At 63.0% G+C, this 55729-nt stretch carries 60 protein-coding genes and 2 tRNA genes (2 of these 62 cut by a window edge); 17 read left to right on the plus strand and 45 right to left on the minus strand.

Annotated elements, in window-relative coordinates:
- The 6 genes from ABFC66_RS11410 to ABFC66_RS11435 form a co-directional block, all read right to left on the minus strand.
- A tRNA-Glu gene (locus tag ABFC66_RS11410) sits at window positions 1-50 on the minus strand; it reaches 25 nt to the left of the window's first position.
- Window positions 51-154: 104 nt separating this feature from the next.
- Window positions 155-1963, minus strand: a complete 1809-nt coding sequence (gene recJ, locus ABFC66_RS11415) for a single-stranded-DNA-specific exonuclease RecJ (RefSeq protein ID WP_346741081.1) — start codon at window positions 1961-1963, stop codon at window positions 155-157.
- Between the two features lie 12 nt (window positions 1964-1975).
- Window positions 1976-2947 (minus strand): class II fructose-bisphosphatase, encoded by a 972-nt coding sequence (gene glpX / locus ABFC66_RS11420; RefSeq protein ID WP_346741082.1) that lies wholly within the window; start codon window positions 2945-2947, stop codon window positions 1976-1978.
- Between the two features lie 32 nt (window positions 2948-2979).
- Complete coding sequence (locus ABFC66_RS11425) at window positions 2980-4284, minus strand: homoserine dehydrogenase (protein WP_346741083.1); 1305 nt, start codon at window positions 4282-4284, stop codon at window positions 2980-2982.
- On the minus strand, window positions 4281-5546 hold the full coding sequence (locus ABFC66_RS11430; protein ID WP_346741084.1) for an LL-diaminopimelate aminotransferase: 1266 nt from the start codon (window positions 5544-5546) through the stop codon (window positions 4281-4283). The genes ABFC66_RS11425 and ABFC66_RS11430 overlap by 4 nt, the downstream gene beginning before the upstream one ends.
- A 212-nt stretch (window positions 5547-5758) precedes the next feature.
- A complete protein-coding gene (locus ABFC66_RS11435) occupies window positions 5759-6574 on the minus strand; it encodes a hypothetical protein (RefSeq protein ID WP_346741085.1) in 816 nt (271 codons plus the stop codon).
- A gap of 223 nt (window positions 6575-6797) precedes the next feature.
- Between ABFC66_RS11435 and phaC the strand changes: the two genes are divergently transcribed.
- Together phaC and ABFC66_RS11445 are read left to right on the plus strand one after the other, a co-directional pair.
- Window positions 6798-8702, plus strand: a complete 1905-nt coding sequence (gene phaC, locus ABFC66_RS11440; RefSeq protein WP_346741086.1) for a class I poly(R)-hydroxyalkanoic acid synthase — start codon at window positions 6798-6800, stop codon at window positions 8700-8702.
- Between the two features lie 112 nt (window positions 8703-8814).
- Window positions 8815-9684 carry an EamA family transporter gene (locus ABFC66_RS11445; protein WP_346741087.1) on the plus strand — a complete coding sequence of 290 codons (870 nt, stop codon included), beginning with the start codon at window positions 8815-8817 and terminating at the stop codon, window positions 9682-9684.
- 4 nt (window positions 9685-9688) lie between these two features.
- Here ABFC66_RS11445 and ABFC66_RS11450 read toward each other — a convergent pair whose 3' ends face one another.
- From ABFC66_RS11450 to ABFC66_RS11475, 6 genes are all read right to left on the minus strand, one after another.
- On the minus strand, window positions 9689-10249 hold the full coding sequence (locus ABFC66_RS11450) for a pyridoxamine 5'-phosphate oxidase family protein (protein WP_346741088.1): 561 nt from the start codon (window positions 10247-10249) through the stop codon (window positions 9689-9691).
- Window positions 10250-10252: 3 nt separating this feature from the next.
- Window positions 10253-11212 (minus strand): N-acetyl-gamma-glutamyl-phosphate reductase, encoded by a 960-nt coding sequence (gene argC, locus ABFC66_RS11455; protein ID WP_346741089.1) that lies wholly within the window; start codon window positions 11210-11212, stop codon window positions 10253-10255.
- A 93-nt stretch (window positions 11213-11305) separates the two neighbouring features.
- Complete coding sequence (gene rpsI / locus ABFC66_RS11460) at window positions 11306-11779, minus strand: 30S ribosomal protein S9 (protein ID WP_346741090.1); 474 nt, start codon at window positions 11777-11779, stop codon at window positions 11306-11308.
- Window positions 11779-12243, minus strand: coding sequence for a 50S ribosomal protein L13 (rplM, locus tag ABFC66_RS11465; protein WP_346741091.1), 465 nt, complete (start codon window positions 12241-12243; stop codon window positions 11779-11781). The genes rpsI and rplM overlap by 1 nt, the downstream gene beginning before the upstream one ends.
- 152 nt (window positions 12244-12395) lie before the next feature.
- Entirely contained in the window at window positions 12396-13772 is a 1377-nt protein-coding gene (locus ABFC66_RS11470; RefSeq protein ID WP_346741092.1) for an MFS transporter, read from the minus strand.
- 13 nt (window positions 13773-13785) lie between these two features.
- Window positions 13786-14262, minus strand: coding sequence for a PaaI family thioesterase (locus ABFC66_RS11475; RefSeq protein ID WP_346741093.1), 477 nt, complete (start codon window positions 14260-14262; stop codon window positions 13786-13788).
- Between the two features lie 53 nt (window positions 14263-14315).
- Here ABFC66_RS11475 and ABFC66_RS11480 point away from each other — a divergent pair, with 53 nt between their 5' ends.
- The 4 genes from ABFC66_RS11480 to ABFC66_RS11495 are packed head-to-tail and all read left to right on the plus strand — an operon-like array spanning window position 14316 to window position 17447.
- Window positions 14316-14843 (plus strand): GNAT family N-acetyltransferase, encoded by a 528-nt coding sequence (locus ABFC66_RS11480; protein WP_346741094.1) that lies wholly within the window; start codon window positions 14316-14318, stop codon window positions 14841-14843.
- A gap of 56 nt (window positions 14844-14899) precedes the next feature.
- Entirely contained in the window at window positions 14900-15715 is an 816-nt protein-coding gene (locus tag ABFC66_RS11485) for an enoyl-CoA hydratase (protein WP_346741095.1), read from the plus strand.
- A 3-nt stretch (window positions 15716-15718) separates the two neighbouring features.
- Complete coding sequence (locus ABFC66_RS11490) at window positions 15719-16141, plus strand: CoA-binding protein (RefSeq protein WP_346741096.1); 423 nt, start codon at window positions 15719-15721, stop codon at window positions 16139-16141.
- 31 nt (window positions 16142-16172) lie between these two features.
- On the plus strand, window positions 16173-17447 hold the full coding sequence (locus tag ABFC66_RS11495) for an O-acetylhomoserine aminocarboxypropyltransferase (RefSeq protein ID WP_346741097.1): 1275 nt from the start codon (window positions 16173-16175) through the stop codon (window positions 17445-17447).
- A 120-nt stretch (window positions 17448-17567) separates the two neighbouring features.
- Here ABFC66_RS11495 and ABFC66_RS11500 read toward each other — a convergent pair whose 3' ends face one another.
- Window positions 17568-18632, minus strand: coding sequence for a COX15/CtaA family protein (locus tag ABFC66_RS11500; RefSeq protein ID WP_346741098.1), 1065 nt, complete (start codon window positions 18630-18632; stop codon window positions 17568-17570).
- A gap of 38 nt (window positions 18633-18670) precedes the next feature.
- Between ABFC66_RS11500 and ABFC66_RS11505 the strand changes: the two genes are divergently transcribed.
- Window positions 18671-18931 (plus strand): DUF2842 domain-containing protein, encoded by a 261-nt coding sequence (locus ABFC66_RS11505; RefSeq protein WP_346741099.1) that lies wholly within the window; start codon window positions 18671-18673, stop codon window positions 18929-18931.
- Between the two features lie 212 nt (window positions 18932-19143).
- Here the strand turns inward: ABFC66_RS11505 and ABFC66_RS11510 are convergent.
- From ABFC66_RS11510 to ABFC66_RS11540, 7 genes are all read right to left on the minus strand, one after another.
- Window positions 19144-19220, minus strand: a tRNA-Pro gene (locus ABFC66_RS11510).
- Window positions 19221-19372: 152 nt separating this feature from the next.
- On the minus strand, window positions 19373-19843 hold the full coding sequence (locus tag ABFC66_RS11515) for a MerR family transcriptional regulator (protein ID WP_346741100.1): 471 nt from the start codon (window positions 19841-19843) through the stop codon (window positions 19373-19375).
- A gap of 72 nt (window positions 19844-19915) precedes the next feature.
- A complete protein-coding gene (locus ABFC66_RS11520; RefSeq protein WP_346741101.1) occupies window positions 19916-20233 on the minus strand; it encodes an integration host factor subunit alpha in 318 nt (105 codons plus the stop codon).
- A gap of 122 nt (window positions 20234-20355) precedes the next feature.
- Window positions 20356-21333 (minus strand): beta-ketoacyl-ACP synthase III, encoded by a 978-nt coding sequence (locus ABFC66_RS11525; RefSeq protein WP_346741102.1) that lies wholly within the window; start codon window positions 21331-21333, stop codon window positions 20356-20358.
- Window positions 21330-22415 carry a phosphate acyltransferase PlsX gene (plsX, locus tag ABFC66_RS11530; protein ID WP_346741103.1) on the minus strand — a complete coding sequence of 362 codons (1086 nt, stop codon included), beginning with the start codon at window positions 22413-22415 and terminating at the stop codon, window positions 21330-21332. The genes ABFC66_RS11525 and plsX overlap by 4 nt, the downstream gene beginning before the upstream one ends.
- A 131-nt stretch (window positions 22416-22546) precedes the next feature.
- Window positions 22547-23107, minus strand: a complete 561-nt coding sequence (locus ABFC66_RS11535) for a DUF177 domain-containing protein (protein WP_346741104.1) — start codon at window positions 23105-23107, stop codon at window positions 22547-22549.
- Complete coding sequence (locus ABFC66_RS11540; RefSeq protein ID WP_346741105.1) at window positions 23104-23667, minus strand: ubiquinol-cytochrome C chaperone family protein; 564 nt, start codon at window positions 23665-23667, stop codon at window positions 23104-23106. Before ABFC66_RS11540 ends, ABFC66_RS11535 begins: the two co-directional genes overlap by 4 nt.
- 116 nt (window positions 23668-23783) lie before the next feature.
- Between ABFC66_RS11540 and bamE the strand changes: the two genes are divergently transcribed.
- Complete coding sequence (gene bamE / locus ABFC66_RS11545) at window positions 23784-24314, plus strand: outer membrane protein assembly factor BamE (RefSeq protein WP_346741106.1); 531 nt, start codon at window positions 23784-23786, stop codon at window positions 24312-24314.
- Window positions 24315-24396: 82 nt separating this feature from the next.
- Here the strand turns inward: bamE and ABFC66_RS11550 are convergent, their stop codons facing one another.
- From ABFC66_RS11550 to glyA, 9 genes are all read right to left on the minus strand, one after another.
- The gene (locus tag ABFC66_RS11550; protein ID WP_346741107.1) at window positions 24397-26520 is read right to left on the minus strand and encodes a sodium-translocating pyrophosphatase; all 2124 of its coding nucleotides are present in this window, start codon (window positions 26518-26520) and stop codon (window positions 24397-24399) included.
- A 162-nt stretch (window positions 26521-26682) separates the two neighbouring features.
- A complete protein-coding gene (gene thiL, locus ABFC66_RS11555) occupies window positions 26683-27672 on the minus strand; it encodes a thiamine-phosphate kinase (protein ID WP_346741108.1) in 990 nt (329 codons plus the stop codon).
- Window positions 27650-28165 carry a transcription antitermination factor NusB gene (gene nusB / locus ABFC66_RS11560; RefSeq protein WP_346741196.1) on the minus strand — a complete coding sequence of 172 codons (516 nt, stop codon included), beginning with the start codon at window positions 28163-28165 and terminating at the stop codon, window positions 27650-27652. Before nusB ends, thiL begins: the two co-directional genes overlap by 23 nt.
- Window positions 28166-28172: 7 nt before the next feature.
- Window positions 28173-28631 carry a 6,7-dimethyl-8-ribityllumazine synthase gene (ribH, locus tag ABFC66_RS11565; protein WP_346741109.1) on the minus strand — a complete coding sequence of 153 codons (459 nt, stop codon included), beginning with the start codon at window positions 28629-28631 and terminating at the stop codon, window positions 28173-28175.
- Complete coding sequence (gene ribB / locus ABFC66_RS11570; RefSeq protein WP_346741110.1) at window positions 28628-29779, minus strand: 3,4-dihydroxy-2-butanone-4-phosphate synthase; 1152 nt, start codon at window positions 29777-29779, stop codon at window positions 28628-28630. Before ribB ends, ribH begins: the two co-directional genes overlap by 4 nt.
- Before the next feature lie 5 nt (window positions 29780-29784).
- Window positions 29785-30408 carry a riboflavin synthase gene (locus ABFC66_RS11575; RefSeq protein WP_346741111.1) on the minus strand — a complete coding sequence of 208 codons (624 nt, stop codon included), beginning with the start codon at window positions 30406-30408 and terminating at the stop codon, window positions 29785-29787.
- On the minus strand, window positions 30409-31527 hold the full coding sequence (gene ribD / locus ABFC66_RS11580; protein ID WP_346741112.1) for a bifunctional diaminohydroxyphosphoribosylaminopyrimidine deaminase/5-amino-6-(5-phosphoribosylamino)uracil reductase RibD: 1119 nt from the start codon (window positions 31525-31527) through the stop codon (window positions 30409-30411). It lies immediately after the preceding gene.
- 35 nt (window positions 31528-31562) lie between these two features.
- Entirely contained in the window at window positions 31563-32042 is a 480-nt protein-coding gene (gene nrdR, locus ABFC66_RS11585; protein WP_346741113.1) for a transcriptional regulator NrdR, read from the minus strand.
- Between the two features lie 76 nt (window positions 32043-32118).
- Window positions 32119-33435: a serine hydroxymethyltransferase gene (gene glyA / locus ABFC66_RS11590; protein ID WP_346741114.1), complete on the minus strand. Its 1317-nt coding sequence runs from the start codon at window positions 33433-33435 to the stop codon at window positions 32119-32121.
- Window positions 33436-33892: 457 nt separating this feature from the next.
- On the opposite strand from glyA, the gene ABFC66_RS11595 reads away from it, so the two are divergent.
- The gene (locus ABFC66_RS11595) at window positions 33893-34342 is read left to right on the plus strand and encodes a MucR family transcriptional regulator (RefSeq protein WP_346741115.1); all 450 of its coding nucleotides are present in this window, start codon (window positions 33893-33895) and stop codon (window positions 34340-34342) included.
- Window positions 34343-34364: 22 nt separating this feature from the next.
- Here ABFC66_RS11595 and ABFC66_RS11600 read toward each other — a convergent pair whose 3' ends face one another.
- The 5 genes from ABFC66_RS11600 to ABFC66_RS11620 all read right to left on the minus strand — a co-directional run bounded on the left by ABFC66_RS11600 (window position 34365) and on the right by ABFC66_RS11620 (window position 38738).
- Window positions 34365-34649: a hypothetical protein gene (locus ABFC66_RS11600; RefSeq protein WP_346741116.1), complete on the minus strand. Its 285-nt coding sequence runs from the start codon at window positions 34647-34649 to the stop codon at window positions 34365-34367.
- Window positions 34639-35850, minus strand: a complete 1212-nt coding sequence (gene hemA / locus ABFC66_RS11605) for a 5-aminolevulinate synthase (RefSeq protein WP_346741117.1) — start codon at window positions 35848-35850, stop codon at window positions 34639-34641. The genes ABFC66_RS11600 and hemA overlap by 11 nt, the downstream gene beginning before the upstream one ends.
- 171 nt (window positions 35851-36021) lie before the next feature.
- Window positions 36022-36807, minus strand: a complete 786-nt coding sequence (locus ABFC66_RS11610) for a glycerophosphodiester phosphodiesterase (RefSeq protein WP_346741118.1) — start codon at window positions 36805-36807, stop codon at window positions 36022-36024.
- 48 nt (window positions 36808-36855) lie between these two features.
- A complete protein-coding gene (locus ABFC66_RS11615) occupies window positions 36856-38106 on the minus strand; it encodes a L,D-transpeptidase family protein (RefSeq protein WP_346741119.1) in 1251 nt (416 codons plus the stop codon).
- Between the two features lie 125 nt (window positions 38107-38231).
- Window positions 38232-38738, minus strand: coding sequence for a winged helix DNA-binding protein (locus ABFC66_RS11620; RefSeq protein WP_346741197.1), 507 nt, complete (start codon window positions 38736-38738; stop codon window positions 38232-38234).
- 231 nt (window positions 38739-38969) lie between these two features.
- Here ABFC66_RS11620 and hemB point away from each other — a divergent pair, with 231 nt between their 5' ends.
- On the plus strand, window positions 38970-39980 hold the full coding sequence (gene hemB, locus ABFC66_RS11625; RefSeq protein ID WP_346741120.1) for a porphobilinogen synthase: 1011 nt from the start codon (window positions 38970-38972) through the stop codon (window positions 39978-39980).
- A gap of 171 nt (window positions 39981-40151) precedes the next feature.
- Window positions 40152-41192 carry a 2-oxoglutarate and iron-dependent oxygenase domain-containing protein gene (locus tag ABFC66_RS11630; protein ID WP_346741121.1) on the plus strand — a complete coding sequence of 347 codons (1041 nt, stop codon included), beginning with the start codon at window positions 40152-40154 and terminating at the stop codon, window positions 41190-41192.
- A gap of 6 nt (window positions 41193-41198) precedes the next feature.
- Here ABFC66_RS11630 and ABFC66_RS11635 read toward each other — a convergent pair whose 3' ends face one another.
- The 4 genes from ABFC66_RS11635 to ABFC66_RS11650 form a co-directional block, all read right to left on the minus strand.
- On the minus strand, window positions 41199-41654 hold the full coding sequence (locus ABFC66_RS11635; protein ID WP_346741122.1) for a helix-turn-helix domain-containing protein: 456 nt from the start codon (window positions 41652-41654) through the stop codon (window positions 41199-41201).
- 94 nt (window positions 41655-41748) lie between these two features.
- Window positions 41749-42891 (minus strand): type III PLP-dependent enzyme, encoded by a 1143-nt coding sequence (locus tag ABFC66_RS11640; RefSeq protein ID WP_346741123.1) that lies wholly within the window; start codon window positions 42889-42891, stop codon window positions 41749-41751.
- Window positions 42892-42915: 24 nt separating this feature from the next.
- The gene (locus ABFC66_RS11645) at window positions 42916-43785 is read right to left on the minus strand and encodes an NAD(P)-dependent oxidoreductase (protein WP_346741124.1); all 870 of its coding nucleotides are present in this window, start codon (window positions 43783-43785) and stop codon (window positions 42916-42918) included.
- 106 nt (window positions 43786-43891) lie between these two features.
- The gene (locus ABFC66_RS11650; RefSeq protein ID WP_346741125.1) at window positions 43892-44686 is read right to left on the minus strand and encodes a hypothetical protein; all 795 of its coding nucleotides are present in this window, start codon (window positions 44684-44686) and stop codon (window positions 43892-43894) included.
- A 309-nt stretch (window positions 44687-44995) separates the two neighbouring features.
- Here ABFC66_RS11650 and ABFC66_RS11655 point away from each other — a divergent pair, with 309 nt between their 5' ends.
- Complete coding sequence (locus tag ABFC66_RS11655; protein WP_346741126.1) at window positions 44996-45490, plus strand: MarR family winged helix-turn-helix transcriptional regulator; 495 nt, start codon at window positions 44996-44998, stop codon at window positions 45488-45490.
- On the opposite strand, the gene ABFC66_RS11660 is transcribed toward ABFC66_RS11655, so the two are convergent.
- The gene (locus ABFC66_RS11660; protein ID WP_346741127.1) at window positions 45463-45954 is read right to left on the minus strand and encodes a flavin reductase family protein; all 492 of its coding nucleotides are present in this window, start codon (window positions 45952-45954) and stop codon (window positions 45463-45465) included. The two genes, ABFC66_RS11655 and ABFC66_RS11660, sit on opposite strands and share 28 nt — an antisense overlap.
- A 241-nt stretch (window positions 45955-46195) precedes the next feature.
- Between ABFC66_RS11660 and motA the strand changes: the two genes are divergently transcribed.
- From motA to ABFC66_RS11685, 5 genes are all read left to right on the plus strand, one after another.
- Window positions 46196-47062: a flagellar motor stator protein MotA gene (gene motA, locus ABFC66_RS11665; RefSeq protein ID WP_346741128.1), complete on the plus strand. Its 867-nt coding sequence runs from the start codon at window positions 46196-46198 to the stop codon at window positions 47060-47062.
- A gap of 26 nt (window positions 47063-47088) precedes the next feature.
- Entirely contained in the window at window positions 47089-48039 is a 951-nt protein-coding gene (locus ABFC66_RS11670) for a flagellar motor protein MotB (protein WP_346741129.1), read from the plus strand.
- A 73-nt stretch (window positions 48040-48112) separates the two neighbouring features.
- A complete protein-coding gene (locus ABFC66_RS11675) occupies window positions 48113-48595 on the plus strand; it encodes an RDD family protein (protein ID WP_346741130.1) in 483 nt (160 codons plus the stop codon).
- A gap of 75 nt (window positions 48596-48670) precedes the next feature.
- On the plus strand, window positions 48671-49411 hold the full coding sequence (locus ABFC66_RS11680) for an arginyltransferase (RefSeq protein WP_346741131.1): 741 nt from the start codon (window positions 48671-48673) through the stop codon (window positions 49409-49411).
- Between the two features lie 33 nt (window positions 49412-49444).
- Window positions 49445-49927 carry a hypothetical protein gene (locus ABFC66_RS11685; RefSeq protein WP_346741132.1) on the plus strand — a complete coding sequence of 161 codons (483 nt, stop codon included), beginning with the start codon at window positions 49445-49447 and terminating at the stop codon, window positions 49925-49927.
- A 54-nt stretch (window positions 49928-49981) separates the two neighbouring features.
- On the opposite strand, the gene parC is transcribed toward ABFC66_RS11685, so the two are convergent.
- The 6 genes from parC to acpS all read right to left on the minus strand — a co-directional run.
- The gene (gene parC, locus ABFC66_RS11690) at window positions 49982-52231 is read right to left on the minus strand and encodes a DNA topoisomerase IV subunit A (protein WP_346741133.1); all 2250 of its coding nucleotides are present in this window, start codon (window positions 52229-52231) and stop codon (window positions 49982-49984) included.
- Between the two features lie 93 nt (window positions 52232-52324).
- Window positions 52325-53065, minus strand: coding sequence for a DNA repair protein RecO (recO, locus tag ABFC66_RS11695; RefSeq protein ID WP_346741134.1), 741 nt, complete (start codon window positions 53063-53065; stop codon window positions 52325-52327).
- A 93-nt stretch (window positions 53066-53158) separates the two neighbouring features.
- Window positions 53159-54088: a GTPase Era gene (era, locus tag ABFC66_RS11700; protein ID WP_346741135.1), complete on the minus strand. Its 930-nt coding sequence runs from the start codon at window positions 54086-54088 to the stop codon at window positions 53159-53161.
- Window positions 54081-54794, minus strand: a complete 714-nt coding sequence (gene rnc / locus ABFC66_RS11705) for a ribonuclease III (protein WP_346741136.1) — start codon at window positions 54792-54794, stop codon at window positions 54081-54083. Before rnc ends, era begins: the two co-directional genes overlap by 8 nt.
- Window positions 54791-55549 carry a signal peptidase I gene (gene lepB, locus ABFC66_RS11710; protein ID WP_346741137.1) on the minus strand — a complete coding sequence of 253 codons (759 nt, stop codon included), beginning with the start codon at window positions 55547-55549 and terminating at the stop codon, window positions 54791-54793. Before lepB ends, rnc begins: the two co-directional genes overlap by 4 nt.
- A gap of 98 nt (window positions 55550-55647) precedes the next feature.
- Window positions 55648-55729, minus strand: partial view of a holo-ACP synthase gene (gene acpS, locus ABFC66_RS11715; protein ID WP_346741138.1) — the 3' portion only. 341 nt of this gene lie beyond the right edge of the window; only the last 82 of its 423 coding nucleotides appear in the window; its start codon lies off the right edge, out of view; its stop codon occupies window positions 55648-55650.

Consider the following 55729-nt stretch of genomic DNA (forward strand, 5'->3'; position numbering starts at 1 on the left):
CCTCTTTCCAGAATGAAAATCTGGCGTCCTAACCGATAGACGAAGGGCGCATATGCGCTTGTGGCCCCGGAGGACCGGCGCGGCCGGTGATGACCGCTGGCGGGGCTTATAAGGGGATAATTCTGCCCTGACAAGAGCATGTCGCAACGAAGTTTCAGGGAGTCGCGTCCCGCGTCAGAACGGCATCCTCGATGTTGAACTGGACGTCGCGGCGGCCCCGCCAGTCATCGGCCTTCAGGCGGCCCGCGACATGGATCGAGCCCGTCCCCCGGTCGAGCAAAGCCTTGCCGAGCGGCGTGTCCGCGGCCCTGAAGGCGATTGCCTTGATGCGCGCGCCGTCCTCGCCCGTAAGCATGCAGCGCACATGGGCGCCGCCTACAAGGTCCACATGGGCAATGCGCATGGCGGGCAAAGCGAAGCGCGGCTCGGGATTGCCCGCGCCATAGGGGCCCGCCTGCTCCAACAGGTCATAAAGCGCCCGATTGGCGCCCCTCGCGCTCAACGCGCCGTCCAGCCGGAGCGCCTTTGATTCGGAGGCCGTCAGCACGTCGCCGGCAAGCCGTGCCTCCAGGAACTCGGCAAGGCCCTCCAGCTTGTCCTCGCGCACGGTCAGCCCGGCCGCCATGGCGTGGCCGCCGCCATTGACGAGGAGGCCCGATTCGAGCGCCGCCGTGACGGCGCGGCCGAGATCGACGCCCTGTATGGAGCGGCCCGACCCCTTGCCCTCGCCCTTTCCGTCCAGCGCCACGACGATGGCCGGGCGCTCGTAGCGCTCCTTCAGGCGCGCGGCGACGATGCCGATGACGCCCGGATGCCAGCCCTTCGATGCCGCAAGGATCACCGGCGGCGGGGCATTGCGACGGCTCGCGCCGAGCGCCATGTCGACCCGCGCCAGCGCCTCTTCCAGCACCTGCGCCTCGATCGCCTGACGTTCCTTGTTCAGGACGTCGAGTTCGGCGGCTATGGCCGCCGCCTCGTCCGCATCGGATGTGGTGAGAAGCCGCGCACCAAGATCCGCACGGCCGACCCGCCCGCCCGCATTGACCCGTGGCCCCAGCAGGAAGCCCAGATGATAGGCGGCAGGCGTGCCCTCGAGCCTCGATACATCGGCCAGCGCCTTGAGGCCGATATTTCCCCGTCGCGCCAGCACGCGCAGTCCCTGCGCCACATAGGCGCGATTGAGACCGACAAGCGGCACCACGTCGCAAACCGTGCCGAGCGCGACGAGATCGAGCAGCGCGAGCAGGTCCGGCTCGTCATGCGTCGCGTACCAGCCGCCGTCGCGCAATGCGCGATTGATGGCCACGAGGAAAAGAAAAGCGACGCCGACCGCTGCAAGCGTTCCCTGCCCGCTCGTATCGTCGAGCCGGTTCGGATTGACCAGGGCGAGCGCGGGCGGCAGCGCGGGCTCGGCCTGATGATGGTCGATGACGATGACTTCGATTCCCGCATCGGCGGCCAGACCCAGAACCTTGTGCGCCATGGTGCCGCAATCGACAGTGACGACAAGCCTGTAGCCATCGTCACGCAGTTCCATCAGCGCGGGCGCATTGGGGCCATAGCCCTCGCGGATACGGTCGGGAATATAGATGCGGATATCGTGGCCGACGGCCTTGAAGAACCGCTTCAGCAGCGCACTCGACGTCGCTCCGTCCACGTCATAATCGCCGAAGACGGCAACTTTTTCGCTACGCATGATCGCTTCCGCGACGCGGCGGGCGGCGCGATCCATGTCGAGCAGTGACGATGGATCGGGAAGAAGAGTCTTGAGGCTCGGATTGAGATAGGCGGTGCAATCTTCCGGCGCGACGCCGCGTGCGGCGAGCACACGGGCCACGATTTCCGGCAACCCCTCGCGTTGCGAGATCGCAAGCGCAAGGCGATCGTCGGCGAGGCGGCTCACCCAGGCGCGGCCGGTCAGCGACCGTTCAACTCCCAGGAAATGCGCCGTCCCCTCGCCCAATTCGCCTCCGCTTTACTTGAAGATGTCGATGGAGGGGTGAAGCGCCTTCACCCAGCGCACCGTGCCGCGCGACGAACGCATGACGACGGTGTGCGTCGTGATGCCGCCGCGCACATGGCGGATGCCTTCGAGCATGTTGCCGTCGGTCACGCCCGTCGCGGCGAAGATCACATCGCCGGATGCCATTTCGTGCATGTCGTACTTCTTGTTGAAGTCCTTCACGCCCATCTTCGCGGCGCGTGCCTTCTGCTCGTCGCTCGACGTGACGAGGCGGCCCTGCATCTGGCCGCCCGTGCAACGCAGAGCGGCGGCAGCCAGCACGCCTTCCGGCGCACCGCCTGTGCCGAGATAGATGTCGATGCCGGTCGTCGGATCGGTGGTGTTGATGACACCCGCAATGTCGCCATCGGTGATGAGCGACACGCGTGCGCCCGTTGCCCGCACGGCCGCGATCAGGTCCGCATGGCGCGGCCGGTCGAGAATGCAGCAGTTGATTTCGGAAATATCGACGCCCTTCGCCTTGGCGAGCGCGGCGATGTTTTCCTTCGGCGTCGCGTCGAGATCGACGAGGCCCGCCGGATAACCGCCGCCAATGGCGATCTTGTCCATATAGGTGTCCGGCGCGTGGAGAAGGCTGCCGCCTTCCGCCATCGCCAGAACGGCCAGCGAGTTCGGCATGCGCTTGGCGCAAAGCGTCGTACCTTCCAGCGGATCGAGCGCGATATCGACCTTCGGGCCGTTGCCCGTGCCGACCTTTTCGCCGATATAGAGCATCGGCGCTTCGTCGCGCTCGCCTTCGCCGATGACGATGGTGCCGTCGATATCGAGGCGGTTCAGTTCTTTGCGCATCGCGTCGACGGCAGCCTGGTCGGCCGCCTTTTCGTCGCCGCGTCCCGCCAGCAGGGATGAAAGTATCGCCGCCCGTTCCGTGACTCGCGTCACTTCGAGCGTCAGCATCCTGCTAATTCCAACTTTGCCAGTCATCGATCTTTCCCTCGCCAAGCCTTTGATTCTGCTTAACGTGATTCGCCGTCTTCAATCCGGATCACGAGCGGAGTGCCCGCCACATCTTCCAACTTCGACAAATGCGCAAGCGCGTTGCGCATCGAGCCTTCCTGCGTCCTGTGCGTCACGAAGACGACAGGCTTGCGCCCGGTATCGCCCTCATCGCCACGCTGCACAATGCGTTCGATCGACACCGCCGCATCGGCCAGCGCGCGTGTGATCTCCGCCATGCTGCCGGCGCGATCCACCGCGTTGAAGCGCAGGTAATAGGGGCTCTCGGAACCCGACGCGCGCGCCTTGACCGGCGCCTTGAGATGGCTCGTCGGCACGATGAAGGGCGGCATGACGAGCCCGCGCGCGATATCGACCAGATCGGAAAGCACAGCCGACGCCGTCGGGCCTTCGCCCGCGCCACGGCCTTCGAGAACAAGAAGGCCGACCCGGTCGCCCCGAACGGCGACGGCGTTGAACACCCCCGAAACGGCGGCAAGCGGCGAGCCCTCAGCGACAAGCGCCGGATGCACGCGCTGCTCGATCCCGCCATCCGACTTGGTGGCAATCGCAAGCAGTTTGATCTTGTAGCCGAACTCTTTCGCGAACTTGATATCGGCGGCGGTGATCTTCTCGATGCCTTCGATATTCACACTGCCGAAGTCGACCTCGCGGCCAAAGGCGAGGCTCGCGAGGATCGCGAGCTTGTGCGCGGCGTCGATGCCGCCCACGTCAAAGCTCGGATCGGCTTCCGCATAGCCAAGCGCCTGAGCGTCCTTCAGCACGTCCGCAAAGTCGCGGCCCGTCGCTTCCATCTCGGTGAGGATGTAGTTGCAGGTGCCGTTGAGAATGCCCGTGACGCTCTCGATTTCATTCGCTGCGAGGCCTTCGCGCAGCGCCTTGATGATCGGGATGCCGCCAGCGACCGCCGCCTCGTAGTTGAGCGCGACGCCCTTGCTCTCGGCGAGCTTTGCCAGCGCGATGCCATGCTGCGCGATCAGCGCCTTGTTCGCAGTGACGACATGCTTGCCATTGGCGAGCGCCGTCTCGACGAGTTCGCGCGCCACGCCTTCCGCACCGCCGATGAGCTCGACGACAACGTCGACATCATCTGCAGTCGCGAGCGCCCGCGCGTCGTCTTCCCATCGCGCCGAGCCGAGATCGACTCCGCGCGACTTTCCCTTGTTCCGTGCACTGACGGCCACGATGTCGATCGACCGCCCGGCGGCGGCGGCAAGAAACTCCCGCCGCGCGGCGAGAATCTTGACCACGCCGACCCCGACGGTGCCGAGGCCCGCCACACCTATCCTGAGTGGTTTCGTCACGGGCGGCTCGCTCTCGTCGAATTGGGGTGCGCGATGACATTGCTCTTGATGCCCACCCGATCCTCATATTCCGCAATGATCTGGTCGGCGTTCTGCATCATGCGCTTCACGTTGCGCGCCGCCTGGCGGATGCGCTGCTCGTTCTCGACCAGTCCGATGCGGACATGGCCGTCGCCGTACTCGCCGAAGCCGATGCCGGGCGCAACGGCCATATCGGCCTGTTCGAGCAGCAGCGTCGCGAAGCCCATCGATCCGAGATGCCGGAACTTCTCCGGGATCGGCGACCAGGCGAACATGCTGGCGGGCGGGCTCGGAATGTCCCATCCGGCACGCGCCATGCTGTCGACCAGCACGTCGCGGCGGCCCTTGTAGGTCTGGCGGATTTCCTCGATGCAATCGGTCGGGCCGTTGAGCGCCGCCGTCGCCGCCACCTGGATGGGCGTGAAGGCGCCGTAATCGAGATAGGACTTCACGCGGCCAAGCGCGTTGATGAGACGGTCATTGCCGACCGCAAAGCCCATGCGCCAGCCCGGCATGGCGAAGGTCTTGGAGAGCGAGGTGAACTCCACCGCCCGCTCCTTCGCGCCCGGCACCTGCAGGATCGAGGGCGGCGGGTTGCCGTCGAAATAAATCTCGGAATAGGCGAGATCGGAGATGATGTAGATATCGTGCTTCGCCGCAAAGGCGACGACATCGCGATAGAAATCGAGATCGGCCACCTGCGCCGTCGGGTTCGACGGATAGGAGACGACGAGCGCCGTGGGCTTCGGCACGCTGTGGCGTACGCCGCGCTCCAGCATGTCGAAGAAGCCGGACGGACTCTCGAAAGGCACCGAGCGGATGACGGCGCCCGAAATGATGAAGCCGAAAGCGTGGATCGGATAGCTCGGATTCGGGCAGAGGATGACGTCGCCCGGCGCGGTGATCGCCTGTGCGAGATTGGCGAGGCCCTCTTTCGAGCCGAGCGTGGCGATGACTTCCGTTTCCGGATTGAGCTTCACGCCGAAGCGGCGCTCGTAATAGGCGGCCTGCGCCTTGCGGAGACCGGGGATGCCGCGCGACGAGGAATAGCGGTGGGTCTTCGGGTCGCGAACGGCCTCGATCAGCTTTTCGACGATATGCGGCGGCGTCGGCATGTCGGGGTTGCCCATGCCGAAGTCGATGATGTCCTTGCCCTCGGCGCGCGCCTTGGCCTTGAGCTTGTTGACGCTCTCAAAGACGTAGGGGGGCAGACGCTTTATGCGGTGGAACTCTTCGCTCATGGCCAGATCCTGAATTGACGCCGGACTTTTGCCCCAATGGGGTAATCCGCGCGTCCTTATAGCTCCAAACCCCCGCCCGGGCCATGTTCAAATGGCCGGAATGGCGGGCAAATCCTTGCGAAACGGAACGAGGGCCATATGGCCCTCATCCTGAGGCGGGATTGTGACGCATTCGGGGGATTCCGGGAATAATCGTTCCCGGAGCCCCGGTCCTATTTGCCGCCACCGACCGTCGGCTTGACCTCGACAGGCGTGGTCGGCGCGGCATTGACCGGCTGCTCGGCGTTCGGGTTGGGCTTCTCCTCCTCAGGCGCCGCCGCGCTGGCCGGGGCCTCCTTCGCGGGCGGCAGCCCCTTGGCTTCCTCGAGCGTCTTGTGACCGCCGCGCCTGGGGACCGGGATTACGCCCGGGTCAAGATTGAGCTTCTTCTCAGGCTCGGCCGGCGCCGTCGGGGCCATGGTTTCGGGCGTAGGCAAGGCCGGCGGCGTGGCGACGGGCGCCGGTGCCTTGACCGCCGGTGAGGGGGCGACCGGGGCCGGAGCCTTTACGGGTGCGGGTGCGGGCTGCGCGACGGGCGCCTTTACAGGAGCCGGAGCCGCCGCCGGTGCGGCAGCCTTGACCGGGGCCGGAGCCGGAGTCGGCACGGGCACGGCGGCAGGCGCCGCCACAGCGGGCGCCGGCGTTGCCGGGGCGGGCTGCGGAGCGCTCGTGCCCGAAGTCAGGGATTGATCCGTCTTCGCAGCGCTATCGCGATCGGCGGCCAGACTCCGCGCGATGTCTTCCTGCTGCGCCTTGGAGGTGGTGGCCGGCGCGCTGGACGGCACCTTGGCGAGGTCCGGGAAACTGTTCGAGCCGGACTGCGCCTCGGCGGGTTTGCTCTCGCCATAAACGCTGCTCGGCTTGGCGTCGTCAGGAATGGCGGAGCATCCGGTCAGAGCCCCCGCAACGAGAGCCGCCACCCCGGCCTGCGTCAGAAACGCCCCGAGAGTGCCGTTGCGTTTTCCGCCGTTCCAACCATGCCGGGACATTCATATAGCTCCTTGACCGCTTTTGGATGCCTGCCCAGATCCACGACGAGCCGAATGGTGTCGCGCTGCCCCTAGGCGAGCGTCGCCAACCGTATAGTATAAGAACGAAACAAAAAACCGTTTGTCGCGGGTCGGAAAACCGGTCTCAATCAAGTGTACGAGCCGCGGCCTGTCGGAAACAGGCTTCAAGAAACTGTCGCGCCCCTTCGCGAAGATCGTTGCCATGACACAAAAGACGACAACGAAAACAAGGCCGAAGCGCACCAGGACCCCGAAGCCCGAACTACCGCCCCAGCCCGACGCTGCGTCGTCCGCAGCCGGAGCTCCGGCAGATGCCGATGAGCCCACTTTCCCCGTGCCTGACATGGGCACATTGGCGGTCAATCTGATCAAGGCAGCGAGTCTGGGCCAGAAGGCGGCGCGACTCATGGCGTCGAACGAAGGACGTGGCGCGGCCGAATCAACCGTGCTCGACATGCGCCGCATCGGCAAGACCATGCTCGACGTCGCCGCAAACTATGTCCGCGATCCCGCGCGCCTGATCGAATCTCAGGTTCAGCTGTGGAATGGGTATATCGACCTCTTCCAGACGACGACCCGCCGTTTCCTCGGCGAGGAGACGAAGCCGGTCGTCGAGCCTTCGCGCTCCGACAAGCGCTTCAAGGATCCGGAGTGGCAGAACAATCTCGCCTTCGACCTGCTGAAGCAATCCTACCTCATCGCGAGCCAATGGCTGACGCAGCAGGTGCAGGCGACGCAGGGCATCGACGCGCATACGCGCAAGAAGGCCGACTTCTATGTCCGCCAGTTCGCGAATGCCTTCTCGCCCTCGAACTTTCTGCTGACGAATCCGGAAGTGCTGCGCACGACGCTCGCCACGAATGGCGAGAACCTCGTGCAGGGCATGCAGCACCTGCTTGAAGATGTGGAACGCGGCAATGGTCGTCTGCAGATTCAGCAGACCGACATGAAGGCCTTCCGCCTCGGCGAAAACATCGCGCTCACCCCGGGCAAGGTCGTCTACCAGAACGATCTCATCCAGCTGCTGCAATATGAGCCGACAACCAAAAAGGTCCACAAGCGGCCGCTGCTCATCTTCCCGCCCTGGATCAACAAGTATTACATCCTCGACCTCACGCCCGAAAAATCCTTCGTCAAATGGGCCGTCGCGCAGGGCTTCACCGTCTTTGTGGTGAGCTGGGTCAATCCCGACGCGCAACTCGCCATGAAGAGCTTCGAGAGCTACATGTACGAAGGCGTCTATGACGCTCTCGACGCGGTGGAAAAGGCGACGGGCGAAAAGGAAGTCAACGCCATCGGCTATTGCATCGGCGGCACGCTGCTTGCCTCCAGCCTCGCCCACATGGCGGCGAAAGGCGACAAGCGCATCAGGTCGGCGACCTTCTTTGCCACTCAGGTGGACTTCACCGAAGCGGGCGATCTTCAGGTCTTCATCGACGAGGAACAGATCCCCGAGGTCGAGCAGCAGATGGAGGCGCATGGGGGCGTTCTTGAAGGCTCGGCCATGGCGTCCACCTTCAACATGCTGCGCTCGAACGAGCTGATCTGGTCCTACGTGGTCAACAACTACCTGCTCGGCCGCGAGCCCGTTCCCTTCGACCTTCTTTACTGGAATGCCGACGCAACGCGCATGCCCTCGAAGATGCACATCTTCTACCTGCGCGAATGCTACCTCCGGAACCATCTCGCCGAAGGCAAGATGGAGCTTGGCGGCGAAAAGCTCGACCTCTCGAAGGTGAAGATTCCGGTCTATCTCCAGTCGAGCCGGGAGGATCACATCGCGCCTTACAATTCGGTCTACAAGGCGACGCGCCTCTTCAGCGGCCCGGTGAAATTCATCATCGCCGGGTCCGGCCATATCGCAGGCGTCATCAATCCGCCTACGGCGCAGAAATACCAGTACTGGACAAACGACGCCCTCCCCGCGACGCCCGATGCATGGATCGCAGACGCCACGGAAACGCCGGGCTCCTGGTGGCCGGATTGGCACGCCTGGGTCGGCGACATGGCCGGGGAATTCGTGCCAGCACGTGTGCCGGGAGATCGCGGCCTCACCGTGCTCGAAGACGCGCCGGGGTCCTATGTGATGGTCAAGTCGAACGAATAGTCGCCATCGCTGACGGATCGTCTCTCGGGCGGAGCGGTCTGGCCTTCACCGGATTTCCGCAGGCCTCACACCGAAATTCGCAACTGTCCTGCAAGCGACAGCCCCGCTAGGTTTGCGCAAACAATGGCGGAGGCCCATCCTGTCGCTCGGCATCACCCTCCTCGTCCTGCTCGCTGCGCTGCTTCATGCGGTCTGGAACGCGCTCGTCAAATCGAATGGCGACCGGCTGTCGATGATGGCCTTCGTGGCCGGCAGCGGCAGCCTGATGATGCTGCCCCTCCTGCCCTTCACGCCTGTGCCGAGCTGGGAGGTGTGGAAGATCATCCTGCTCTCGCTGGCGCTCCATACCGGCTACAAGGTCTTCCTCGTCAAAGCCTACCACCACGGCGATTTCGGGCAGGTCTATCCGCTGGCACGCGGTATCGCGCCGGCCATCGTTACGCTGATCGGCTTCTTCTTCCTCGGCGAGCAGTTGCCCTTGCTTGCCACGGTGGGCATCGTCCTCGTTCTTGCCGGCGTCGTGAGCCTCGCCTGGCGCCCGAAGAACGGAACGCAGACGCCGACCAATTCACACGCGATCTTTTATGCGCTCGGCACGTCGCTTTTCATCGCCAGCTATACGCTCAATGACGGGCTTGGCGGCCGCGTCGCGCCTTCGCCCAGCCAATATGTGATCTGGCTCTTTGCACTCGACGGCATCAGCATCGTCGCCATCGCGTTGTGGCGGCGGGGAACGGCGCTGCTGCGTCCGCAGCGCGCCTGGGCTTACGGCGCAGGCGGCGGACTCGCATCAATCATCGCCTATTGGCTGGTCATCTGGGCCATGTCGATCACGCCGCTCGGACCCGTGGCGGCCTTGCGCGAAACCAGCGTCGTCTTCGGCGCATTGATTTCCGGCTTCATCCTGAAGGAAGGCCTCGGATGGCGAGCCGTCGCCGCCGCCGCGACCGTCGCCGCAGGCGTCATCCTGTTGAAACTCTGAGAGCTTATTCGGCGGCGTCGAAGAGCCCTGTCGGCAATCCGTCGAGGCTGACCACGTTCTTCTCGCGGCGATAGGCGTCGAGCCCTTCTTCGCCCTTGCTTTCCGCCCATCGCGTCAGGCCGGGGCGTTCTTCGCGATATTCGAAATGCGGAACCGCATAGCCGCAGGAGGTCTGCACCAGGTCGATATCGAGCAGCACCATCTGCCGCGCGCCGGCAGGCTCGACGCCGCCGAACTGAGCCGCCAGCAATCGCGCATATTCCTCGCTGCCGCGCCGGATGGTGCGCCCACGCCCATAAAGCCGCAGGATCATTGGCGCGCCCTCAAAGGCGCAGAACATGATCGTCAGGCGGCCATCGGCCTTGAGATGCGCCGCCGTTTCGCTACCGCTGCCGGTGTGGTCGAGATAGACGACGCTGTTGGGCCCAAGCACGCGCAGCGCATCGAGCCCCTTGGGTGAGACATTGACGCGGCTGTCCGCCGTCGCCGAAGCGACGAAGAAAACATGCTGGCGCTCAATGAATGCGCGCAGGTCCGGCTCGATCGACGCAAGCTGCTTGGCCATGTCTTATCCCTCCAGGTTGACTCCCAGCCCCTCGTCCAATCCCAGCATGATATTGAGGCACTGCACGGCCTGCGCCGACGCCCCCTTGCCGAGATTGTCGAGCAGCGCCACGAGCCGCGCCTGCTTGTGCTGTTCATTGCCGAAGACGAAGAGCTTCAACTCGTTCGTGCCGTTGAGGCCTTCCGGGTCGAGCGTCTTCAGCGCCGCAGCTTCATCGAGTGAAGCGACCGAGACGAAGCGTTCGCCTGCGTAGGAATCCGCAATCGCCTCATGGACGCGAGCAACCGTGGCATCGCCCGGCAGCGCCCAGAGCTGGAGCGGCACTTCCACGATCATGCCCTGGGCGTAGCGGCCCACGGCAGGCGCGAAAAGCGGCCTGTGATTCAAGCCGCCATGCACGCGGATCTCCTCGACATGCTTATGCTCAAGGCCCATCGCATAGATGCGATAAGGCACCTCGGTGTAATTCGGCGCCGCCTTGTCCTCGAACTCGGCAATCATCTGCTTGCCGCCGCCGGAATAGCCGGAAATCGCGTTCACCGTCACCGGCCAGCCGGACGGCAGAATGCCGGCCTGCGTCAGCGGCCTGATGAGCGAGATCGCGCCTGTCGGATAGCAGCCCGGATTGGTGATGCGCTTCGCACCCGCGATTTCCTTGCGTTGCCCTTTGCTCATCTCGGGCAGGCCATAGGTCCAGCCGGGTGTCGTCCGGTGTGCGCTCGACGCGTCGATGACGCGCACCGATGGATTTTCGATGAGCGCCGCCGCTTCCTTCGCCGCTTCGTCCGGCAGGCAAAGGATCACGATGTCGGCGGCATTGAGCGCGTCCTTCCGCGCAGCCGCGTCCTTGCGCTTCTCGTCGCTCAGGCGAATGAATTCAAGGTCGCCCCGCTTCTCGAGCCGCGCCCTGATCTGGAGACCCGTGGTCCCCGCCTCGCCATCGATGAAAATCTGCGTCGTCATCTTTCGCTCCACCCGACCTTCAGGAAAACCGCACAAACAAAAAGGGCGCCTCGGAAATACCGAAGCGCCCTTGATCGTAACCGCGAAAAGCGATCAGCGCTTCGAGAACTGGAAGCTACGGCGGGCCTTGGCCTTACCGTACTTCTTACGCTCGACCACACGGCTGTCGCGCGTCAGGAAGCCGTCCTTCTTCAGCACGGCGCGAAGGGCCGGCTCGAAGTAGGTCAGCGCGCGCGAGATGCCGTGACGGATCGCACCGGCCTGACCGGAGAGACCGCCGCCGATAACCGTCGCGGTGATGTCGTACTGCTTCTCGCGCTGAGCGGCGACGAGCGGCTGGTTCAGGATCATGCGGAGAACCGGACGCGCGAAGTAGCGGTCCAGCTCACGGCCGTTGATGACGATCTTGCCGGAGCCCGGTTTGATCCAGACGCGGGCGACCGCGTTCTTGCGCTTACCGGTCGCATAGGCGCGGCCGAACTTGTCGAGCTTCGGCTGGCGAACCTCGGGAGCCTCGGCCGCGATCGCGTCCTTCAGGTCCTCGAGCGAATGGGTCTCTTGCGCCATTATGCAACCCTCACATTCTTGCGATTGAGCGACGCGAAGTCGATCTTCTGAGGCTGCTGCGCCTCATGCGGATGGCTCGGACCGGCATAGATGTGCAGGTTGCCCATCTGCTTGCGGGCGAGCGGACCGCGCGCGATCATGCGCTTCACGGCCAGTTCGAGCACGCGCTCGGGGAAACGGCCCTCAAGAAGCTTCTTGGGCGAGGTTTCCTTGATACCGCCGGGGTGACCCGTGTGGCGGTAGTAGCGCTTGTCCTCGTACTTCGCACCGGTGAAGGCAACCTTCTCGGCGTTGATAACGATGACATGGTCGCCGTCGTCGAGGTGGGGCGTGTAGGTCGGCTTGTGCTTGCCGCGCAGCCGGTTCGCGACGAACGTCGCGAGACGACCTACGACGACGCCTTCGGCGTCGATCACGATCCACTTCTTCTCGATCTCGGCGGGTTTCGCGGAATAGGTCTTCATGCGAAAAATCCTGCGGAATCTGCAAAAGGGCCGGAAATCGGCCCTCGTCTGGGCGCGCTTCTAAGGCAGGTTCGGCATAGTGTCAACGGAAATGGCCTGAAAACCGCTGAAATCCGGCAGTTTTTCGTATGCGGTATCATAGTGCCGCGTTTCTAGCGCTTCACCGATGGCTGAACCGAAAGCCGGAGCGAGCTCATGACCATGCCCGCCAGCGCGAAGCCTGCAGCCATGTAAAGCGCGGTATGCGTGCCATCCGGGCGAAGATTGAAGATCAGGGCGACCATCGCCGCCCCGACCGTCTGCCCCAGAAGCCGCGCTGTGCCGAGCATTCCGCTTGCCCCGCCGGTCCGCTCCACGGGAGCCGAACCGATGATCGTCCGGTTGTTGGGCGACTGAAAAAGCGCGAATCCGGCCCCGCAAAGCATCATCCGCCACACGATGTCGAGCGTGCCCGGATCGGCGGGCAGCATGGCGAGCGATATCAGGCCGGCGGCGAAAAGGGCCATTCCAACCCCGCCGAGAAGCCCGGAGGGGTAGCGATCCGCAAGGCGGCCCGCCAGCGGCGCCACGACCATGATGGTCATGGGCCAGGGCGTCATGAGGAGGCCCGTCGCGACCTCGCTGCGGCCGACCACGCTCTGCATGAAGAAAGGCAGCGTGACATAGGCCGCCGCCTGCCCTGCGAAGGAACAGATCGACGTGCAGATCGACATGGCGAAGACCGGAATCTTCAGAAGATCGATCGGAAGAAGCGGCGAAAGCCGCCCGCGCTGCCGCCACACCAGCAGAAAGCCGCAGACAAGCGCGCCGCCGATTTCCAGCATGATGGGCCAATAGCCATGCGGGCGGGCCGTGCCGCGCCCGAAATCGTCGATGGCAATGATGACCAGCGCGATGGTGACGGCGTTGAGGGCCGCGCTCGTCCAGTCGAAACGATGACTGCCGCGCGTCGTCTCCGGCAGGCTGCGCGAAATCGCAAAGGCAAGAATGCTGAGCGGCACATTGACGGCGAAGAGCCATGGCCAGGTCGCGATGGAAAGGATACCCGCCGCTATGGTCGGCCCAAGCGCTGCCGCCGTCGCCACCACGAAGGCCGTGATGCCGATGCCGCGTCCGAGCTGCGCCTTGGGATAGGTGAAGCGCGTGAGCGCCGAATTGACGCTCATGATCCCCGCCGCGCCCGCGCCCTGCAGAATGCGCGCGAGTGTCAGCGTGGTCAGCGAGTCCGCCATCGCACAGGCAAGCGACGCGATCCCGAAAAGCACGATGCCCCAGCGATAGATCGTCCGATAACCAACGAGCTCGCCGAGCGAGGAAAGCGGCAGCAGCGAAATCATGACGATGAGCTGATAGGCGTTCACGATCCAGATCGACTCCGCCGCCGTCGCCTTGAGATCGCGCGCAATGGTCGGCAGCGCGATATTGGCGATCGAGCCGTCGATCACGGCCATGGTGATGCCGATCCCGACGGTCAGCGCCGCCCAATGGCGCCGCGGAACGGGAAGCCCATCTGTCGCCGTTACTGTCATCGAGCGAAACGCGTCATCTGTCGGGCGGGATCGAATAGGTCGAGGTCACATGGGCGACGGGCCCGTCGAGCCCCTCCTGCCACATGAGCACATCGCCGACCGCAAGCCTGCGTCCGAGCTTCAGGAGCTTCGCCTCGGCAATGATATCGTCCGGGCCCGGCTTCCTGAGGAAGTTGATGCTGAGATTGGTCGTGACCGCCAGCGCCACCGGCCCGATATGGGCGAGCACCACGGCATACATGGCGTAGTCCGCCAGCGCCATCATGGCCGGACCCGAGATCGTGCCGCCGGGGCGCAGGTTCCTGTCGGAATAGCGAAGACGCAGCCGCGCGGTCCCGGGACCTACCTCCTCGATCACATTGAGGCGCCCGCCTTCATGCATCTGCGGAAATGCCACGTCCATGAAGCGGTCGAGTTCCTCGACGCTCATGATGGGACTGAGATCGGCCACGCGCGCCTCCTTGTTCTTATTTGCCTTGCGCTGGTTCATACTAGTGCGCCCTCACTCGCTCAACCATGCTCATGCCTGCACAGCCGACAAACATGGAAACTCAACGCCTGATCCTGCGTCCCTGGCGCGAGGAGGACATCGAGCCGTTCGCCGCCATGTCAACCGATCCTGCCGTCGCGGAATATCTGGGCGGCCCGCTCGACCGAGCCGGAGCCGAGGCCGCCATGTCGCGCATCGTCGCTCATTTCGCAGAACATGGTTTCGGCTTCTGGGCTCTGGAACTCAAGGGCGCCGCGCCCTTCCTCGGCTTTGCCGGATTGCAGCATGTAGGCTTCGACGCGCCTTTCACGCCCGCCGTAGAGATCGGCTGGCGTCTCGCCCGGGAGCATTGGGGCAAAGGCTATGCGACGGAAGCGGCGCACGCGGCCATCGCCTTCGGCTTCGAGACGCTCGGCCTCGATGAAATCGTTGCCTTCACCGTGCCCGCCAATCTGCGGTCCCGCGCGGTGATGGAGCGGCTCGGCATGAAGCGCGACCCGGCGGAGGATTTCGACCATCCGCGCCTCCCCGAAGGGCATCTACTGAAGCGGCATGTACTTTACCGCATCGCCCTCGCCTGAAGTCCGCGCCGAGGCTATGCTTTCCCCAAAGCAATAAGCCGCAACCGAGGAAGCCCATGTCGGAGCCTGCCATCAAATCAGCCGAGCCCCTTCTTCTGCGCGACGACCGCGACGGCATTGCGACGCTCACGCTCAATCGCGGCCCGCAGCGCAATGCGCTTTCGGAAGGGCTGATGGCGGCGCTGACGGACGAACTCACCCTGATCGCGAAAGACCGCAATGTGCGCGTCGTCGTGATCGCCGCAAACGGTCCGGCCTTTTCGGCGGGCCACGACCTCAAGGAACTGACCGCGCACCGGACCGACGCGGATCGCGGCCGCGCCTATTTCCAGAAGCTGATGAAGCAGTGCAGCACGTTGATGCAGACGATCGTGCGCTTGCCGAAGCCCGTCATCGCGCGCGTTCATGGCATCGCCACGGCGGCTGGCTGCCAGCTCGTCGCCAGCTGCGATCTTGCCGTCGCCGCGAACACCGCCAAATTCGCAACGCCCGGCGTCAATATCGGCCTCTTCTGCTCGACGCCGATGGTCGCCCTCTCGCGCAATGTGCATCGCAAGCATGCGATGGAAATGCTGCTCACCGGCGACATGATCGACGCGGCCCGCGCCGCCGAAATCGGCCTCATCAACAAGTCCGTGCCGCTCGAACAGCTCGACGATGCGGTCTGGGGGCTGGCGCGGGACATCGCCTCGAAATCCTCGCTCACGCTCTCCATCGGCAAGGAGGCGTTCTACGAGCAGCTCGAGAAGGGCCTTGGCGATGCCTATGACTATGCGAGCGAAGTCATGGTGAAGAACATGCTCGCCCGCGACGCCGAAGAAGGCATTTCAGCCTTCATCGAGAAGCGCGAGCCGACATGGGAGGATCGCTGACCCGTGGCGCAGGATCATTACGGCCCGGACGACATCCGCGAGATTCTCCAATCCACCAGGGTGATCGCACTCGTGGGCGCGAGCGCGAACCCGTCCCGCGACAGCAACGAGGTCATGCGCTACCTGCAGGCCAAGGGCTATCGGGTCATCCCGGTGAACCCCGGCCTCGCCGGTCAGACGCTCAATGGCGAACTCGTCTATGCGACGCTTCGCCATATACCCTACAAGATTGATATGGTAGATGTATTCCGCAACTCGGAGGCGGCAGGGCCCGTCTGCGACGAGGCGGTCGAGGTCGGCGCTAAGTCGGTCTGGATGCAGCTTGGGGTCATAAACCCGCAAGGTGCCGCCAGAGCGGAGGCCGCCGGACTCAAAGTCGTGATGGACCGCTGTCCAAAAATCGAAATGCCGAGGCTGGGCCTTTAGCCTTCGCGCTCGACCGAAAAAGGAGACCTAAATGGCCGAATATTCCTTCAGTACACTTGCAATCCATGCGGGCGCCAAGCCGGACCCGACGACGGGCGCGCGCGCGACCCCGATCTTCCAGACGACCTCCTTCGTTTTCGAGGATGTCGATCACGCGGCCTCGCTCTTCGGCCTGCAGGCGTTCGGCAACATCTACACGCGCATCACCAATCCGACGACCGCCGTGCTCGAAGAGCGCGTTGCGGCGCTCGAAGGCGGCACGGCGGCGCTCGCGGTCGCATCCGGCCACGCGGCGCAGATGCTCGCATTCCACACGCTGCTTGAGCCAGGCGATCATTTCGTTGCCGCCAAGCAGCTTTATGGCGGCTCGATCAACCAGTTCGGCCACGCCTTCAAGAAATTCGGCTGGGAAGTCGACTGGGTCGACATCAACGATCCGGCGAATGTGAAGAAGGCCATCGGCCCGAAGACCAAGGCGGTCTTCATCGAAAGCCTCGCCAATCCGGGCGGCATCGTCACCGACATTGCAGCCATCGCGAAGATCGCGCATGAGGCGGGCATTCCGCTCATCGTCGACAACACGCTCGCCTCGCCCTACCTCATCCGTCCGATCGAGCATGGCGCGGATATCGTCGTGCATTCGGCGACGAAGTTCCTCGGCGGCCATGGCAACTCCATGGGCGGCATCATCGTCGATGCGGGCAAGTTCGATTGGTCGAAGGACAACAAGTACAAGACGCTGTCGGAGCCGTGCGACTCCTATCACGGCCTCGAAATCCACAAGACCTTCGGCAACATCGCCTTCGCCATCGCCTGCCGCGTGCTCGGCCTGCGCGATCTCGGGCCGGCGATCTCACCCTTCAATGCCTTCATGATCCAGACCGGCATCGAGACGCTGCCGCTGCGCATGCAGCGCCATTCGGACTCGGCGCTGAAGGTCGCCCAGTTCCTGAAGACGCATCCGAAGGTAAGCTGGGTTTCCTATGCGGGCCTGCCGGACGATCCCTATCACGCGCTTCAGCAGAAATATTCGCCGAAGGGCGCTGGCGCCGTCTTCACCTTCGGCGTCAAGGGTGGCTACGAGGCGGGCGTGAACCTCGTGAATGGCGTGAAGCTCCTCTCCCATCTCGCCAATGTCGGCGACACGCGGAGCCTCATCATCCATCCTTCCTCGACGACGCATCGTCAGCTTACGGACGAGCAGCAGGCGTCGGCCGGCGCGGGCAAGGACGTGGTACGCCTGTCGGTGGGCCTCGAAGATCCTGCGGATATCATCGCCGATCTGGACCAGGCGCTGAACGCGTAAGCGCCTGATCTGCCCTTCTGCGTCATGGCCCGGCTCGTCCGGGCCATCGACGTCTTTCGACAAAGGTTGAAATAAAAATGCCCCGCGCGAGCGGGGCATTTCCTTTTTCGGTGAGGCGTATCAGGCGCTGAGCCGCTTCGCGTGGATGATCGCGAGTGTGAAGACGACGAGAGCGCCAGCCTGATGCGCGGCGCCGAGCGGAACGGGCACGGCCCAGAGCAGCGCCCAAATGCCGAGGCCGATCTGCGCGAGAACGGCAAGCGCGAGCCAGGTCGCGCTGCGCGAGGCCTGCGCGAATGGCCGCGCAGCAATCCAGTGCCAGCCCACCATGATGGCGACCAGATAGGCGACCATGCGGTGATCGAACTGCGCGGTCAGATGGCTCTCGAAAAAATTGAGCCAGAACGGCGACAGGTCGAACAGGCGCGGCGGGATGAAGGCGCCGTCGATCAGCGGCCATGTATTGTAGATGTAACCGGCCTTGAGACCGGCGACGAAGCCGCCGAGCAGCATCTGGAAAAAGACGAGACCGGCCAGAGCCAGCGCTGCCTTGCGAAGGCCGCCGACAGCCTCTATCGCCGCGCGCTCGCGCCAGAGGCCGAGCGCCACCCAGACCATGTAGGCATAGATCAGCGTCGCAAGGCCGAGATGCGCGGTAAGCCGGTATTGGCTGACATCGACGCGATGGCTGAGACCGCTCTTCACCATCCACCAGCCAAGCGCGCCCTGAAGGCCGCCCAGCACGAACATGACGGCAAGCCGCGGCGCCAGCGCCCGCTCGATGCGGCACGTCGCAAGGAACCAGAGAAACGGCACGAGGAAGGCGAAGCCGATGAAGCGCCCGAGGAACCTGTGCGACCATTCCCACCAGAAGATCGATTTGAACTCGCCAAGCGTCATGCCCTTGTTCACGAGCTCGTATTGCGGGATCTGCTGATATTTGGCGAAAGCGTCCGCCCAGACTTCATCGTTCAGGGGCGGCAGCGCCCCCATGACGGGCTTCCACTCGGTGATGGAGAGGCCGGACTCGGTGAGGCGGGTGAGACCGCCCACGACGACCATCGCGAAAATGAGTCCCGCAACCGCAAAGAGCCAGAGGGCGATCTGGCGGCGGGCGGCAATCTGACGCCCGCTTGGGCCCGCTTGGCCAGCCTCGGCCTTCGACGTTTCGATACTCATTGTCATGGAAACCCTCGAAACGGCCCTTTGCGGCGGCAGGAGGAATGCCGTATCAGAGCGCCATCGACATTCCACCGAGACCGGAGACCGCTATGCGCCGCCTGCCCATTCGCATCCGCAAGCTCATCGGCACAATTGTGCTGCTGGTCTTCCTGACGCTCTATTCGTTCCTGATCATGACGATCGCGGTCAGCGGCCATCTGCCGGAACATGGTGTCGTGCAGTTCTTCTATTATGTGATCGCCGGGACGATCTGGGCCCTGCCCGCCCGCTATCTGATGATCTGGATGGTGCGCCCGGACTGAGCGCGCCGCACATCATCGAAGAACGGGGCTCGCTTAGAAGAACGAGCCCGTCATCGTCTTGTTCAGCGCGACGATGACGATGAGGAAGATCACGATCGGAAGAATGGTGGTCATCTGGAACTCCTGAGTCTCTCGATTTGAGCCGCACATTGCCGCAAGGCTGGCCATAAGAAAAGGGCTAACGGGATAAAACCCGCCAGCCCTTTGTTAGATGGTCGGAGCGGCCGGATTCGAACCGACGACCCCTTGTCCCCCAGACAAGTGCGCTACCGGGCTGCGCTACGCTCCGACTGAACCGGTGAGGAAATGGGTCGAGGACCCGTTCCGAAGGCGCGGAATATAGACGCCGACCTCTCACGGGGCAACGCCTCAATCCGACCTTTTTGTTGGTAATTTCAAGAGCCGCAATAATTCATGTGAACGCGGCGTCTTTCTCGGCGATCAGGCCTCGTCGCCCTCCGACTCCCAGAGCGTTTCGTCGATTTCTTCCTTGAGAACGGTGAGTTCTTCGAGAATCGATTCCAGCGTCTGTTTGGCCGATGCGTCGAGCGCCACGCCGCCTTCCGACGGCTCGTCCTCGCGTTCGCTGCGGCGGACGGCCTCCCGCGCCAGCTCGGCAAGAGACGCGTCGACAGTGCCCTTGCCCGTCTCGCTGACGAACTTCACGCCCTGTTCGCGGAAGACTTTCTGGACGCCCTTGATCGTGTAGCCGTCGTTATAGAGAAGCGCGCGAACGCCCCGCAGCAGATCAACATCCTCGGGACGATAATAGCGCCGACCGCCGCCGCGCTTCAGCGGCCTGATCTGGTTGAACTTGCTCTCCCAAAATCTCAGGACATGCTGCGGAACGTCCAGTTCTGCAGCGACTTCACTGATGGTCCGGAAAGCATCTGGCGATTTTTGCGTAGACAAAACAAAAGCCTGCTGACGTTCCTCGATCTATTGTCTCAACACCGGGCAGATCGAGAAGGCGCCCCGGGTTGACTATTCCGCAGCGGCGGACTTGTCGGTCAGGGCCGAGTTGATGTGCTCCTTCAGCACATGGCTCGGCCTGAAGACCAGGACGCGACGCGGCTTGATCGGCACTTCCTCACCCGTCTTTGGATTTCGGCCCATGCGGCCGCCCTTCTGGCGCACCGAAAACGAACCGAAAGACGACAGCTTTACGGTATCGCCATTGGCGAGGCTGTCCGAGATGTGCTGAAGCACCGACTCAACAAGGTCCGCAGACTCATTGCGCGACAAGCCGACCTGTTGATAGACGGCCTCGCTCAGATGCGCCCGCGTGATGGTATCCCCCATGGCCTCTTCCTCCAATTTCGCCCAAGCGTATTGCGGGCGGAGAAACCCGTCAATATCAATAGGATGGCCCGACTTTCTCACGAACCCCCTGCGACTTACTCCTTAAGTCCTCGAGCGCCGGATTACCAGCGCAGAAGCACGGAGCCCCAGGTGAATCCGCCGCCCATGGCCTCGAGCAGAACGAGGTTGCCCGGCTTGATTCGACCGTCCTTGAGAGCCGTATCGAGCGCAAGCGGCACCGACGCGGCTGACGTATTGCCATGCTCGCCAACGGTCATGATGACCTTCTCAGGCGGCAGGCCGATGCGCTTTGCGGTGCCGTCGAGGATGCGCTTGTTCGCCTGATGGGGAACGAACCAGTCGATATCCGACGCCGTGAGGCCGGTCGCCGCAAGCGACTCGGTAATCGTATCGGCGATGTTGACGACCGCGTGGCGGAAGACCTCGCGCCCTTCCATGCGGACATGGCCGACGGTTTGCGTCGAGGACGGGCCGCCGTCGACATAGAGCTTTTCCTTGTAGCGGCCGTCGGAATGCAGATGCGCCGTCAGGATACCCCGGTCGGCATTGGTCCCCTCGCCCTCACCCGCCTGAACCACCACCGCGCCGGCACCATCGCCAAAGAGCACGCAGGTCGTGCGGTCGTTCCAGTCGAGCAGACGCGAGAAAGTTTCGGCCCCGATCACAAGCACGGTCTTCGACTGGCCGGCGCGGATGAAGGTATCGGCAATGGTCAGCGCATAGACGAAGCCGGAGCAGACGGCCTGCACATCGAAAGCGGCGCCGTGATGCAGACCGAGTTCGGCCTGCACGGTCACCGCCGTCGCCGGAAACGTGTTGTCCGGCGTCGTCGTGCCCAGGATGATCGTGTCGATCTCCTGTGCGTCAATGCCTGCATTGGCGATCGCCGCCCGCGCCGCCTTGAGCGCCATATGGGAGGTCAGTTCGCCATCGGCGGCCAGATGGCGCGCATGAATGCCGGTCCGTTCGACGATCCACTCGTCGGATGTATCCACGATCTTGGCGAGATCCTCATTGGTCACCCGTCGCTCCGGCAGATAGCTGCCGCAGCCAATGACCACACTGCGAATTGTACTCACGATAAAGCGGCCTCGATTTCTTCGTTATTATTCTGATTGCGGGCACGTCCGGCTGCGGCCTGGAAGCCGCTCAGGGCTTCCATATCGGCCACGATCTTCTTCACGAGATCCGCGGAGGCCACGTCGACGGCAACGTCGATCGCCGACGCAAAGCCGAGTGCATCCGTGCCGCCATGGCTCTTTACGACAAGTCCGTTGAGGCCAAGGAACAGCGCGCCGTTCGATGAGCGTGGATCAAGCTTTTTCGCGAGCACCTTGAACGCGCCCGATGCTAGGACATAGCCGAGCTTGGACAGCCAGGACCGGCTGATGGCGGCGCGCAGGTAATCCGCGACCTGCCGCGCGGTGCCTTCGGCGGTCTTGAGCGCGATATTGCCGGTGAACCCGTCCGTCACGATGACGTCGACTGTCCCCTTGCCGAGATCGTCGCCTTCGACAAAGCCATGAAACTGAATCGGCAGCTTCGCCTCGCGCAGCATCTGCGCGGCATCCTTCACCTGCTCGGTCCCTTTGACTTCTTCCTCACCGATGTTGAGGAGCCCGACGGTCGGGCGCTCGACACCGAGAATGACGCGCGCATAGGCCTCGCCCATGACGGCAAACTGCACGAGCTGGAACGCATCGGGGCCGATGGTCGCGCCGACGTCGAGAACCACGCTCTCGCCGCGCATGGTCGGCCACAATGCCGCGAGCGCCGGGCGCTCGACATGGGGCATTGTCTTCAGGATGACCTTCGACATGGCCATGAGAGCGCCGGTGTTGCCCGCCGAAACGGCCGCCTGCGCCTTGCCCGTCTTCACCGCGTCGATCGCCAGCCACATGCTGCTCGTCTTGCGGCCACGGCGGAGCGCCTGGCTCGGCTTGTCATCCATCGCAATGGAAACATCGGTGTGGACGATCTCGCTCACAGCGGTAACGCGCGGGTGTCGGTCGAGCACGGGGCGCATTTTCGCCTCGTCGCCGAAGATCAGGAACCGGACATCCGGATGACGGATGGACGCGATGTCGGCGCCGCCGATCACCGTTTCCGGACCATGGTCGCCGCCCATGCCGTCGAGCGCTATCGTGAGTGAACGCGTCACCTGAGCCCCTTTCCCTTCCCGCCAGAATCCTTGGTGCGATCAGCCTCAATCACTTCCGGCGGCCCGCCCAGAAGATACAAGGTTGATGAGGCCTGACAACTGAGTCTTGCCCACCTGTCATTATCCCCAACTCAATCTTTTTTCTTGAGTTTTTCGAGTACCGCGAAGGGATTAGGCTTCTTTTCCTCTTCCACCGGCTCGCTCGCCGGCGCTGCGTCAAGGCTCACGCCCGGCTTGCGCGGATAGGGATCGAGCGCCAGCGCGAGTTGTTCGGCAACCATCTCCCCGACGTCAATATGGCCTGCCTCGATGGGCTCGGGCGGCTCTTCGCTGTCGGTGTCGATAACGATTTCGCGCTCCGAGCCGGGGCCGCCAGCTGCCTCTTCCAGCATCTCCGCCGGGAGATAATGAACCCTGAAGCTTTCGCTGAGCTTCGCCGGAACGGGATCGAGCGTCACTACGCAGGCCTGCACGACATCGGCCTCGAATCGCCCCTCGAGCGCCACACCGAGCCTCCGCCAGTGCTTCGCCGTCGCGGTTCCCTTCAGCGATTTGAGTTCGATGAGGTCGAAGCGCCTTGCCAGCGCTTCACGCTCCGCCGGCGTGGCATCGAACGCGATTTCGCGCCCCTGTGGCGGAAGGTCGTCGAGGCTCAGGACAATGCTGAATTCGGGGTTGGGCTGCGTAGTCACGCGGTCTTGCTTTCCGTAGATGCGGCGGGCACATCGGCAAAGGAGAGCCGGCCCGCGAGAAGGTCTTCATCGCTCTGGCGTCCAAGCGCCGCGACACAGTTCCGTACATAGAGCGCCAACGCCGCCACGTCGACCGGCGTCGGCTCCAGCCCGGCAAAGACATTGCGCCGAAGGGCGTCTTGCAGCTGGGCGTCGCCCTCGGCATCCAGGCCCGCATCATAGGCGGCCATGCGGCCATAAAAGGCCGATGCAAGCCCCTTGATCTTCTTGCCGACGGAAAGGTCGCTTACGCCCATTTCGCGCAGCGTCTGGTCCATATCGTCAAACATGATGTCAAAGACGCGCTGCGCAAGCTCCCTGGCGGGGTCGCCGGCCGCCCTCAGCCGCCGAAGCACCAGAAAAACGTGGAGCGCCACCATTTCGAACCGGCCTTCAACCGTGTCCGGCACCCCGGAATGGAGGTAAAAACCCGGCATCCGCGCCTGGCCCACCAGACCCCGGTAGAGCCCGAACGGCACTTCATCGCGGTCCGGGCGACCGAAAATCCTTTTCCATATCATAGCGTACTCCACTGTTCGGGCGCCGGGCCTTCATGTCCCGTACAGAAGCAGATTGAATTTACCGAGCGACAAGGGTAGGTCAATCTAACATCTATGGGCCAGGAGGGTTCTCCAACATGACTTCTCAACGTCCGCGGCGCCGCGCGGGTCTACTGCTCGCTGTGGCTTGCCTGTCCGCAGTCAGTACCGCTGCGCTTACGGGCTGTTCGCCGGTCGTCGAGCAGCGCGGCTATATCCTCGACGAAAAGAGCCTGAAGAGAATCAAGCCCCGCCAGACCACCATGGAGCAGGTGAAGGACATCATGGGGTCGCCCTCGACCAGTTCGACGATCGCGAACGGCCCCGGCGGTGAAGCCTTCTACTACATCAGCAGCAAATTCGAGACGGATGCCTTCTATCCGCCCGAGGAGGTAGACCGCACCGTCGTGGCCGTCTACTTCACGAACGACAATGTCGTCGATGAGGTCGCCTATTACGGCCTTCAGGATGGTGAGATCGTCGACCTTCAGACACGCACGACGCCGACCCGCGGCAAGGAACTCACCGTTCTCGGGCAGATCTTCAGCAACCTCGGCCGCTTCAACAAGGCGACCGATTCCAAGAAGAACACGGGCACGGGCCCTGTGCCGGGACGCCCGGGCGGCTGATCGCCTCCGACGGTTCACGCATACGCCAAGGCAAAGGGCCCCGCGGTTTCCCGCGGGGCCCTCTTCTTTTGGCCTTCGCCGTTTAGTGCGCGAGGACGGCGAGCAGCAGAAGAGCCACGATGTTCGTGATCTTGATCATCGGGTTCACGGCCGGGCCGGCGGTGTCCTTGTAAGGATCGCCCACCGTGTCGCCCGTGACGGCCGCCTTGTGAGCGTCCGAGCCCTTGCCGCCGTGATGACCGTCTTCAATGTACTTCTTCGCATTGTCCCAGGCGCCGCCGCCCGAGGTCATGGACAGCGCAACGAAGAGGCCCGTCACGATCACGCCGAGCAGCATCGCGCCGACCGCCGAGAAGGCCTCGGACTTGCCGGCGATCTGCAGCACGACGAAATAGACGACGATCGGAGACAGAACCGGAAGCAGCGAAGGAATGATCATTTCCTTGATCGCCGCCTTGGTCAGCATGTCGACCGCGCGCGCATAATTGGGCTTCGAGGTGCCCGCCATGATGCCCGGATCGGCCTTGAACTGGCGCCGCACTTCCTCAACGACGGCGCCCGCCGCGCGGCCAACCGCTGTCATGCCCATCGAACCGAAGAGATAGGGCAGCAGGCCGCCGATGAAGAGGCCCACCACCACATAGGGGTTCGAAAGCGAGAAATCGGGGACGACACCGATGAAGTAAGGATGCGCCTCCGGCGAGGCCGCGAAGAAGTTCAGGTCCTGCGTATAGGCTGCGAAGAGGACCAGCGCGCCGAGGCCCGCCGAACCGATCGCATAGCCCTTCGTGACCGCCTTCGTCGTGTTGCCGACCGCGTCGAGCGCGTCGGTCGTCTTGCGGACGTTCGCCGGCAGATCGGCCATTTCGGCGATGCCGCCCGCATTGTCCGTGACCGGACCAAAAGCGTCGAGCGCAACGACCATGCCCGCAAGCGCAAGCATCGTCGACACGGCGATGGCGATACCGAAGAGGCCCGCCAGATTATAGGTGACCAGAATGCCCGCCACGATGGTGAGAGCCGGCAGAGCCGTCGCTTCCATCGAGATGGCGAGACCCTGGATCACGTTGGTGCCGTGGCCGGTGACCGAAGCGGCCGCGACGCTGCGCACCGGGCGGAAATTGACGCCCGTGTAATATTCCGTGATCCAGACGATGAGGCCGGTCACGGCAAGACCCGCGACGCCGCAGGCAAAGAGGCTCATGCCCGAGAAGGTCTGCGTACCCACGGTGAAGGTCGAATCGAAGCCGACGATCTTGTCGGTGACGAACCAGAGCGCGCCGAGCGAAAGGACCGCCGAGGCGATGAAGCCCTTGTAGAGGGCGTTCATGATGTTGTTGCTCTTGCCGAGCCGGACGAAGAACACGCCGATGATCGAGGTGATGATGCAGGAACCGCCGATGGCCAGCGGATAGGTCATCATGTCGAGCACGGATGCGCTGGTGCTGCCCGCGAAGAAGATCGAGGCAAGAACCATGGTCGCAACGAGCGTCACCGCATAGGTTTCGAAAAGGTCGGCCGCCATGCCGGCGCAGTCGCCGACATTGTCGCCGACATTGTCGGCGATCGTGGCCGGGTTGCGCGGATCGTCTTCGGGAATGCCCGCCTCGACCTTGCCGACGAGATCGCCGCCGACATCCGCACCCTTGGTGAAGATGCCGCCGCCGAGACGCGCGAAGATCGAGATCAGCGAAGCGCCGAAGCCGAGCGCGACCAGCGCGTCGATCACTTCACGCGAATTGGGTTCGAAGCCGAGATAGGCAGTAAGCACCGCGAAATAGACGGCAACCGACAGAAGCGCGAGACCTGCGACGAGCATGCCGGTCACGGTGCCTGCGCGGAATGCAATGGAAAGACCTGCTGCGAGGCTCTTGGACGAAGCCTGCGTCGTGCGGACGTTTGCGCGCACCGAAACCAGCATGCCGATATAGCCGGCAGCGCCCGAAAGCGTGGCGCCGACAAGGAAGCCAAACCCGACCTTGATCCCCAGAAGCCAGGAGAGCAGACCGAAGATGACGAGGCCGACAATGCCGATGGTGGTGTATTGCCGGTTCAGATAGGCGCCTGCACCCTCCTGGATCGCCGCGGCGATCTCCTGCATACGCGCGTTACCGGCATCGGCAGACAGAACAGAACGACCAGCAAATAAGCCGTACAAGATTGCGAGAAAGCCGCAACCTATGATTGACCACAACGCAGTGCTCATTGTTTTTTATTCCCTTTGACTTATGTCACAGGGACTGTCGCCTTCGACCACGTGGCCCGGCGAGTCCTCCCCCTCCAGAACGCAGTAAGTGCGAAAGCATGCCAATTGCCCGGTTGGAAAGCAACCAAGCGGGCCCACGCCCATTGGACGCAGGGACGGGCGTCAAAAATGCTTGAATCCGAGGCGGCCGAAGGTGATCGGGCTGCCCTGCGAATCAACCGCATTGATGCCCTCCTCCGGACTTACGACCACGCCAATCCGCGTAACGGGCGTACCCGTTTCCCTTGCAGCCGCCTCAATAAGCGCGGCCTTGGCGGGCGGGGCGGTAAAGAGCAGCTCGTAGTCGTCGCCACCGGTCAATGCCGTTCCGAACCATGATGAATTCGCCTCCACGGCCCGAATGGCGGCGGGCGAAAGCGGAACAAGGGGCGCCTCGATCCGCGCACCGACGGCCGAGCATTCGCAAAGATGCGTCAGATCGGCCATCAGCCCGTCCGATATGTCGAGCGACGCGCTAGCCAGACCGATAAGCCGTGGTCCCAAAGCATTGCGCGGATGCGGACATCTATAGCGGTCGACGAGCCACTGGACGTCATCGAGCGCACCGCCGAGCTGTCCTTCCGCCGCGGCGAGCCCCAGCGCGCCATCGCCTATCGTGCCCGACACATAAATGTCGTCGCCGACATTCGCTCCCGAGCGGCGCAACATCCTGCCCCTCGGCACCTCGCCGATCGCAGTCAGCGAGAAGGAGAGCGGCCCCGGCGTCGAAACCGTGTCGCCGCCCCAGAGCGCGATGCCAAATGACTGCTGGTCACGGCGCAACCCGTCAGCAAACTCCTCGATCCAGGCAAGCGTCGTGTCAGCCCGCCACGATGTCACGAGAAGATAGCCGCGCGGGCTGGCGCCCTTGGCTGCGAGATCGGAAAGATTCACCCGGAGCAGCTTCTGCGCGACGCTGCCCGCCGGGTCCGAAGCAAGAAAGTGCACACCTTCGACGATGGCATCGACGGTAAGCACCAATTCCATGCCCTCGCCCGGACAGAAGACGGCCGCATCATCGGTCAGGCCGAATGCCCCCGGGGCTTCGGCCGAAAGCGGCGCGAAGACTTTTGCGATCAGGCTGAATTCGTCAGGACGATCCAGCTGCGGCATTGCCCGCACCACCCGGCTTGCGCTGGTTCGCACCCAGCCTGTCGAGCACGGCATTGACGACGCCCGGCTCGTCGCCTTCGAAGAAAGCATGCGCGACATCGACATATTCGTTGATGACGACCTTCACCGGCACGTCCTTGCAGCGGCGCAGCTCATAGGTGCCCGCACGAAGGATGGCGCGAAGCGTCGAGTCGATACGCGTCAGCGACCAGTTCTTGGCCAGCGCGCCGTTGATCGCGAGGTCGATATCGCGCTGCTCGCGCACGACGCCGCGAATGATGTCCTCGAAATGGGCTTCGTCTGCGTGCGGGTAAATCTCGCCTTCGATCTCATGCCCGAAACGGTGATGCACGAACTCGTCGACGATATCGTCAAGCTGCGTGCCCGCGACGTCCATCTGATATAGCGCCTGCACCGCACCGAGGCGGGCAGCGCTGCGCGCATTGTTGCCGGGATTTTTTCCACCCGGAACGGGCGGCTCCGCCGAAGCCATCATTTGGTCATGCGCCCAGTTTACGCTTGAGATCGATCATATCGAGGCAGGCCCGCGCAGCGCCGCCGCCCTTGTTCTTTTCGGTCACCCGGACGCGGGCCAGCGCCTGCGCCTCGTTCTCCACGGTCTGGATTCCGTTGCCAAGCGCCAGAGAGCGTTCGACCGACAGGTCCATCAGCGCGCGCGCCGACTCGTTGGAAACGATATCATAATGCGTGGTCTCGCCGCGAATGACGCAACCGAGCACGACGAAGCCGTCGATCCGGCGCGACGCCGCGCCATGTGCCATCGCGTCGAGCGCGAATTTGACCGCCGCCGGAATCTCGAGAACACCCGGCACGGACACCCGCTCCCAGGTCGCGCCGCGCGCTTCGATTTCCGCGACCGCTCCGCGCGCCAGCTCGTCCGCGAGATGTTCGTAGAAGCGTGCCTCGATGATGAGGATATGAGCCTTGGTCGTCGTCAAGATGCGGACTCCTTCGCCTTCTTATCGCTCTGTCCGCGCTTTGCGGGGCTGATCGGCCTCTGGCCGACGATCTTCAGACCATAGCCGTCGAGGCCGACGATGCTGCGATCAGTGTCGGAAAGAAGGATCATGTCGTGAACGCCGAGGTCTAGCAGGATCTGCGCGCCGACGCCATATTCGCGCAGACGGCGCGGCATGCGCTGCTCGATATTCTCGCCCTTGCGGAGCAGAAGATCCGACACCACGGTCGCAGTCGTGTCGCGGATCAGCACGATGACGCCACGCCCCTCCTCCGAAATGATGTCCATCGCATCCTTCAGCAGATCCGAACGTCCGCCGGAAGCGCCGAGAATGTCGTCGAACACGTTCATCGCGTGCATACGCACCAGAACGGGCTCCGGCGTCGAGATGTCGCCCTTCACCAGCGCAATGTGCTCCGCATATTCGACGGTGTTCAGATAGACCATCATCTTGAAATCGCCGCCGAACTTGCTCTCAAGCTCGGTCTCGATGGCGCGATGGATGAAGTGGTCGTAGCGGCGGCGATAGGAGATCAGATCGGCGATGGTCGCGATCTTGAGCCCGTGAAGCTGGGCGAACTGCACCAGATCGGGCAGGCGCGCCATGGTGCCGTCGTCATTCATGATTTCGCAGATGACGCCCGCCGGATAGAGACCGGCGAGGCGCGCGATGTCGACGGCAGCCTCGGTATGGCCGGCGCGGACGAGCACGCCGCCATCCTTGGCGACCAGCGGAAAGACGTGGCCGGGCGACACGATGTCGTTCTGGCCCTTGGTCGGATCGATGGCGACCGAAACCGTATGCGCGCGGTCATGCGCCGAAATGCCGGTCGAGATGCCTTCGCGCGCTTCGATGGAGACGGTGAAGGCCGTCTGGTTGCGCGACTGGTTGTTCGACGACATGAACTGCAGGTTGAGCTGCTTCGCACGGTCGTTCGTGAGCGAAAGGCAGATCAGGCCGCGGCCATATTTCGCCATGAAGTTGACGGCTTCAGGCGTACACATCTGGGCCGGGATGACGAGATCGCCTTCGTTTTCACGATCCTCGGCATCGACAAGAATGAACATCTTGCCGTTGCGGGCATCCTCGATCACCTCTTCGATGGGCGACAGGTATTCCTTGTACACGGGTGTCAGTCCTTTTCTGCGAGCCGGGCCACATACCGCGCCAGCATGTCGATTTCAAGATTTACGGAATTTCCGGCCTTTGCCTGCCCCCAGGTGGTGACGGCCTGGGTGTGGGGGATGATGTTGACGCCGAAACGCGCCCTCTTCTCCCCTTTCACCTCGACGTCTTCCACTTCATTCACGGTGAGCGACGTACCGTCGATCGTCACCGAGCCCTTGGGTGCAATGAATCTACGCAAGGCGGCAGGCGCCTCGAAGGTGAAGCGCATGGAATCCCCTTCCGGCTTCATGTCGACGATCGTGCCGACGCCATCGACATGACCGCTGACGATATGACCGCCAAGTTCGTCGCCTGCCTTGAGCGCGCGTTCGAGATTGATGGGCGTTCCCGCCTTCCAGCTTCCAAGCGTGGTGCAGCCGAGCGTCTCGGCCGAGGCATCGACGGCGAACCAGTTGCGCTCCTCGCCACGGCCCTTTTCGATCACCGTCAGGCAGCAGCCCGAACAGGCGATGGATGCGCCAAGCGCAATCGTGTCGGGGTCGTAGCTCGTCTCGATGACGAAGCGCGTGTCGCCGCGCGTTTCGACGGACTTGATCCGCCCGACATCGGTAATGATACCCGTGAACATTCAGCCTCGCATCACGTAGCTGGAAAGAGTGTCCGCGCCAAGATTGACGGTTCGCGTCAAGGTCATGGCCGGAGCCTGGTCGAGCAGCTCGACGCCGAAAGGCGCAATGCCCGAATAGCCGTCGCCGCCGACGATGCGAGCCGCGCGGAACCATTCGACGCGGTCGACGAGATGCGCCGCGAGGAGCGAGGCCGCAAGCCGCGCACCACCCTCGACCAGCAACCGCGTCACGCCGCGTTCGGCAAGACGCCGCATCGCTGCCTTCATGTCCATCAAGCCATCCGCACCCTGCGGGATATCGAAGAGTTCCGCGCCACAATCGGCAAACGCCGCACACCGCGCAGAGTCGCCGCCGGGGAGCGTAAGTATCCAGAGCGGGATCTTCTTGGCGTCGCGCACCAGCTTCGAGGTCAGCGGAAGGCGCAGGCGTCCATCCGCAACGATCCGCACGGGCGACTGACCTTCGAGGCCCGGCAAGCGGCAGGTGAGTTCCGGATCGTCGACAATCGCCGTGGCGCTGCCGACCATGATCGCGTCATGTGTCGCGCGCAGATAATGGCCGCGCGCGCGGGCGCCCTCGCCCGTGATCCAGCGGCTCTGGCCGCCATGCGTCGCCGTCTTGCCGTCGGCGGAGGTGGCAAGCTTCAGCGTCACCAGCGGACGCTCTTCAGTGATCTTCAGGAAGAAGCCCTGGTTGATCTCGCGCGCCTCGGCTTCGCATACATCCTCGACCACTTCGATGCCTGCCTTGCGGAGCATGTCGTAGCCCTTGCCCGCAACACGGGGGTCCGGGTCGGAGACGGCGCCGACGACGCGGGCAATGCCGGCGGCGATCAGCGCTTCAGCGCAGGGCGGGGTCTTGCCGTGGTGAGCGCAGGGTTCGAGCGTGACATAGGCCGTGGCGCCGCGAGCGGCCTCACCGGCGCGGATCAGCGCCTCGGTCTCGGCATGGGGCCTGCCGCCCTTCTGGGTCCAGCCGCGCCCCACCACGATGCCGTCCTTGACGATGACGCAGCCGACCGCCGGATTGGGCGCAACAGTGCCGAGCCCACGAGCCGCGAGGCTGAGCGCCATCTTCATGAAATCGGTATCTGTCGCCTTGTTCGAGGCTTTCGCCATCTCGCATCCCAATCTGTCTGTTGGGGCGAGATCGGTCAGCGGTCGTCGTCGACCTCGTCCCGGCCCGGGCCGCTCAGTTCGCCCAGAAACTCCTCGAAATCCTTCGCCTCGTGGAAATTCTTGTAGACCGAAGCGAAGCGGACATATGCGACGGCGTCGATGGAGCTGAGCCCCTCCATCACGAGCCGTCCGACAACTGCGGACGGAATCTCGCTTTCGCCCATGCTCTCGAGCCGGCGCACAATGCCGCTCACCATACGCTCCACGCGCTCCTGCTCAACTGGGCGTTTGCGCATCGCGATTTGCACGGAACGCATGAGTTTGTCGCGATCGAAGGGAACCCTGCGGCCGCTGGCCTTGATAATGGTCAGTTCGCGCAGCTGCACCCGCTCGAATGTGGTGAAGCGGCCGCCGCAAGCCGTGCAAAAGCGCCGCCTCCGAATAGAGGTATTGTCCTCGGTCGGACGCGAGTCCTTGACCTGCGTATCTTCATTTCCGCAATACGGACAACGCATCCCCTCAGACCCCCGCCTTTTTCATCCAACAGACCTCAAATCGCCGCTATGGATGGCCCTATTTCGGGCCGCCCCCCTACTTCGGACCACCGTAAATCGGGAACCGCTTGCAAAGGCCCAGCACCCGCTCGCGCACCGATGCCTCGACCTGAGCGTTCTCCTCTTCGCCATTCTGCGCGAGGCCCGTCAGGACCTCCGTGATGAGCTCGCCGACCAGCTGGAACTCGGCCACGCCGAAGCCGCGCGTCGTGCCAGCAGGCGTTCCGAGGCGCACGCCAGAAGTGATGGTCGGCTTCTCGGGATCGAAAGGAATGCCGTTCTTGTTGCAGGTGATGCCGGCCCGCTCCAGCGCCGCCTCGGCAACCTTGCCGGTGAGCTTCTTGGGGCGCAGATCGACGAGCATCAGATGCGTGTCCGTGCCGCCCGAGACGATGGCAAAGCCCGCTTCCGCCAGCGTCGCGGCGAGCGCACGCGCATTATCGACGACCGACTGCGCATAAAGCTTGAAGCCCGGACGCAGCGCCTCACCGAAGGCGACCGCCTTGCCCGCGATCACATGCATCAGCGGGCCGCCCTGAATGCCGGGGAAAATCGCCGAATTGATCTTCTTGCCGATATCTTCGTTGTTCGAAAGGATCATGCCGCCGCGCGGACCGCGCAGCGTCTTGTGCGTCGTCGTGGTGACCACATCGGCATAAGGCAGCGGGCTCGGATGGACGCCGCCGGCGACAAGGCCCGCGAAATGCGCCATGTCGACCATGAGCAGCGCGCCGACGCTATCGGCGATGGCGCGGAACGCCTTGAAGTCGATGATGCGCGGATAGGCCGAACCGCCCGCAATGATGAGCTTAGGCTGGTGCTTCTTCGCCAGATCCTCGACCTCGTTGAGATCGATCTGATGATCCTGCTGGCGGACGCCATACTGCACGGCGTTGAACCACTTGCCCGACTGGTTGGGCGCGGCGCCATGCGTGAGATGGCCGCCTGCCGCGAGGCTCATGCCCAGGATCGTCTCGCCCGGCTTCAGCAGCGCCATCATCACGCCCTGGTTCGCCTGCGAGCCCGAATTGGGCTGCACGTTCACGAAGGCGCAGTCGAAGAGTTTCTTCGCGCGCTCGATGGCAAGATTTTCGGCGATGTCGACGAATTCGCAGCCGCCATAGTAGCGGCGACCGGGATAACCCTCGGCGTATTTGTTCGTCATGATCGAGCCCTGCGCTTCAAGCACAGCGCGCGACACGATGTTTTCCGACGCGATCAACTCGATCTGGGTCTGCTGCCGGTCGAGCTCCAGCTCAATGGCCCGCAGAATATCCGGATCGCTCTCCGCAAGGCTGTCGTTGAAGAAACCGGCAGGTGCTGCCTGCCCAGTTGCCGCATTGCTCGATGACATCGATAGAACCTTGCTCGCCGGAGATTATTGAACCAGACGGTTGTTCGGATCGCCCGACCCGGTAGCCCCAATACTGGACACCGAGCCTGGAGGCGCTTTCCGCCCCGCCTCTGGGCGCGTGATACCACATATCGCCCCGCGAAGCCAACGCGCCACACGATCAATGGCCCGCCTGCGTCGTCTCCCCCCGTGCCGGATCGCGCCAGCGCAAGAACCGCCGGACCATCCGCGGCAAAACACGGCGACGGCCAGATCTTCATCCATTTCTACTCAAATTGATGGAGCGATTATTATACTTTTACCTGCTTACAGTTCCATTTCTAGTAGTCCTAACTATCAAACGGGCGGCGCGCGACCTTGATTTCTACAGTCAACACGCGATAAAACGATTCTACTACTCTGCACTGGGATTCGGTCGGTCGTACCGACCACAGCCGAAAGAAAAGGCAGCCGAACGATGAGCGACAGCAAGACCAGGATCGATGTGTCCTCCATGGGGCTGCTGGGCCTCGCGAGCGACATCGTCGCCGCCTATCTGACCAGGAATTCGGTTCCGGCAAACGATCTGCCGGGCTTGATCCGCACCGTGCACACGACCCTGCAGGAGCTGGAGCAAGGCAAGGGACCCGGCTCGACCCAGGAACTGACGCCCGCCGTGCCGGTCAAGAAGTCGGTAGCGCCCGACTACATCGTCTGCCTGGAAGACGGCAAGAAGCTGAAGATGCTGAAGCGATATCTTCGCTCGCAATACGGCATGTCGCCGGAGGATTATCGCGCCCGGTGGAATCTTCCGCTCGACTATCCGATGGTCGCGCCGAACTATGCGGCGCAGCGTTCGCGGCTTGCAAAGCAGATCGGTCTCGGCCGCGCAGGGGCTCCGGGCACCCGCGCCCGCAAACGCAAGTAACTCCAGCCTCGTCGCCATCTCTCTAGACGAGGATTCCGCCCCCGGAGTTCTTCGGCGGCTGAACTGTGCCGCCGCCCTCGGCCTCGCGCGATATTCGCTGCTTCAGTTTCCCGAGGGCGAGCCGCTCGAGATCGCGCTGGGCGGCGCTGACGGGACCGATCACCGATGCCTCTGCGCCGGTCGCACAGTCAACCGCCGTCACCCGCACACTGGCGCCGAGCAACGTATGTTCGAAAATCACTTCACGGGGATCGCCCGGCTGAACGCCGGGCGTCGAGGGCCGGCCGGATTTGCCGTCAGGCGGCACGCCGGATTTTCCGCCGCGTCCAGACCTGATCGAGGGCCCGGACGAGATCGTCCATCATTTCGTCGGTATGGACCGGGCAAGGCGTGAAGCGCAGCCGCTCCGTACCACGCGGCACTGTCGGATAGTTGATCGGCTGCACATAGATATCGTGATCGTTCAGCAGGTCGTCAGTCACCTGCTTGCAGATGACCGGATCGCCGACCATCACCGGCACGATATGGCTCTCGCACATCATCACGGGAAGACCCGCGGCGGCGAGTTTGGCGCGCAGCGTCGCAGCGCGTTCCTGATGCTGTTCGCGCTCCACATTGCTCGCCTTGAGGTGACGCACAGAGGCGAGAACGCCCGCAACGAGCACCGGCGCAAGCGACGTCGAGAAGATGAAGCCCGGCGCATAGGAGCGCACGACATCGACCAGCACCGACGAACCGGCAATGTAGCCGCCCATGACGCCGAAGCCCTTGGCCAGCGTGCCTTCGATGATATCGACCTTGTCGAGCACGCCGTCGCGCTCGGCAATGCCGCCGCCGCGCGGGCCGTAAAGGCCGACCGCATGCACTTCGTCGAGATAGGTCAGCGCACCATATTTATGCGCGAGATCGCAAATCTCGCCGATCGGCGCAATGTCGCCATCCATCGAATAAACCGACTCGAAGGCCACGATCTTCGGCTGCTCGGGATCGATATCCTTCAACAGCTGTTCGAGATGCGCGAGGTCGTTGTGCTTCCAGAGACGCTTCGGACCGCCGCCGCGCTTGATGCCCTCGATCATGGAAGCGTGATTCATCGCGTCGGAGATGATGACGCAATCGCCGAGAATGCGCGCCAGCGTGGAAAGCGTCGCGTCGTTCGCAGCATAGCCTGAGGTGAAAAGAAGCGAGGCTTCCTTCTGGTGAAGGTCGGCAAGCTCGGCTTCGAGGTCGACATGGTAATGCGTGGTGCCGGAGATGTTCCGTGTGCCGCCCGAACCTGCGCCGCATTCGTCGATGGCGTGGTGCATGGCATCGAGCACCACCGGATGCTGGCCCATGCCCAGATAGTCGTTGGAGCACCAGACGATGATCTCACGCGCGCCTTCGGCCGTGTGAAACGTCGCGCGGGGAAAATCGCCGCGATGGCGGAGGATATCCGCAAAGACGCGGTAGCGGCCTTCGTCCTTCACGGAGCGGAGCGCGTCGGCAAGCTTGGTCTGATAATCCATGGCCGTAACCCTGTTCTTACTTCGGCCTTCGCAACGGCAAAAAACTGGCCTCAGGACCGCTGCCGCTGCCGCCGCCTTGTGCCCCATTTAGTAACACAAATTATCGTTCAGAGGCAGCGGTGCGCTGCCGCGAATTGTCGCATTAACTTCATTGCGGCAACATCAGGGTTATTACGAGGTCCAAAGCCCTCTTTCAACAAGAACCGCTTTGAGAACCGCAGGCCGGTCGGTCATGAGCCCGTCGACGCCAAGGTCGATCAGGCGGTTCATGTCCGCCGGATCGTCGATGGTCCAGACATGGACCTGAAGCCCCAATTCATGTGCCCGCGCGATCAGCGTCCCGTCCGCGAGGGGAATGCCGTGATTGCTGACGGGGATCTGGGCGCAGCCCCCGGCGAACGGCCCCCAGAGGAAGCCCGCCGCGCCGCTCCAGCTCGAGAGCCTGAGGCGTAACGTGTCCATGCGGCCAAGGCCGGTGCATAGCCGCGGCCCCACGGCCTCCCTGATGGCGCGTGTGCGGCCGCCGGAAAAGGAGGTGACGCAGACACGGTCGATCACGCCGCTCGCCTTCAACACGCGAACGAGCGGCGCCACGGCATTGTCGCGCTTGGGGTCGATGTTGATGCGAAGCTCCGGCCAGGCGAGCAGCAATTCCTCCAGCCTCGGGATCGGTTCCCGGCCGCCGACACGGGCCTTGGCCACGTCGGCATAGTCCATTTCGGCGATGATGCCCTCGCGGTCGGTCACCCGGTCGAGTTCGTCGTCGTGGAAAGCCAGCAGCACGCCGTCGCGCGTCGCATGGACGTCCGTTTCGACATAGCGGTAGCCGAGATCGACCGCTCCCTGGAATGCCGGCATGGTGTTTTCCGGCCAGTCGCCCGCGCCGCCGCGATGGGCAAAGGCGAGAACGCCCTCGTTCTCCAGATAAGGAAATTTAGCAGGCCGTCCTGACGACATTCCCCCTCCAATGACCCGTCCACCCGGTGAGTCGGCATCAAGTCTAGACTAATCGGGAAGCGCGCTCTCTTTCGCGTCGCGGCGATAGACATCGCTGCGGAAGTTCACCACGCCGTCGCTGCTCACCCAGGCGGTCAGATAGAGCATGTGGATCGGCACAGGCGCCGAGAGCGCCGCATCCAGAGGCTCGCCGCCGGAAATGGCCGCATCGATTCGGGCGCGGTTCCAGTTCCCCGTTCCGGCGAGAAGCCATGCGGCGAGGTCGCGGACACCCTCCACCCGGACGCAGCCAGAACTGAAATTGCGCTCGCCCCGGCTGAACAGCGATTTCACAGGCGTGTCATGGAGATAGACGGAGTAAGGATTGGGGAAGTTGATCTTCACCGTTCCCAGTGAATTGAGCCTGCTTGGGTCCTGACGCAGCCTGTAGCGCGACGTGACAGAGGGCGACGACCAGTCGACCCTGGTAGCGCTCACCTCCTGCTCCGCGCCATCCGACCATTTCAGCACGCGAATGCCCATGCGTTCGAGAAAGCGCGGATCGGCCTTGATCTTCGGCAGCAGGTCCTTCACCGCAATCGACTGCGGGACATTCCAATAGGGGTTGAGCGTGACGGACTCGATGCGGCTGGAATATTCCGGCGTCTGACGATCTTCCTTGCCGACGATGACGCGCTTGCGCAGCACGACGCGGCCATTCTCGACTGCTTCGACCTCCTGCCCTGCGATATTGACGAAGACATATCGCCTGGCGAGCTTCGCCGTGACCTTGTTAAGGCGTTGAAGATTGACCTCAAGTTGGCGGAGGCGCGCCGCGACGGGCACGTTCATTGCCGCGACCGTTGCGTGATCCGCAAGTCCGTTGGGCCGCAGCCCATGCCGCATCTGAAAATGACGCAACCCCTCGGCAAGGCGCTGATCGAACAGGTGCAGGTCGCCGCTGGCCTCCACCATGTCGCCCGTCGCGATGAGATGCTTGCGGATCAGCGCCACCCGGTCGTCGCGAACGCCCTCTTCAAGCGGTTCACCATCGGGAATGCGCCCCCAGCCGCCCTGCCTGGCGATCTGCTCATACGATGCGATGGCCCGGAGGATAGGCTCGAAGCCCCGATCGCCGAGGGTCGGAATGCTCGATTGAGCCCCGGTCTGCTCCGCGGCCTCCCGCGCGGCGGGAGGCGCCCATGGGTCGATCCATTGCTGCTCGCCCGCCCCCGAGGCGGCGGCAGGCGTCGCAGCCACGGCGAGGAGCGCCAGCAGCCCCAAACGGCGCCAGAGCGCGGCTCTTCCGGACGACCTCACCTTTCGCTGCTCCTGTAAACCATATTGGCCGGAATGCGCGGCTTTGGGACATTCGGAGCCCCAAAATGACTGCAGCGCGCCTTTGGGAGGGCGCGCTGCAAGAGCCGTGCTGAACCTGCCGGTCTTCAGAGGCGGTAGCGGATCTGGTCCGTCCAGAAGCGTTCGAGCTTGTGGAGCGTCGAATTGATGAGCTTCAGTTCGGCGATGCTGATGTCGCCCACCTCGGCGACCGAGCGGCAATGCTTGTTGTAAAGCTCGTCGATGGATTTGCAGATGGCGCGGCCCTTGTCGGTCAGGCGGACACGCACCGAGCGGCGGTCCATCCGCGAACGCTGGTGGCTGATATAGCCGGCCTCGACGAGCTTCTTGAGGTTATAGGAGACATTGGAGCCGAGATAATGGCCGCGTGTGCGCAGCTCGCCGGCCGTCATTTCCGCGTCGCCAATATTGAAGAGCAACAGGGCCTGGACACTGTTGATCTCCGAGCAGCCGACCCGATCCAGTTCGTCCTTGATCACATCGAGAAGGCGGCGATGCAGACGCTCCACATAGGTGAGCGCCTCCAGATAGGCGGGCTTGGCCGCCATATTGTCATTGGGCGCGATCGCAATGCTCGCCTGGGTCGTCGTCATAGCCATGGATTTGGCCTCTCAACAGCAACTAAATTTTCGATGGGGCCACAAATTGCCCCGTTAAGGACCAAACATATCCAGCCGCGTCCTAACGACTGGTTTAAGCCTTCTCCAAAATGACCAAAAAATTCGCCCATATAGACCCTAGTGCCTATATGTGCTCTTGCGCCGCAACATTGCCCACCGAGCAGGCTTGTCGAGGCGGAGGTTACGGCGGTATGAGTTTCGGCCATGAAAACATCGCCTCGCCCCACCGCCGCCTTTCCCGCCATCCGCATGCGCCGCAACCGCAAGGCGGACTGGTCACGCCGCCTCGTCTCCGAGAACAGCCTCTCGGCGAACGACCTGATCTGGCCGCTCTTCCTCGTCGAAGGCACGTCGAAGCGCGAGGCCATCCCCTCGATGCCCGGCGTCGAGCGGCTCTCGGTCGATGAGACGGTCCGCGCGGCGGAAGAAGCGGTCTCGCTCGGCATTCCAGTGATCGCCCTCTTCCCGCATACGCCGATGGAAAAGCGCGACCCTCAGGGCTCCCTCGCCCTCGACCCGGACAATCTGGTCTGCCAGGCGACGCGGGCGATCAAGAAGGCCTTCCCGCAGATCGGCGTGCTCTGCGACGCGGCGCTCGACCCCTTCACCAGCCATGGCCATGACGGGCTCATGGATGGCGACCGCATTCTCAACGACGAGACGGTCGAGGCGCTGATCAGGCAGTCGCTCGTTCAGGTGGAAGCCGGCTGCGACATCATCGCGCCCTCCGACATGATGGACGGGCGCATCGGCGCAATTCGCACCGCGCTCGAAAATGCCGGACATACCGACACGCAGATCATGTCCTATGCGGCGAAATACGCGTCGGCCTTCTACGGCCCGTTCCGCGATGCCATCGGCTCGTCGGGCGCGCTCAAGGGCGACAAGCGCACCTATCAGATGGACCCCGCCAATACTGACGAGGCATTGCGCGAGGTCGCACTCGACATCGCCGAGGGTGCTGACATGGTCATGGTGAAGCCGGGCATGCCCTATCTCGACGTACTCCACCGCGTGAAGCAGGAATTCGGCCTGCCGACTTTCGCCTATCAGGTGTCGGGCGAATACGCGATGCTGGCCGGCGCCATCCAGAACGGCTGGCTCGATCGCGACCGCGTGATTCTCGAAAGCCTGCTGGCCTTCAAGCGGGCCGGCGCGGACGGCGTGCTGACCTATTTCGCTCCCGCCGCCGCAAGGCTTCTCCAGCAGCGCTGAACGCAAAAAGCCGCGCCCAAGTCTTGGTCATATTGACGAGCGATCTGCCCGCTTTGCGGCAGATATGCGCGAAGCTGCGCTTGCAAATGGCGGCTTCGTTCAGCCTCGCCCCTTGCATGCAATTTGCATCGCATCGCCCGATTTTCAATCAGGCATATGCGAGGCAGTCCAATGAATATCGTGCAGACGGGCAACGGCATCAGGAATTTCAAGGACACCGGGCTCGCCGCGCGCAAGGTCGACTTCACCGAAATCCCGCAGATCGACTTCGGCCCGATGTCCAGCAACGATATCGCCGATCGCCTGAGAGTCGCCGCGGAGCTCAAGGACGCCTGCACCAATGTCGGCTTTTTCTACCTCAAGAACCATGGCGTGCCTCAGCATGTGATCGACGCAACCTTCGATGCAGCAAGGCGCTTCTTCGCCACGCCCTTCGAAGAAAAGATGCGCGTTCATATCAGCCACTCGAAGAACCATCGCGGCTACGGCCCGCTGCTTGAGGAAAACACCGACCCGACCGCGAAAGGCGATCTGCATGAAGCATTCGACCTGTCGCTCGACATTCCCGCGGACGACGCGGAAGTCCTCGCCGGGCATACTCTGCATGGACCGAATGTCTGGCCGGAAGACCTGCCGAATTTTCGCGAACCTCTGACGCGCTATTACGATGAGATGATCCTGCTCGGCCGTCGCATCTTCCAGGCCTTCGCGCTCGCGCTGGAACTCGACGAGAATTTCTTTGCGCCAAAAATCACGCGCCCCGGAAGCTCGATGCGCGTTCTCTATTACCCGCCGCAGGAAGGCGCGATTGACGAGAAGCAGATCGGCATCGGCGCGCATTCCGACTACGAGTGCTTCACCATCCTGGCGCAGGGCGGCGACATCGAAGCCCTGCAGGTGCTGAATGCGAGCGGAGACTGGATTTCGGCGCCGCCGATTCCCGGTGCCTTTGTGGTCAATATCGGCGACCAGATGGCCCGCTGGTCGAACGATCTCTTCAAGTCGACGCTCCATCGCGTCATCAATCGGAGCGGACGCGAGCGCTATTCGATTCCGTTCTTCTATGGCTGCGACTATGCAACCGTGCTGACGCCGCTGCCGAACTGCGTCGACGACGAACACCCCGCGAAATACGAGCCGGTAACGGCCTATGAATATGTTTCGGGGCGCTTCGCGGAAACCTATGGCTATTTCAGGAAAGAAGAATCCTGAGCCTGCTCAATTCAGACCGGCGAGCCGCAGCGACGCCATGCCGTGAAGCAGCGCAAGGCCGCCGGCCTCATCGACAAGCTCGGCAATATGCGCGACTTCCTCTCGGCGCTTCAGTGCTGAATCGCGGTCGCCAAGCGTGCCGAACATCAGCGTGTAGCGCCCCTGGAAATCGCCTGCAAAAGTGAGAAACGCGTCGCGCCGCGCGCGCGCTCCATTTGCGTTTTCCAGATCCGCGATCAGCATTTCGAAACCTTCGAGAGCAACCGCGCCAAGAAGCGCGTCCAGATTTGCGAAGTGCCGATAGGGCGCGGCTTCCGATACGCCCGCCCGCCGCGCCGCCGCGCGAAGGGTCAGCGCTTCAGGACCGCGAATGTCGATCAACGTCATCGCAGCCTCGAGCAGCGCATGGCGAAGATCGCCGTGATGATAGTGGGTTTTCTGTCCTCTCAGCCTCGGCCGCATCTCCGCGTTCCTCATTTGTCCGCAGGAAGCATGTTCTCGTTGTTAACATATATCAAATGTATAATTAAAGAACGCCGAGAGAACGTATGACATCTCAAGGACTGTTCTGATGTCCGTCGATCAGGACGACAGTGTCCGTGTAGAAACCATTGAATGCGGTCTGCATGCCAATCGAGTAAGCCCCCATGCGCCGAAACTCGATCCAGTCGCCTTCGGCAATTTCCTCGGGCAATTCGAATTCGACCCGGAAAACATCGAGACTGTCGCAAGTCGGACCGAATATCCGGAAACTCTTCTCCTCTCCCGCGACCCGGACGCATTTCCCCTCGCTGCGTCTCAATGCGCGAATCGGTGGCTTGAGCGGCCCAAGCTGAATCTCGGCGAGGCATCCGTAAATGCCGTCATTGATGTAGAGATCGCGCCCCTTGCGAAGCTGAACCTGCGCAAGCACCGAGCACCCATCCGCGACGAGCGCGCGGCCCGGTTCCGCATATAGCGGCATATCGAGCTTCAATTCGTCGCGTGCCGACTTGATGACCGAGAAGAAGGCGCCGATCGGCGGAACGGGGTCGCCATATTCCGCCGGATAGCCGCCGCCGATATCGAGATATTCGATCGGGACATTGGCGCGTTGTGCAATCGCCACCGCCTCCGCCATCGCGACGCGATAGGCTTCTAGGTCCGGGCACTGGCTGCCGACATGAAAGGCGATGGCCGTCCGCGAACCGCGCCTGTTCGCTTCCTGCAAAAGCGCAACCGCGTCATCGGGCGACGCGCCGAACTTGGACGAGAGATTGTAGACGGCCGCACCTTTCGGCGTGGCGATGCGAACCTCAATCGTGATGTCGGTGCCGACGACGTCGTGAACCTTGTTCAACTCGTCCATGTGATCGACCACATAATGACCAAGCCCATAGACATCCCGCGCGCCATCCAGCGCCCCGCGACTCTTCACCGGATGATTGAAATAGCAATGTGCATCCGGGAACAGTTCGGAGATCTTGGCGATCTCGGGCAACGACGCCGTATCGAAATGCCGGATGCCTGCCTGATAGAGCGCCCGCAACACATGCGGTTCGGGATTGCATTTGACGGCGTAAAGAACGGTGCCCGGGAAGCCTTCAAGGAACGCCCTCGCGCGATCCTTGAGAATTTCGGGAAAGACCATGAACACGGGATAGGACGGGTTCAGCCGCTCGATGACCTCGGCGACGGAGCGAAACCTGGTCTCTTTCACGTGTTGGTCCTTTCCTTCAGCGTCTCACTTCTGCAGACGCGCGATGAGGCTCGACGTATCCCAGCGATTGCCGCCCATCTTCTGAACTTCGGAATAGAACTGGTCGACCAGCGCGGTCACGGGAAGATGCGCCCCGTTCACCCGCGCCTCGCTCAGGCAGATGGCCAGATCCTTGCGCATCCAGTCCACCGCGAAGCCGTGATTGAACTCGCCAGCGATCATCGTCTTGTAGCGGTTTTCCATTTGCCAGGATTGCGCCGCTCCCTTCGAGATGACGTCGATCACGGCTTCGGGATCGAGCCCCGCTTTCATCGCGAAATGGATGCCTTCCGACAGCGCCTCGACAAGACCGGCGATGCAGATCTGATTGACCATCTTGGTGAGTTGACCGGCGCCTGCGGGGCCCATGAGTCGCACCGCGCGGGCATAGACCGCGATAACCGGTTCCGCCGCATCAAAGGACGACTGCTCGCCCCCGACCATGACAGTCAGAACGCCGTTCTGCGCCCCCGCCTGCCCACCCGATACCGGCGCATCGAGGAAGCCGAGGCCGCGTTCCAGCGCGACCGCGTCGAGCTCACGGGCAAGCTCGGCCGAGGCCGTGGTGTGATCCACGAAAATCGCGCCGGATTCCATTGCGCCAAAGGCGCCTTCGGGGCCCGTCGCCACCGCACGCACATCGTCGTCATTTCCGACGCAGGCGAAAACAAGGCGCGCGCCCTTCGCCGCATCGGCGGGTGTCGCGGCGGCTCGCCCCCCATGCTCGGAAGTCCATCGCTCGGCCTTTTCGGCGGTCCGGTTATAGACGGTCACATCGTGACCGGCCTTGGCCAAATGCCCCGCCATGGGATAGCCCATGACGCCCAGCCCCAGGAACGCTACCTTATCCGCCATATCGCCTCGCCTTGCCTGCAATCACCACCTTGCATGGGCTTTTTAGCAGGCAGGGGCCGAAAAATCCAATCGGGCCATGAGGCACATTATTCTGTGGACTGATCGTCTATTTGACTTCGCCCTCTGCGGCGATGCGCCCGCTCTTGCACAGCGTCGAGGATTCGGAACCGCAGTCGGCATAATAAAGGCGGACGACCGGCCCCTCCGCCGTGAGGTCGTAACAATCCTTCGTTCCGTAGTTGATGATGTCCGACCGGTGGCACCAGCGGTCGCCCTCAATCCACCACCGTCCCTCGCCGCTTTCGCTGCGCGTCGAGGAATACTGGCTGTGATAGGTCTGAAAGTAATAATGCGTCAGCGTCACCTTGCTGGACCCGTCCGCGTGAAGCGCAATCACCGTGTTGATGAGACGGTTGCTTCCCTGCTGGTCGAGCCGGCCCATTTCGAGGTGAAACTCCCGTCCCCCCATGCGGGTGCGAATGTCGTTCCCGGTCAGCGCTACGCCCTTGTGCGGCGGCACCGGATCGAGAACGTCGGCGGCTGGCGGAACCGGCATGATCCCGGCACCCGTGAGACCTTCCTTTGGCTGCTCCACCGGCTTCTCGATAACCTTCTGCGGCTTCGGACGGGCGGCCTTGCGCACCACTTTTGGCTTCGGCTGCGGCTTGGGTTCGACCTTGGGCGGCGGAGGCAGTTCCTTCGGCTTCGGCACGGGGAAGATCGTGATGTCGACGAGACGCTGCGCCTGCGGCAGCAGTTCATCTTCGGACGTCACGATGAAATAGACCGGCACATGCACGAGCAGTGCAAACACCAGCCCAAGATACCTGAGGCGGCTGCGATTGGTGCGCACCCAGTTCTGCCCGGAAAACGCCGCGCCGCTCGAATCGATCGAAACCATAGCCGCGCCATGCGCCGCAGGAGCAGCGCAACCTCCCTCTCTGGCCGGGACTGGCTGACTGGGAAACGACGGCCCCTCCCCGGAACCCCGCCTCCCTCGCGAGTTTTTCTATCGCGAAAGCGTCCCATTTAGTAATTTGATATTACGAAACCACCGGGGAGGCGACGCGTCAAGCGGCGACTGGCATCCGGCAAGAATTTAAAACCGGCAGGATAATGCCGCATGATCCGAATACGGATTTATTGGGGGAGATAAGTCGATTTGGAGAAGAACAGAGGAGATGGCGGCCGCAGTCCGGGTAGTGCGCTTTTGCACGAAGAACTGGACCTCCGCCTGTCACCGCAACACTTCCTGCACCTCATCACCGAAGTGGGCACCCTGCTCGCGCGCCTCTACGACCGGCGCAGCGGGCTGAGCCGCAACCAGACTCAGATCATCACGTCGCTGCTGCAAAACGATGGGCAGACCCAGACCGATCTCGCTCACGATCTTCAGATCCACAAGGTCTCCATCGGCATTTATATAACCGAGCTGGAAGAGATGGGGCTCGTGGAGCGCCGTGCGCATCCGACCGACCGCCGCGCCAAATGCATCTACCTGACGCCGCTGCTTCATGCGCACAAGCATCTCGGCGTGGCCCATTACGCGGACGTTCACAACATTGCGATCGAGGGCATCGAACGGCAGGACTACCTGACCATGCTCGATTGCATCGCGCTCATGCGGGGTAACCTCGTCGGCGCGGATGAAAAGGACCGCGCCGAAGGCCGTGTGGCTCAGGGCGTGCCTTCGGCAAGACCCTGATAGCTGCCACGGTGATAGAGCAGTGGGCGGCCGTCTTCCGAATATTCGAAGTGGAGGACGCGGCCGATGAAGATGATGTGGTCGCCGCCCTCGTGCCGCGTCTCGATGCTGCATTCGAAGTGCGCCAGCGCCTCCTCGAGCGCCGGGCAGCCATTGAAGGCACCGGTGCGGAGCGCCAAGCCCTCCAGGCTGTGATCGCCCTGCTTTGCCAGACGATTGGAAATGTCGCGGTGGTCCTCCCGCAGCACGTTCACCGTGAACCCTGAGACCTGCTCGAAGATCGGCAGCGTGTCCGACTTGCGGTCGAGGCTCCAGAGCACCAGCGGCGGATCGAGGGAGACGGACGAAAAGGAATTCACCGTGATCCCGATCGGGGGACGGCCTTCGAGCTGGGTCGTGATCACCGCCACGCCGGTCGTGAAGCAACCCAGCGCATTACGGAACTTGCGAGTGTCGTGCGTCATTTGGGGCGATCTTCTCCCTGTGCCAACCCTCCGGGACGGCCGCTTGGCGCGGCTTTTGTCCACCGGTCAATCGGTTAAATCCCAGTAAATCCGGCCGTGCAACCCGTAGCCGGCGCAAATCCGCGGTTTTTTCTGCAAGACCTCCCGATTAAACCGCCTGTTAATCGCAAGCCCACAGAATGCCCGAGTTGGGGTCCGATAACCCCATCGTGGGGTCTATCAATAGAGAGTATCAGGCGCGATGAAGCTGCTCATCGGCATGTTCGTTGTTCTGGCCAGCGTCTTTGGCGGTTATCTCGCCAACGGCGGGCACATTGCCGTGCTCTTCCAGCCATTCGAACTTCTCATCATTCTCGGCGCGGCCTTGGGCGGCTTCATCATCGGCAATCCACCGGCGGTGCTCAAAGCCATGGGTGGCATGTTCGGCACGCTTTTCAGGGGATCGCGTTACGACAAGTCTGCCTATCTGGAGTTGCTCGGACTTCAGTTCACGCTGTTCAAGCTCGCCAAGAGCAAGGGCAACCTCGCGCTCGAAGCGCATATCGAGAACCCGTCCGATTCCGCGATCTTCGCGCAGTTTCCCCGTTTCTCCTCGGACCACCACGCGGTCGAATTCATGTGCGACTACCTGCGCATGATCACGCTCGGCACAGAAAATGCCCATGAGCTCGAAGCGCTGATGGACGAGGAACTCGAAACTCATCATCAGGAACGCGAGCGCATCGTGATGAGCCTCCAGTCGCTGGCCGACGGCACGCCGGCGCTCGGCATCGTCGCCGCGGTGCTCGGCGTCATCCACACCATGGGATCGATCACGGAGCCGCCGGAAGTTCTCGGCCATCTGATCGGCGGCGCCCTTGTCGGTACATTCCTCGGCGTTCTCTGCGCCTATGGCTTCTTCAGCCCGATGGCGCAGTCGCTGCGCAACATCTACGAATCCGAAGATAAATATTATCTCTCCATGAAGGCCGGCCTTCTGGCGCATATGTCGGGCTACGCACCCGCCGTCTCCATCGAGTTCGCCCGCAAGGCGCTCATGTCGGACGTTCGCCCCACCTTCCTCGAAGTCGAGCAGTCAACGGCCAATCTGCAACCCGCGGCGGGCTGAATGCCCGCTCGTAATCGGAGGCCAGGATGGCCGCGTCGAACGAACAGCCGATCATCATCAAGCGGGTCAAGAAGCAGGCGCATGCCCATCATGGCGGCGCATGGAAAATCGCCTATGCCGACTTCGTGACGGCGATGATGGCCTTCTTCCTGCTGATGTGGCTGATCAGCATGACGACGCCGGAACAGAAGCAGGGCCTCGCCGACTACTTCGCGCCCGCAAGCGTGAGCCGCTCGACCAGCGGCGCCGGCGGCGTCCTCGGCGGCACGGCCTTCGAGCTCGAAGGCGCGCGCATGGCGGGCTCCGCCCCGCGCGTGGTCATGACCATCTCGACGCCCGCCGCGCCAAAGAGCTCCGAGACAAACGACAAGCGCACGGCCAGCGCGTCGAACGGCACGATGGAATCGACCAACTCCGCACAGGCTTCGTCCAGCCAGACGACATCCAACGCCGCCACCGCAGAGGCCAATTCGCGCGACGAGCAAAACTTCCGCAGCGCCGCCGAAAGCCTGCGCCAGGCGATGCAGAACGATCCGGATCTCGCCGAGCTGTCGAAGAATGTCATCATCGACGAGACGCCCGAGGGTCTTCGCGTCCAGATCGTCGATCAGGATGGTCGCTCGATGTTTCCCTCCGGCCTGGCCGAGCCCTATGAGCGGACGAGGAAGCTGATCGACGCGGTCGCCAGGATCGTCATGAAGCTCCCCAATCGGATCAGCATTTCCGGCCACACGGACTCCACGCCGTTCACCGGGACGCCGGGTTACGGCAACTGGGAGCTGACCTCCGACCGCGCCAATGCCGCGCGGCGGATCATGGCCCGGCAGGGCCTTCCCGGCGACCGCATCTATCAGGTCGTGGGCAAGGCGGATTCGGAGCCCCTCTTCCCCGAAGATCCGCACATGGCGGCAAACCGCCGTCTGTCGATCGTGCTGCTACGCGAAGCGCCTGCGGTCCCCGCCGACTTCAAGCCCTGAACGAAACGGCCTTGCGAAGGCTCTCGACCGCACCTATCTCAAGTTGCGCGGCGGAACAGGGAGCGAAAGGCCGATGAGCAACGAAGACAGTCTGGTCAGGCTGGAGCCCGCCCAAACCGGCGGTTACGCCTGGCCGAAGGGCACCTTCGACGGGATCATCGCCGCCCGGGCTCTCGCCTATATCGCCGATCTTCTGGTGCTGCTCGTCATCATCACCGCCGCCATCATCGTCTTCGGCATTCTGGGAATTCTGACCTTCGGCCTTCTCTGGCCGGGGGCGGCGCTCACGCCGCTCATCACCCTCGCCTATTTCGTCCTGAGCCTCGGCGGCGCCCACTCGGCCACGCCCGGAATGCGCTGGCAGGGTATCGAATTGAGGACATGGGACGGCAGGCGGCCCGGCTATATCCAGGCCGCGCTGCAAACCATCCTCTTCTATGTGAGCGTTGGCATAAGCTGGGCCGTGGTGCTCATCGTTCCCTTCTTCAATGAACGCCGCCGGGGCCTGCACGATTTCCTCTGCGGCACCCTGGTCGTCCATCGCGGCGCGATCTGAAGGCTCGTCATCGGGCGCCTTCCCCATTATCCTCTGCCCGTTGGATCAGACATCGGCACGCAGGACGATTGGGACGTGACAGAACATTTCGGCAACCGTTTTCCGCAGTTCTACATCACGACGCCACAGCCTTGCCCATATCTTCCCGGCCGCTACGAGAAGAAGGTCTTCACCCACCTGCTTGGCGAAAATGCCGTCGCGCTGAACAATGTGCTCACGCAATCGGGCTTTCGCCGCAGCCAGAACATCGCCTATCGCCCGGCCTGCGACGGCTGCTCGGCCTGCGTTTCGGTGCGGATCATCGTGGACGAGTTCGAGCCCAATCGCAGTTTCCGCCGCGTGCTTGCGCGCAATGAAGATATCGAGGGCGTGGAAATGCCGGCCCGTGCGACGGCGGAGCAATATTCTCTGCTGCGCGCCTATCTCGACGCCCGCCACGCCGAGGGCGGCATGGCCGACATGACCTCGCATGACTACGTGTCCATGATCGAGGACACGAATGTCCGGACCTCCGTCATCGAGTATCGCTCGACGACGGGCCTCAATCAGGAAAAGCCCCCGCTCATCGCCGCCGCGCTGACCGACACGCTCGAAGACGGGCTCTCCATGGTCTACAGCTTCTTCGACACGACGGCTGAAGAACGCAGCCTCGGCACCTTCATGGTTCTCGACCACATAAGACGCGCGAGGCAAATGGGCCTGCCCTTCATCTATCTCGGCTACTGGGTCGCCGACTGCCGCAAGATGGCCTACAAGATGCGCTACCGTCCGCTGGAAGCATTGGGCATGAACGGCTGGGAACGCCAACCCGCCTGATCCCGCAAAAACAGAAGAAACACCGGAGCCGAGATGACCAACCCCAGAACGCCGTCCGATCTCGGAAAGCGCATGATCAACATGTCCTTCGCGATGCTCGCAGCGGTCGGGGTCATCGTCTATTTCATCTACACAGGCGCCGTGAAGCCCGACGAACCCGTCACGCTCACGGTGACGACGGAGCAACCCGAGGCATCCGTCGCCGGCAAGCCCATCAATGTCGATGTGACCGTCCGCCTCGAAAACAATACGAAAGAGACGCAGGCCCTGACCGCCGCCACGCAATGCGATGTGTTCCGCTGGTTCCTGACCGACGACAAGAAGGAATTCGTGCAGTCGCAGGCCGATGACAAGGTTTGCGCGCAGGTCACGGTTTCAACGGCGCTGGCCGCACGCCACATCATGACCGAGAAGTTCCCGATCGAACTCGACCCGAAGCGTGTTCATCCCGGCGACTACCGCATCTTCATCCGCTATTGGGGACACGAGACCGACGCCACCATAACCATCCGCTGAAATGCAAACGGCCCGGCAACAAACCGGGCCGTTTTCTTTTTGCGCACCGGCGTATCAGGCAGCGCCGAAATCACCGCCGAACTTGTAACCGGAGGGATAGCCCTTGGGCGGCAGGCGTCCCGCCTGCGCGCGCTGGCCGAGCCATTCCTTGAGATCGGTGAAAAGCCGCGCCCGATCGGAACGGTCGTAGACCGTCAGCCCCTCCTTCAAGTGGAAGCACTTGATATCGCCAAGGCCGCCATCCTTGTATTTCTGGAGGCGCACGCCCTTGCCGCGCGTCATCTCGTTGACCTCGGCAAGCGGGAAGAGCAGCAGCTTGCGGTTCTCGCCCATCACAGCGACATGATCGCCCTTCACCACGGCGCAGACGACCGCTTCGTCAGTACCCGACACATTGAGCACCTGCTTGCCGGCGCGGCGCATCGCGATCACCTCGTCTTCCGGCACGATGAAGCCGTTGCCCTCATGCGAGGCGACGAGCAGCTTGCGGCCCGGCTGATGCACGAAGAGCGCAACGATCTCGCGCCCTTCTTCCATGTCGATCAGCAACCGCACCGGCTCGCCATGCCCACGCCCGCCCGGCAGTTTGTCGGCGGCGAGCGTGAAAAAGCGCCCATCCGTCGCAAAGAGGATCAGCTTGTCGGTCGTCTCGGCATGGATGACGAAACGCGCGCTGTCGCCTTCCTTGTATTTGATGTCGGCATCGGCGGCGAGATGCCCTTTCATGGAGCGTATCCAGCCCTTGGCCGAGCAGACGACCGTGATCGGCTCGCGCTCGATGATCGATTCCGGCGGCACATAGGTTACGGCGGGCGGGTTCGAGAATGTCGAACGGCGGCGGCCAAGAGCGGTCTTCGGACCGAAGGTCGCTTTCACTTCCTTGATCTCGTCCGCAATTTTCGCCCATTGCGCGTCTTCGGACTTGAGTAGGCCCTTCAGCGCCTTCTGCTCGGCGGAGAGTTCCTTGTGCTCGGTGCGGATCTCCATCTCCTCGAGCTTGCGCAAGCTGCGCAGGCGCATGTTGAGGATCGCTTCCGCCTGATTGTCCGTGAGCTTGAAGGCCTTCATCAACTCGGCCTTGGGCTCGTCCTCCTCACGGATGATGCGGATCACCTCGTCGAGGTTGAGATAGGCGATCAGATAGCCTTCGAGCGCTTCGAGGCGCTTGGCGATCTTGTCGAGGCGGAAGGCCGAGCGGCGCTGCAGAACCACCTGGCGATGGTCGAGCCACGCCTTGAGCGCGTCGCGAAGGCTCATGACGCCGGGCACCTGCCCCGCCGACAGCACATTCATGTTGAGCGGGAAGCGCGACTCGAGTTCGGTCGAACGGAAGAGCGACTCCATGAGGTGATCGGCTTCAACCGTCTTGCTCTTCGGCACGAGCACGACGCGGATTTCTTCCGCTGACTCGTCGCGAACGTCTTCCAGCAGCGGCAGCTTCTTGGCCATCAGAAGCTCGGCGAGCTTCTCGATCAGCTTCGACTTCTGCACCTGATAGGGAATTTCCGTGACGACGATCTGCCACATGCCGCGCGGCAGTTCCTCGATCTCCCAGCGCGCGCGCACGCGGAAGCCGCCGCGCCCCGTCGCATAGGCCTCCGCAATCGACTCCCGGCTTTCGACGATGATACCGCCCGTCGGAAAATCGGGGCCGGGGACGAATTCGATGAGCTTCTCGGTCCGCGCATTGGGATGCTTGATGAGATGGAGCGCGGCGTCGCAAAGCTCGCCGGCGTTATGCGGCGGAATGGAGGTTGCCATGCCGACCGCGATGCCCGCCGATCCATTCGCCAGCAGGTTCGGGAAGGCGCCGGGAAGGACCATCGGTTCCTTCTCGCTGCCGTCATAGGTCTCGCGAAAATCGACCGTGTCCTCGTCGATGCCGTCGAGCAGCAACGCCGCCACCTCAGTGAGGCGCGCTTCCGTGTAACGCATGGCGGCCGCGCCATCGCCGTCGACATTGCCGAAATTGCCCTGGCCGTCGACCAGCTGGTAGCGGACCGAGAAATCCTGCGCGAGGCGCACCAGCGCGTCATAGACCGACTGGTCGCCATGCGGGTGATACTTGCCGATAACGTCGCCGACGACGCGGGCCGATTTCTTGAAGCCCGAACCCGGATCGAGCTTCAACTGCCGCATGGCATAGAGCACGCGCCGGTGAACAGGCTTCAACCCGTCGCGCACATCCGGCAGCGCGCGATGCATGATGGTCGAGAGCGCATAGGCCAGATAACGCTCTTCCAGCGCCTCGCGCAGGTTGATGACGTGTTCCGGTCCCTCGGGCGGTGGGGCTAGTTTGCTCATATCGGACTTCCAGTCGGCTCGGGCCGGTCTCTTCGGGGTTCGTGATTCTCCGGCAACCCTTCCGGATTGCCACATCTGACGTTGAAATGCAGCCTAGATCGCCTCGGCCCGGCTGCGCGTGAATACGCGTTCGGCGAGCCGGATCCGCGCATCGGGCAGGTGCCGGCCATGCGGCGTGAACAGGTGCCGGTCGAGGAAATGCCCCGTGATTCGGAACCCCTCCGCGACATCGTCGGGCGTCGCCACGCCTGCCTGCGCGCCGATCAGGAATTGCGGCAGGCGAAAGAGCCGCTCCTTATAGGGGTCGCCCGCCTCCCGGCTCACCGCGCCGCCGCTGCGGGGCGAGATATAGACGAGATCGTCGCGCGAGCCCGTCGCGGCGCACTGGCCGAGATCGAGGCCGAAGCCCATTTCCTGCAGGAGCCCCAATTCCCAGCGCACGAAGACGGCGGGCCATATGTCCGGGTCTTCCATCGTGTCGAGCAGAAGCTCGAAGCCCCCATAAAGCGCGGGATGCGCCTCGCGCTCGGGGATGACGCCCGCCACCGCGCAAGCGGCGCTCAGGCCCATGAGCGAAAAGGCATCCTCCATCAGCAGGCCCGCCCGCGGCTTCATCAGCTCCGCCGTATAGGTGCCGAGATGCTCGGAGAGCCTCGCCCGCCAATGCGCCGAGAGGCTGTTCCCGGCCTGAAGCGAACTCTTGTGGCGGCGGCCCGCGCCGCCGCGCACGAGCCCCAGATGGCGGCCATGCTCGCGGGTAAAAAGCTCCAGAATGGCGCCGGACTCGCCATAGGCGCGCGCCGAGAGGACAATGCCCTCGTCACGCCATTCCATGGCGACCGACCCTGTTGAAGCGTTTTCTCAACATGGGCGGATTATAGCGGAAAGACGGGTGCTTGCGCGACCTATCGAACCCGATCGCTCCGCTCATTCCTTGGGGAAATCGAGGCCCATTTCGCGGTAACGCTCGCGGTCGTCGCCCCAGTTCTCGCGCACCTTCACGAAGAGGAAGAGATGCACCTTCGTTTCCAGCATCTCCTCAAGCTCCTTGCGCGCCAGTTGCCCGACCGTCTTGATCGTCTGCCCGCCAGCGCCGAGGACGATCTTCTTCTGGCTGTCGCGCTGGACGAAGATCACCTGCTGGATGCGGATTGAGCCATCCTTCTTCTGCTCCCAGCTTTCCGTTTCGACGGTGAGTTCATAGGGCAGTTCGTCATGAACGCGCAGAAAGAGCTTCTCGCGTGTCACCTCCGCCGCGAGCGAGCGCAACGGAACGTCAGCCGTCTGATCTTCGGGATAGTGCCACGCGCCCTTCGGCATCTGGTCCGCAATGTAGCGCTTGAGGTCCGCAACGCCGTCGCCGGTCAACGCCGAGATCATGAAAGTCCGGGTGAAGAGGCCCGTTTCATTGAGTTCGGCGGCGAGCTTCAGCAGCTTCTCGCGGCCCTTCTCGCTCGTCATGATGTCGGCCTTGTTGAGCACCAGAACGGCCTTCCGCCCCTGCTCCTTCAGCCCATCGAGCACGCGCTGCAAATCCTCGCCGCGCTCACGTTCGGTATCGACCATCAGGATGATGACGTCGGCATCGCCCGCCCCGCCCCAGGCAGCATCGACCATGGCGCGGTCGAGCCGGCGCTTCGGCTTGAAGATGCCCGGCGTATCGACAAAGACGATCTGCGTGTCGCCCTCGATGGCGATGCCGCGAATGCGGGCGCGGGTCGTCTGCACCTTGTGGGTGACGATGGCGACCTTGGAGCCGACCATGGCATTCAGAAGCGTCGACTTGCCCGCATTCGGCGCGCCGATGATGGCGACAAAGCCGCACTTCGTCTCTTGGGGTTTCGCGGTATCAGTCATTTTCAGTCCAAACTCTTTCACGTATCAGCATGGCGCGCGCTGCGGCCTGCTCCGCCTGACGTTTCGAGCTTCCGCTGCCCGTCGCCGCCGGCAATCCCTTCACTTCGATCTGCACCTCGAAGGCCGGCGCATGATCGGGGCCCGAACGGCCGATTTCCTTGTAGATGGGCACTCCGCGTCCGTGCCCTTGCGTCCATTCCTGTAGCGCCGTCTTCGCGTCGCTGAGAACCCGTGTCGGCGTCGCGACGAGATATGCCCATTCGGCAGCGATGAAGCGCGTCGCAGCTTCCAGCCCGCCATCGAGATAGAGCGCCGCGATCACCGCCTCGCAGGCATCGGCAAGGATCGCCGCCTTCTGGCGCCCGCCAGCCCGCTCCTCGCCGGGCCCCAGCAGAAGATGCGGACCGAGGCCGATGCGCTCCGCAATGGTGGCGCAGGCTTCCTTGCGCACAAGCGCATTATAGCGCACTGCGAGTTCGCCTTCTTCGGCTTTCGGATATTCACGCAGCAGCCATTCGGCGACGGCAAGCCCGAGCACCCGGTCGCCCAGGAACTCCAGCCGCTGATTGCTGAACTGGGCCGGAGACTGGGCGCCCGTCAACGCGCTCGGGTGACTGAGCGCCAGATCGAGAAGCGACTTGTCGACGAACACATGACCAAGCCGCGTCTCAAGCGCGCGGCCTTTATTGCTGCGGTCCCTGCTCAATCGACCCACTTGAAAATGCGGCCCCATCGGATCGACGAGGGCCAGTTCCAGATTTCCCAGAAATGGGCGCTGCCGTCGGTCGAGAAGAAAATGATCTCGGCCTTGCCCACGAGATTTTCGAACGGCACATAGCCGACGACGCTCGGCACGCGGCTATCGGCCGAATTGTCACGATTGTCGCCCATCATGAAATAATGCCCCGGCGGCACGACATAGACGCCCGTATTGTCGGTCACGCTCTCCTCGATCAGATCGAGCGTCGTGTAGGAAACGCCATTCGGCAGCGTCTCGCGATATTGCGGAATACGCTGCACGTTGCCGAGATTGTCGCGGGCCACGAAATCCTCGACGCGCACGCGCGGCACCGGCTGGTCGTTCAGATAGAGAACGCCATGCTTCATCTGGATCGTGTCGCCGGGAAGGCCGATCAGCCGCTTGATGAAATCCGTGCGATTGTCCGTCGGCTTCTTGAAGACGACGACATCGCCGCGCGTGGGTTGGCCGGATAAAATGCGGCCGTCAAACAGCGGCGGGCTGAAGGGCAGCGAATGCCTGGAGTAGCCGTAGCTGTATTTCGAGACGAAGAGATAGTCACCGATGAGCAGGGTCGGCACCATCGAGCTCGATGGAATATTGAAAGGCTGGAACAGCAGGGCGCGAATGACCAGCGCGATCAGCAGCGCATAGCCGATCGTCCGCGCGTTCTCCCCGAGGGAGCCGGTCCCGGCCTTCTTGATATTGTCAGTCATCGTCATCATCGAGCTCCTGGCGCCCTACCTGCCCCCGCAGGCCGTCCCGACAAGGGACGGCGGACCATACCACACCGTCGCAGACGGCCAACCGTCTCCGCGCTTCAACCCTGCCCTTCGGCCAAATTGCGGGCCGGAATGGCCGAAATTATGACAAAGGCCTGCGCCAGCGGGAAATCGTCGGTG

Source organism: Parvibaculum sp. (assembly GCF_039680535.1).
Lineage (GTDB): Bacteria > Pseudomonadota > Alphaproteobacteria > Parvibaculales > Parvibaculaceae > Parvibaculum.

Coding starts and splice junctions, on each gene's coding strand:
- ABFC66_RS11430 (WP_346741084.1), bottom strand. CDS start 5,546: ATGAGCGAAGAGTTCCACCGCATAAAGCGTCTGCCCCCCTACGTCTTT.
- argC (WP_346741089.1), bottom strand. CDS start 11,212: ATGACGACGCAGATTTTCATCGATGGCGAGGCGGGGACCACGGGTCTC.
- phaC (WP_346741086.1), top strand. CDS start 6,798: ATGACACAAAAGACGACAACGAAAACAAGGCCGAAGCGCACCAGGACC.
- ABFC66_RS11485 (WP_346741095.1), top strand. CDS start 14,900: ATGTCGGAGCCTGCCATCAAATCAGCCGAGCCCCTTCTTCTGCGCGAC.
- glyA (WP_346741114.1), bottom strand. CDS start 33,435: ATGTCATCGAGCAATGCGGCAACTGGGCAGGCAGCACCTGCCGGTTTC.
- recO (WP_346741134.1), bottom strand. CDS start 53,065: ATGGAATGGCGTGACGAGGGCATTGTCCTCTCGGCGCGCGCCTATGGC.
- ABFC66_RS11650 (WP_346741125.1), bottom strand. CDS start 44,686: ATGGTTTCGATCGATTCGAGCGGCGCGGCGTTTTCCGGGCAGAACTGG.
- ABFC66_RS11450 (WP_346741088.1), bottom strand. CDS start 10,249: ATGGCCAAGCAGCTTGCGTCGATCGAGCCGGACCTGCGCGCATTCATT.
- ribD (WP_346741112.1), bottom strand. CDS start 31,527: ATGGCGAAAGCCTCGAACAAGGCGACAGATACCGATTTCATGAAGATG.
- ABFC66_RS11670 (WP_346741129.1), top strand. CDS start 47,089: ATGGCCGCGTCGAACGAACAGCCGATCATCATCAAGCGGGTCAAGAAG.
- lepB (WP_346741137.1), bottom strand. CDS start 55,549: ATGACGATGACTGACAATATCAAGAAGGCCGGGACCGGCTCCCTCGGG.
- ABFC66_RS11630 (WP_346741121.1), top strand. CDS start 40,152: ATGAATATCGTGCAGACGGGCAACGGCATCAGGAATTTCAAGGACACC.
- glpX (WP_346741082.1), bottom strand. CDS start 2,947: ATGACTGGCAAAGTTGGAATTAGCAGGATGCTGACGCTCGAAGTGACG.
- ABFC66_RS11660 (WP_346741127.1), bottom strand. CDS start 45,954: ATGACGCACGACACTCGCAAGTTCCGTAATGCGCTGGGTTGCTTCACG.
- thiL (WP_346741108.1), bottom strand. CDS start 27,672: ATGCCGCAGCTGGATCGTCCTGACGAATTCAGCCTGATCGCAAAAGTC.
- ABFC66_RS11620 (WP_346741197.1), bottom strand. CDS start 38,738: ATGACGACGACCCAGGCGAGCATTGCGATCGCGCCCAATGACAATATG.
- ABFC66_RS11475 (WP_346741093.1), bottom strand. CDS start 14,262: ATGAACCAGCGCAAGGCAAATAAGAACAAGGAGGCGCGCGTGGCCGAT.
- ABFC66_RS11610 (WP_346741118.1), bottom strand. CDS start 36,807: ATGTCGTCAGGACGGCCTGCTAAATTTCCTTATCTGGAGAACGAGGGC.
- rplM (WP_346741091.1), bottom strand. CDS start 12,243: ATGAAGACCTATTCCGCGAAACCCGCCGAGATCGAGAAGAAGTGGATC.
- parC (WP_346741133.1), bottom strand. CDS start 52,231: ATGAGCAAACTAGCCCCACCGCCCGAGGGACCGGAACACGTCATCAAC.
- ABFC66_RS11505 (WP_346741099.1), top strand. CDS start 18,671: ATGCCGTATCAGAGCGCCATCGACATTCCACCGAGACCGGAGACCGCT.
- ABFC66_RS11540 (WP_346741105.1), bottom strand. CDS start 23,667: ATGATATGGAAAAGGATTTTCGGTCGCCCGGACCGCGATGAAGTGCCG.
- nrdR (WP_346741113.1), bottom strand. CDS start 32,042: ATGCGTTGTCCGTATTGCGGAAATGAAGATACGCAGGTCAAGGACTCG.
- bamE (WP_346741106.1), top strand. CDS start 23,784: ATGACTTCTCAACGTCCGCGGCGCCGCGCGGGTCTACTGCTCGCTGTG.
- era (WP_346741135.1), bottom strand. CDS start 54,088: ATGACTGATACCGCGAAACCCCAAGAGACGAAGTGCGGCTTTGTCGCC.
- ABFC66_RS11645 (WP_346741124.1), bottom strand. CDS start 43,785: ATGGCGGATAAGGTAGCGTTCCTGGGGCTGGGCGTCATGGGCTATCCC.
- ABFC66_RS11635 (WP_346741122.1), bottom strand. CDS start 41,654: ATGCGGCCGAGGCTGAGAGGACAGAAAACCCACTATCATCACGGCGAT.
- ABFC66_RS11595 (WP_346741115.1), top strand. CDS start 33,893: ATGAGCGACAGCAAGACCAGGATCGATGTGTCCTCCATGGGGCTGCTG.
- ABFC66_RS11575 (WP_346741111.1), bottom strand. CDS start 30,408: ATGTTCACGGGTATCATTACCGATGTCGGGCGGATCAAGTCCGTCGAA.
- ABFC66_RS11470 (WP_346741092.1), bottom strand. CDS start 13,772: ATGACAGTAACGGCGACAGATGGGCTTCCCGTTCCGCGGCGCCATTGG.
- ABFC66_RS11435 (WP_346741085.1), bottom strand. CDS start 6,574: ATGTCCCGGCATGGTTGGAACGGCGGAAAACGCAACGGCACTCTCGGG.
- hemA (WP_346741117.1), bottom strand. CDS start 35,850: ATGGATTATCAGACCAAGCTTGCCGACGCGCTCCGCTCCGTGAAGGAC.
- ABFC66_RS11685 (WP_346741132.1), top strand. CDS start 49,445: ATGACCAACCCCAGAACGCCGTCCGATCTCGGAAAGCGCATGATCAAC.
- ABFC66_RS11520 (WP_346741101.1), bottom strand. CDS start 20,233: ATGGGGGATACCATCACGCGGGCGCATCTGAGCGAGGCCGTCTATCAA.
- nusB (WP_346741196.1), bottom strand. CDS start 28,165: ATGGCTTCGGCGGAGCCGCCCGTTCCGGGTGGAAAAAATCCCGGCAAC.
- ABFC66_RS11495 (WP_346741097.1), top strand. CDS start 16,173: ATGGCCGAATATTCCTTCAGTACACTTGCAATCCATGCGGGCGCCAAG.
- ABFC66_RS11675 (WP_346741130.1), top strand. CDS start 48,113: ATGAGCAACGAAGACAGTCTGGTCAGGCTGGAGCCCGCCCAAACCGGC.
- ABFC66_RS11550 (WP_346741107.1), bottom strand. CDS start 26,520: ATGAGCACTGCGTTGTGGTCAATCATAGGTTGCGGCTTTCTCGCAATC.
- motA (WP_346741128.1), top strand. CDS start 46,196: ATGAAGCTGCTCATCGGCATGTTCGTTGTTCTGGCCAGCGTCTTTGGC.
- hemB (WP_346741120.1), top strand. CDS start 38,970: ATGAAAACATCGCCTCGCCCCACCGCCGCCTTTCCCGCCATCCGCATG.
- ABFC66_RS11480 (WP_346741094.1), top strand. CDS start 14,316: ATGGAAACTCAACGCCTGATCCTGCGTCCCTGGCGCGAGGAGGACATC.
- ABFC66_RS11500 (WP_346741098.1), bottom strand. CDS start 18,632: ATGACAATGAGTATCGAAACGTCGAAGGCCGAGGCTGGCCAAGCGGGC.
- rpsI (WP_346741090.1), bottom strand. CDS start 11,779: ATGGCGCAAGAGACCCATTCGCTCGAGGACCTGAAGGACGCGATCGCG.